The sequence below is a fragment of the Oceanobacillus halophilus genome, from assembly GCF_003628505.1.
GTDB classification, from domain to species: Bacteria; Bacillota; Bacilli; order Bacillales; family Amphibacillaceae; genus Oceanobacillus; species Oceanobacillus halophilus.
On sequence record NZ_RBZP01000020.1, the window covers coordinates 1 to 57,671 of the forward strand.

At 37.8% G+C, this 57,671-nt stretch carries 63 protein-coding genes and 2 pseudogenes (1 of these 65 running past the window's edge); 16 read left to right on the plus strand and 49 right to left on the minus strand.

All coding sequences use genetic code 11. The features are described 5' to 3' along the window. The first annotated feature begins 237 nt into the window (after window positions 1–237). From D8M06_RS16440 to D8M06_RS16450, 3 genes are all read left to right on the plus strand, one after another. On the plus strand, window positions 238–903 hold the full coding sequence (locus tag D8M06_RS16440; RefSeq protein WP_241558973.1) for a TetR/AcrR family transcriptional regulator: 666 nt from the start codon (window positions 238–240) through the stop codon (window positions 901–903). 72 nt (window positions 904–975) lie between these two features. Then, entirely contained in the window at window positions 976–1,857 is an 882-nt protein-coding gene (locus D8M06_RS16445) for an ABC transporter ATP-binding protein (RefSeq protein ID WP_121205679.1), read from the plus strand. Window positions 1,858–1,881: 24 nt separating this feature from the next. Further along, the gene (locus D8M06_RS16450) at window positions 1,882–3,495 is read left to right on the plus strand and encodes an ABC transporter permease (RefSeq protein WP_121205680.1); all 1,614 of its coding nucleotides are present in this window, start codon (window positions 1,882–1,884) and stop codon (window positions 3,493–3,495) included. Window positions 3,496–3,819: 324 nt separating this feature from the next. Here the strand turns inward: D8M06_RS16450 and D8M06_RS16455 are convergent, their stop codons facing one another. From D8M06_RS16455 to D8M06_RS16475, 5 genes are all read right to left on the minus strand, one after another. Further along, complete coding sequence (locus D8M06_RS16455) at window positions 3,820–4,278, minus strand: SRPBCC family protein (protein ID WP_121205681.1); 459 nt, start codon at window positions 4,276–4,278, stop codon at window positions 3,820–3,822. Window positions 4,279–4,590: 312 nt separating this feature from the next. Beyond that, window positions 4,591–5,400 carry a phosphonate ABC transporter, permease protein PhnE gene (gene phnE / locus D8M06_RS16460; protein WP_194074647.1) on the minus strand — a complete coding sequence of 270 codons (810 nt, stop codon included), beginning with the start codon at window positions 5,398–5,400 and terminating at the stop codon, window positions 4,591–4,593. A gap of 15 nt (window positions 5,401–5,415) precedes the next feature. Then, entirely contained in the window at window positions 5,416–6,228 is an 813-nt protein-coding gene (gene phnE, locus D8M06_RS16465; protein WP_121205683.1) for a phosphonate ABC transporter, permease protein PhnE, read from the minus strand. Then, on the minus strand, window positions 6,221–7,003 hold the full coding sequence (gene phnC, locus D8M06_RS16470) for a phosphonate ABC transporter ATP-binding protein (RefSeq protein WP_121205684.1): 783 nt from the start codon (window positions 7,001–7,003) through the stop codon (window positions 6,221–6,223). Before phnC ends, phnE (D8M06_RS16465) begins: the two co-directional genes overlap by 8 nt. Window positions 7,004–7,070: 67 nt before the next feature. Further along, a complete protein-coding gene (locus tag D8M06_RS16475) occupies window positions 7,071–8,156 on the minus strand; it encodes a phosphate/phosphite/phosphonate ABC transporter substrate-binding protein (RefSeq protein WP_121205685.1) in 1,086 nt (361 codons plus the stop codon). A gap of 307 nt (window positions 8,157–8,463) precedes the next feature. On the opposite strand from D8M06_RS16475, the gene D8M06_RS16480 reads away from it, so the two are divergent. From D8M06_RS16480 to D8M06_RS16495, 4 genes are all read left to right on the plus strand, one after another. Continuing rightward, window positions 8,464–8,886, plus strand: coding sequence for a hypothetical protein (locus D8M06_RS16480; protein ID WP_121205686.1), 423 nt, complete (start codon window positions 8,464–8,466; stop codon window positions 8,884–8,886). A gap of 135 nt (window positions 8,887–9,021) precedes the next feature. Beyond that, entirely contained in the window at window positions 9,022–9,438 is a 417-nt protein-coding gene (gene arr / locus D8M06_RS16485) for an NAD(+)--rifampin ADP-ribosyltransferase (protein ID WP_121205687.1), read from the plus strand. Window positions 9,439–9,764: 326 nt separating this feature from the next. Beyond that, window positions 9,765–10,148 carry a VOC family protein gene (locus D8M06_RS16490; RefSeq protein WP_121205688.1) on the plus strand — a complete coding sequence of 128 codons (384 nt, stop codon included), beginning with the start codon at window positions 9,765–9,767 and terminating at the stop codon, window positions 10,146–10,148. 81 nt (window positions 10,149–10,229) lie between these two features. Next, window positions 10,230–10,775: a hypothetical protein gene (locus D8M06_RS16495; RefSeq protein ID WP_121205689.1), complete on the plus strand. Its 546-nt coding sequence runs from the start codon at window positions 10,230–10,232 to the stop codon at window positions 10,773–10,775. 163 nt (window positions 10,776–10,938) lie between these two features. Here D8M06_RS16495 and D8M06_RS19905 read toward each other — a convergent pair whose 3' ends face one another. Beyond that, a complete protein-coding gene (locus D8M06_RS19905; protein ID WP_158591812.1) occupies window positions 10,939–11,076 on the minus strand; it encodes a hypothetical protein in 138 nt (45 codons plus the stop codon). A gap of 511 nt (window positions 11,077–11,587) precedes the next feature. Here D8M06_RS19905 and D8M06_RS16500 point away from each other — a divergent pair. Together D8M06_RS16500 and D8M06_RS16505 are read left to right on the plus strand one after the other, a co-directional pair. Continuing rightward, window positions 11,588–11,959: a VOC family protein gene (locus D8M06_RS16500; protein ID WP_121205690.1), complete on the plus strand. Its 372-nt coding sequence runs from the start codon at window positions 11,588–11,590 to the stop codon at window positions 11,957–11,959. Window positions 11,960–12,021: 62 nt separating this feature from the next. After that, window positions 12,022–12,870, plus strand: a complete 849-nt coding sequence (locus tag D8M06_RS16505) for an MBL fold metallo-hydrolase (RefSeq protein ID WP_121205691.1) — start codon at window positions 12,022–12,024, stop codon at window positions 12,868–12,870. A 78-nt stretch (window positions 12,871–12,948) separates the two neighbouring features. Here D8M06_RS16505 and D8M06_RS16510 read toward each other — a convergent pair whose 3' ends face one another. The 8 genes from D8M06_RS16510 to D8M06_RS20310 form a co-directional block, all read right to left on the minus strand. Beyond that, a complete protein-coding gene (locus tag D8M06_RS16510; protein ID WP_121205692.1) occupies window positions 12,949–15,213 on the minus strand; it encodes an ATP-binding cassette domain-containing protein in 2,265 nt (754 codons plus the stop codon). A 315-nt stretch (window positions 15,214–15,528) separates the two neighbouring features. Next, window positions 15,529–17,421, minus strand: coding sequence for an ABC transporter permease (locus tag D8M06_RS16515; protein ID WP_121205693.1), 1,893 nt, complete (start codon window positions 17,419–17,421; stop codon window positions 15,529–15,531). Further along, on the minus strand, window positions 17,396–18,160 hold the full coding sequence (locus D8M06_RS16520) for an ABC transporter ATP-binding protein (RefSeq protein ID WP_121205694.1): 765 nt from the start codon (window positions 18,158–18,160) through the stop codon (window positions 17,396–17,398). Before D8M06_RS16520 ends, D8M06_RS16515 begins: the two co-directional genes overlap by 26 nt. Before the next feature lie 83 nt (window positions 18,161–18,243). Further along, a complete protein-coding gene (locus tag D8M06_RS16525; protein ID WP_121205695.1) occupies window positions 18,244–19,245 on the minus strand; it encodes a sensor histidine kinase in 1,002 nt (333 codons plus the stop codon). After that, a complete protein-coding gene (locus D8M06_RS16530) occupies window positions 19,242–19,946 on the minus strand; it encodes a response regulator transcription factor (RefSeq protein WP_121205696.1) in 705 nt (234 codons plus the stop codon). The genes D8M06_RS16525 and D8M06_RS16530 overlap by 4 nt, the downstream gene beginning before the upstream one ends. A 350-nt stretch (window positions 19,947–20,296) precedes the next feature. Continuing rightward, entirely contained in the window at window positions 20,297–20,596 is a 300-nt protein-coding gene (locus D8M06_RS20190) for a histidine kinase (protein WP_241558974.1), read from the minus strand. Window positions 20,597–20,718: 122 nt separating this feature from the next. Then, entirely contained in the window at window positions 20,719–20,898 is a 180-nt protein-coding gene (locus tag D8M06_RS16540; RefSeq protein WP_121205697.1) for a hypothetical protein, read from the minus strand. A 1-nt stretch (window position 20,899) separates the two neighbouring features. Further along, window positions 20,900–21,022, minus strand: a complete 123-nt coding sequence (locus D8M06_RS20310) for a hypothetical protein (RefSeq protein ID WP_277749491.1) — start codon at window positions 21,020–21,022, stop codon at window positions 20,900–20,902. Window positions 21,023–21,161: 139 nt separating this feature from the next. Between D8M06_RS20310 and D8M06_RS16550 the strand changes: the two genes are divergently transcribed. The 4 genes from D8M06_RS16550 to D8M06_RS16565 all read left to right on the plus strand — a co-directional run bounded on the left by D8M06_RS16550 (window position 21,162) and on the right by D8M06_RS16565 (window position 24,381). Beyond that, complete coding sequence (locus tag D8M06_RS16550; RefSeq protein ID WP_121205740.1) at window positions 21,162–21,872, plus strand: DUF2161 domain-containing phosphodiesterase; 711 nt, start codon at window positions 21,162–21,164, stop codon at window positions 21,870–21,872. Window positions 21,873–22,402: 530 nt separating this feature from the next. Beyond that, entirely contained in the window at window positions 22,403–23,158 is a 756-nt protein-coding gene (locus tag D8M06_RS16555; protein WP_121205698.1) for an SDR family NAD(P)-dependent oxidoreductase, read from the plus strand. 22 nt (window positions 23,159–23,180) lie between these two features. Next, complete coding sequence (locus D8M06_RS16560) at window positions 23,181–23,621, plus strand: MarR family winged helix-turn-helix transcriptional regulator (protein ID WP_121205699.1); 441 nt, start codon at window positions 23,181–23,183, stop codon at window positions 23,619–23,621. 25 nt (window positions 23,622–23,646) lie between these two features. Then, window positions 23,647–24,381, plus strand: coding sequence for a glucose 1-dehydrogenase (locus tag D8M06_RS16565; protein ID WP_121205700.1), 735 nt, complete (start codon window positions 23,647–23,649; stop codon window positions 24,379–24,381). Window positions 24,382–24,694: 313 nt separating this feature from the next. Here D8M06_RS16565 and D8M06_RS16570 read toward each other — a convergent pair whose 3' ends face one another. The 14 genes from D8M06_RS16570 to D8M06_RS16635 form a co-directional block, all read right to left on the minus strand. Further along, complete coding sequence (locus tag D8M06_RS16570) at window positions 24,695–26,125, minus strand: MFS transporter (protein WP_158591813.1); 1,431 nt, start codon at window positions 26,123–26,125, stop codon at window positions 24,695–24,697. Between the two features lie 54 nt (window positions 26,126–26,179). Continuing rightward, entirely contained in the window at window positions 26,180–27,664 is a 1,485-nt protein-coding gene (locus D8M06_RS16575) for an aldehyde dehydrogenase family protein (RefSeq protein WP_121205702.1), read from the minus strand. Between the two features lie 15 nt (window positions 27,665–27,679). After that, on the minus strand, window positions 27,680–29,428 hold the full coding sequence (locus D8M06_RS16580; protein ID WP_121205703.1) for a class I adenylate-forming enzyme family protein: 1,749 nt from the start codon (window positions 29,426–29,428) through the stop codon (window positions 27,680–27,682). Window positions 29,429–29,477: 49 nt separating this feature from the next. Further along, the gene (locus tag D8M06_RS16585) at window positions 29,478–30,647 is read right to left on the minus strand and encodes an acyl-CoA dehydrogenase family protein (RefSeq protein WP_121205704.1); all 1,170 of its coding nucleotides are present in this window, start codon (window positions 30,645–30,647) and stop codon (window positions 29,478–29,480) included. Between the two features lie 19 nt (window positions 30,648–30,666). After that, window positions 30,667–31,842 carry an acyl-CoA dehydrogenase family protein gene (locus D8M06_RS16590; RefSeq protein ID WP_121205705.1) on the minus strand — a complete coding sequence of 392 codons (1,176 nt, stop codon included), beginning with the start codon at window positions 31,840–31,842 and terminating at the stop codon, window positions 30,667–30,669. 15 nt (window positions 31,843–31,857) lie between these two features. Beyond that, entirely contained in the window at window positions 31,858–32,277 is a 420-nt protein-coding gene (locus D8M06_RS16595; RefSeq protein WP_121205706.1) for a Zn-ribbon domain-containing OB-fold protein, read from the minus strand. A gap of 15 nt (window positions 32,278–32,292) precedes the next feature. Continuing rightward, the gene (locus D8M06_RS16600) at window positions 32,293–33,453 is read right to left on the minus strand and encodes a thiolase C-terminal domain-containing protein (protein ID WP_121205707.1); all 1,161 of its coding nucleotides are present in this window, start codon (window positions 33,451–33,453) and stop codon (window positions 32,293–32,295) included. A gap of 29 nt (window positions 33,454–33,482) precedes the next feature. Continuing rightward, window positions 33,483–33,905: a MaoC/PaaZ C-terminal domain-containing protein gene (locus D8M06_RS16605; RefSeq protein ID WP_194074649.1), complete on the minus strand. Its 423-nt coding sequence runs from the start codon at window positions 33,903–33,905 to the stop codon at window positions 33,483–33,485. Next, window positions 33,902–34,345, minus strand: coding sequence for a MaoC family dehydratase N-terminal domain-containing protein (locus D8M06_RS16610; RefSeq protein ID WP_121205708.1), 444 nt, complete (start codon window positions 34,343–34,345; stop codon window positions 33,902–33,904). The genes D8M06_RS16605 and D8M06_RS16610 overlap by 4 nt, the downstream gene beginning before the upstream one ends. A 338-nt stretch (window positions 34,346–34,683) precedes the next feature. Next, window positions 34,684–36,747, minus strand: coding sequence for a helix-turn-helix domain-containing protein (locus tag D8M06_RS16615; protein ID WP_121205709.1), 2,064 nt, complete (start codon window positions 36,745–36,747; stop codon window positions 34,684–34,686). Window positions 36,748–37,629: 882 nt separating this feature from the next. Further along, window positions 37,630–38,088 (minus strand): GNAT family N-acetyltransferase, encoded by a 459-nt coding sequence (locus D8M06_RS16620; protein ID WP_121205710.1) that lies wholly within the window; start codon window positions 38,086–38,088, stop codon window positions 37,630–37,632. A gap of 400 nt (window positions 38,089–38,488) precedes the next feature. Further along, on the minus strand, window positions 38,489–39,046 hold the full coding sequence (locus D8M06_RS16625) for a hypothetical protein (protein WP_121205711.1): 558 nt from the start codon (window positions 39,044–39,046) through the stop codon (window positions 38,489–38,491). Between the two features lie 216 nt (window positions 39,047–39,262). Further along, window positions 39,263–39,442: a TIGR04104 family putative zinc finger protein gene (locus tag D8M06_RS16630; RefSeq protein WP_121205712.1), complete on the minus strand. Its 180-nt coding sequence runs from the start codon at window positions 39,440–39,442 to the stop codon at window positions 39,263–39,265. Window positions 39,443–39,608: 166 nt separating this feature from the next. Next, window positions 39,609–39,971: a hypothetical protein gene (locus tag D8M06_RS16635; RefSeq protein WP_121205713.1), complete on the minus strand. Its 363-nt coding sequence runs from the start codon at window positions 39,969–39,971 to the stop codon at window positions 39,609–39,611. A gap of 416 nt (window positions 39,972–40,387) precedes the next feature. Between D8M06_RS16635 and D8M06_RS16640 the strand changes: the two genes are divergently transcribed. Both D8M06_RS16640 and ilvD read left to right on the plus strand, forming a co-directional pair. Beyond that, window positions 40,388–41,062, plus strand: a complete 675-nt coding sequence (locus tag D8M06_RS16640; protein ID WP_121205714.1) for a FadR/GntR family transcriptional regulator — start codon at window positions 40,388–40,390, stop codon at window positions 41,060–41,062. A 105-nt stretch (window positions 41,063–41,167) separates the two neighbouring features. Beyond that, window positions 41,168–42,838, plus strand: coding sequence for a dihydroxy-acid dehydratase (ilvD, locus tag D8M06_RS16645; RefSeq protein WP_121205715.1), 1,671 nt, complete (start codon window positions 41,168–41,170; stop codon window positions 42,836–42,838). 47 nt (window positions 42,839–42,885) lie between these two features. On the opposite strand, the gene D8M06_RS16650 is transcribed toward ilvD, so the two are convergent. The 15 genes from D8M06_RS16650 to D8M06_RS16715 all read right to left on the minus strand — a co-directional run bounded on the left by D8M06_RS16650 (window position 42,886) and on the right by D8M06_RS16715 (window position 53,450). Further along, entirely contained in the window at window positions 42,886–43,599 is a 714-nt protein-coding gene (locus D8M06_RS16650) for a DUF5412 family protein (RefSeq protein ID WP_241558975.1), read from the minus strand. An 80-nt stretch (window positions 43,600–43,679) separates the two neighbouring features. Further along, window positions 43,680–44,261, minus strand: coding sequence for a hypothetical protein (locus tag D8M06_RS16655; protein ID WP_121205716.1), 582 nt, complete (start codon window positions 44,259–44,261; stop codon window positions 43,680–43,682). A gap of 180 nt (window positions 44,262–44,441) precedes the next feature. Further along, complete coding sequence (locus tag D8M06_RS16660; protein WP_121205717.1) at window positions 44,442–44,630, minus strand: hypothetical protein; 189 nt, start codon at window positions 44,628–44,630, stop codon at window positions 44,442–44,444. A 134-nt stretch (window positions 44,631–44,764) separates the two neighbouring features. Beyond that, a complete protein-coding gene (locus D8M06_RS16665; RefSeq protein WP_121205718.1) occupies window positions 44,765–45,028 on the minus strand; it encodes a hypothetical protein in 264 nt (87 codons plus the stop codon). A 140-nt stretch (window positions 45,029–45,168) separates the two neighbouring features. Further along, on the minus strand, window positions 45,169–45,690 hold the full coding sequence (locus D8M06_RS16670; RefSeq protein ID WP_121205719.1) for a tubby C-terminal domain-like protein: 522 nt from the start codon (window positions 45,688–45,690) through the stop codon (window positions 45,169–45,171). Between the two features lie 432 nt (window positions 45,691–46,122). After that, window positions 46,123–46,740, minus strand: a complete 618-nt coding sequence (locus D8M06_RS16675) for a DUF998 domain-containing protein (RefSeq protein WP_121205720.1) — start codon at window positions 46,738–46,740, stop codon at window positions 46,123–46,125. Between the two features lie 967 nt (window positions 46,741–47,707). Then, complete coding sequence (locus D8M06_RS16680; protein ID WP_121205721.1) at window positions 47,708–48,205, minus strand: RDD family protein; 498 nt, start codon at window positions 48,203–48,205, stop codon at window positions 47,708–47,710. 233 nt (window positions 48,206–48,438) lie between these two features. After that, window positions 48,439–48,849: a hypothetical protein gene (locus D8M06_RS16685; RefSeq protein ID WP_121205722.1), complete on the minus strand. Its 411-nt coding sequence runs from the start codon at window positions 48,847–48,849 to the stop codon at window positions 48,439–48,441. A 410-nt stretch (window positions 48,850–49,259) separates the two neighbouring features. Further along, the gene (locus tag D8M06_RS16690; protein WP_121205723.1) at window positions 49,260–50,444 is read right to left on the minus strand and encodes a DUF2812 domain-containing protein; all 1,185 of its coding nucleotides are present in this window, start codon (window positions 50,442–50,444) and stop codon (window positions 49,260–49,262) included. Then, complete coding sequence (locus tag D8M06_RS16695; RefSeq protein ID WP_121205724.1) at window positions 50,441–50,779, minus strand: PadR family transcriptional regulator; 339 nt, start codon at window positions 50,777–50,779, stop codon at window positions 50,441–50,443. The genes D8M06_RS16690 and D8M06_RS16695 overlap by 4 nt, the downstream gene beginning before the upstream one ends. Before the next feature lie 397 nt (window positions 50,780–51,176). Continuing rightward, window positions 51,177–51,608, minus strand: a complete 432-nt coding sequence (locus tag D8M06_RS16700; RefSeq protein ID WP_121205725.1) for a hypothetical protein — start codon at window positions 51,606–51,608, stop codon at window positions 51,177–51,179. Beyond that, on the minus strand, window positions 51,605–51,817 hold the full coding sequence (locus D8M06_RS16705; RefSeq protein ID WP_121205726.1) for a helix-turn-helix transcriptional regulator: 213 nt from the start codon (window positions 51,815–51,817) through the stop codon (window positions 51,605–51,607). Before D8M06_RS16705 ends, D8M06_RS16700 begins: the two co-directional genes overlap by 4 nt. A gap of 163 nt (window positions 51,818–51,980) precedes the next feature. Then, on the minus strand, window positions 51,981–52,430 hold the full coding sequence (locus D8M06_RS16710) for a DUF5946 family protein (RefSeq protein WP_121205727.1): 450 nt from the start codon (window positions 52,428–52,430) through the stop codon (window positions 51,981–51,983). 176 nt (window positions 52,431–52,606) lie between these two features. After that, window positions 52,607–52,810 (minus strand): DUF6980 family protein, encoded by a 204-nt coding sequence (locus tag D8M06_RS20475; RefSeq protein WP_421904649.1) that lies wholly within the window; start codon window positions 52,808–52,810, stop codon window positions 52,607–52,609. 220 nt (window positions 52,811–53,030) lie between these two features. Next, window positions 53,031–53,450, minus strand: a complete 420-nt coding sequence (locus D8M06_RS16715; RefSeq protein ID WP_121205728.1) for a MarR family winged helix-turn-helix transcriptional regulator — start codon at window positions 53,448–53,450, stop codon at window positions 53,031–53,033. Between the two features lie 12 nt (window positions 53,451–53,462). Between D8M06_RS16715 and D8M06_RS16720 the strand changes: the two are divergent. Further along, window positions 53,463–53,748 (plus strand): annotated as a pseudogene (locus tag D8M06_RS16720) (redoxin domain-containing protein); the annotation flags it as partial. Window positions 53,749–53,795: 47 nt separating this feature from the next. Here the strand turns inward: D8M06_RS16720 and D8M06_RS16725 are convergent. From D8M06_RS16725 to D8M06_RS16755, 6 genes and pseudogenes are all read right to left on the minus strand, one after another. Then, window positions 53,796–54,158, minus strand: coding sequence for a hypothetical protein (locus D8M06_RS16725; protein WP_241558976.1), 363 nt, complete (start codon window positions 54,156–54,158; stop codon window positions 53,796–53,798). A gap of 263 nt (window positions 54,159–54,421) precedes the next feature. Then, on the minus strand, window positions 54,422–54,625 hold the full coding sequence (locus tag D8M06_RS16730) for a hypothetical protein (protein WP_121205729.1): 204 nt from the start codon (window positions 54,623–54,625) through the stop codon (window positions 54,422–54,424). Between the two features lie 116 nt (window positions 54,626–54,741). After that, window positions 54,742–55,080 (minus strand): annotated as a pseudogene (locus D8M06_RS16735) (phosphotransferase); the annotation flags it as partial. A gap of 950 nt (window positions 55,081–56,030) precedes the next feature. Next, a complete protein-coding gene (dnaB, locus tag D8M06_RS16745; protein ID WP_241558977.1) occupies window positions 56,031–57,308 on the minus strand; it encodes a replicative DNA helicase in 1,278 nt (425 codons plus the stop codon). Beyond that, window positions 57,295–57,630, minus strand: coding sequence for a hypothetical protein (locus D8M06_RS16750; protein ID WP_121205732.1), 336 nt, complete (start codon window positions 57,628–57,630; stop codon window positions 57,295–57,297). Before D8M06_RS16750 ends, dnaB begins: the two co-directional genes overlap by 14 nt. Further along, window positions 57,627–57,671 carry the 3' portion of a DnaD domain-containing protein gene (locus D8M06_RS16755; protein WP_121205733.1) on the minus strand. It continues 804 nt past the right edge of the window, so 45 of the gene's 849 nt are visible here — the last part of the coding sequence; the start codon falls outside the window, past its right edge — the gene reads right to left on this strand; it ends in the stop codon at window positions 57,627–57,629. The genes D8M06_RS16750 and D8M06_RS16755 overlap by 4 nt, the downstream gene beginning before the upstream one ends.

Here is a 57,671-nt window from a genome sequence, read left to right on the forward strand (position 1 = left end):
AATGAGTTCTTTAAAAAGTCGATCATGGTCTGTATAATCTTGTTTTTCTTCTAGTATAACAGTAGAAGTAGTCAAAGCTTCTCACCCTTTCTGAATTTTCAATATTTATAACAAGTATATTTTACCAGTATTTGAAATGAAAAACAATCATCATAACTATATAACTTAAGGTATGTAGCACTTTTACTTTTTCATCAACGCCATTGACCACACTGGTCATTTCATGCTAAGATATAATTGACCATATCGGTCAAACTCCAAAGAAAGGAGACGACAACCATTAACTCCAATTTTCATAAGTTAAAACCTGAGAAAAAAGAACTTATTATTAACGCAGCAATCAAAGAATTTGTCCGAAATGGATTTGACAAAGCATCGACAAATGAAATAGTCAAAGAGGCAAAAATCTCCAAAGGTTCCCTATTTAATTATTTTAATAACAAGAAGGACCTTTATGTATTCTTAATTGACCACGGCATTCACGTCATTGAAAAACATCTTTATGAAAAAATCGATTTAGACGAAACGGATCTATTTAAAAGAATCGAAAAAATTGGATGGCAGAAACTGCATATCCATAGCAAGTATCCTCATGTATTTGATTTCCTAGCTTCCTCTATCCAAGAGGAATCGCCTGAGGTAAAAGATATCATTAAACAAAAAGTAGATCCAGTCTATGAGCGTGGCACAGAGATCATATTTAAACATATTGATTACTCGAAGTTTCGGGAAGGAATCGATATCGAAAAGGCTATTGAAATCCTGAATTGGACGATGTTTGGATTCGGAGACAAGGCCATCAAACAAATAAATACCTTTGAAGATATTGGTGAATTTGGAGATCAATACCTCAAGGAATGGGAGCTTTATTCTGAAATACTGAAGAACAGCTTTTACAAATAGAGTATCTTGTCTTTCTATGGAAAAGCACGCAATAAAGAGAGGTTAATATACCAAAAGAGAGGTGTCCGTGTTATGACGGAAATTGTAAATATCCAAGGATTACAGAAAAATTTTGGGAAGTTTCAAGCATTACGTGATGTGAATTTCACGGTACGTGCTGGAGAGGTGGTTGGTTTTATTGGTCCAAACGGGTCTGGCAAATCGACGACTATTCGCATTTTGCTAGGAATTATTAAGCGAGATGCAGGTCATGCAGAGATATTCGGGAAGGATGTTTGGAAAGAGAGCCTGGAAATTCATAAACGAATCTCCTATGTTCCAGGGGATGTTACCCTGTGGGGAAATCTGACTGGTGGGGAAATTATTGATTTATTCCTTAAGCTGCATGGTGGCGGGGATAAGCAAAAACGCGACTATTTAATTAAGCGCTTTGAATTGGATCCTAAGAAAAAAGCCAAAGGGTATTCAAAAGGAAATCGTCAAAAGGTTGGGTTGATTGCGGCATTATCTGCGGATTCGGATTTATACATTTTTGATGAACCAACTTCTGGCCTTGACCCTTTGATGGAGGCTATTTTCCAAGAAGAAGTAGAAAAAATTAAGGAAGCAGGCAAATCGATTCTTCTATCCTCTCATATTTTGAGTGAGGTCGAGCGTTTGGCTGATAAGGTTGTCATTATTCGTCAAGGCGAGATTGTGGAAACTGGCACCCTCGATGAACTGCGTCACCTGACTCGTTCTACCATCACGCTTCAAACAGAAGAAAATGTGGCGGAAATAGCAGCTATGAATGGGGTCTTTGATTTCAAACAACAAGATAATCAAGCAACATTCTCCGTCGAAAATCAGTACTTAAATGATATTTTAGCAAAGGCAAGCAAATTAGGGGTTAAGAAGTTTGAATCGGTGCCACCAACACTTGAGGATTTATTCATGCGTCATTATGAAGGATAACTACTGAAAGGAGGTTGAAAGTTGATGAAGGAAAAATTCGCTCGCTGGGATACACTTTTTTTGCTTTATCTCAAACGCGATTGGAAAAAAATAATGATTTGGGTATTAGGGCTTGGTTTGTTTTCAGCTGCCTTCGTTCCAGCCTTTGAAGAAATAGCAAAAGGTCAAGGATTGCTTGCCATGTACGAAACACTGCAAAATCCTGCGATGATCGCGATGGTAGGCCCTACTCCGATTGAAACAGCTGGTGATTATACGTTAGGAGCCATGTATGCTCATGAAATGTTACTATTCTGCGGATTATTTGCGATGGTCATTTCTGTACTGCATGTCGTAAGTCACACACGTAAAGAAGAGGATCTCGGACTGACGGAACTAGTGCGCTCATTTCAAATTGGACGTCAAGCAAATTCGCTTGCTGCCATGATGGAGATTCTTTTCATTAACGTGATATTAGCACTTTTTATCGGTGGAGTCATGGTAAGCTTTGGCGCTGATACCATTTCTGCGGAAGGTTCCTTTTTACTAGGAGCATCCATCGGAATTGCTGGTATTCTTGGCGCTGGAATTGCTCTAGTTATGGCGCAAATTATGCCTGCTTCCTCTGGTGCAACAGGATCAGCACTTGGCATCATTGGATTACTTTATATTATTCGTGCGGGGACAGATGTCTCCAATGTAGACTTGTCCATGTTTAATCCTTTAGGGTGGACCTATCTAACCTATCCTTTTACAGAAAATAACTGGTTCCCTCTTCTTTTTGCCTTGATTTTTATTTTCATTTTGATGGTCATTGCCTTTAGCCTTGAAGGAGGACGCGATATGGGGGCTGGCTATCTTCCGGAAAGAGAAGGTCGAGAACATGCTAAGAAATCCTTGCTATCTGTCCGTGGTTTATTTACGAGAAACAACAGAGGCGTTATAATTAGCTGGCTGATTGCATTTGTTATTATGGGAGCTGCCTATGGTTCGATTTATGGAGACATGCAGACCTTCCTTGAAAGTAATGATATGATGAAGCAAATGTTTACTCATTCCGGTATTTCTATTGAAGAGTCCTTCACAGGAACGATCATGATGGTTATGATGGCTTTGGTTTCAATCTTACCAATAGCTATTGTGAATAAACTATTCACAGAAGAAAGCCGTTTACACTTAAGTCAGCTTTATGCGTCAAAAGTGACCCGCAGTCAATTATATTGGACCAGTGTTGGTTTAGCGATTGTCGCAGGTTTACTAGGAATTCTATTAGCTGCAGTTGGCCTTGGGGCTACGGCTATCGGTGCTATGGGAGATGAATTAACGATGGATATCGTGGATTTCCTTGCTGCCGGATTCAACTTCTTACCGGCCGTCTTATTCTTTACTAGTCTTGCTGCATTAGCTCTTGGATGGGCTCCGAGAATAGGTAAAGTAGTGTATATTTATCTTGCCTATTCCTTTCTATTAAACTACTTTGGTGGTATCTTAGATTTACCAGATTGGTTATCAAAAACAGCCATCCAAAGTTGGATACCGCAAATGCCAATTGAAGAATTTGATGCAGCCATTTTCATTACCATTACCGTAATTAGCATTGCTCTCATGATCATTGGTTATCTTGGTTATCAAAGAAGAGATATGGTGGAAGGAGCTTAATTAATCTTTCCTTAAACAAGTCGCATTTTTCTAAGAAAAATGCGACTTTAATTTTTATATATACAGCATGCTTGGTATTTATATTATTGGCTTCTATATTCCAAACTGTGTTACCCGTTAATCATTTCTTTCTTGGTGTTCCATGAATTCTTTCCATGATTGGTGAAGCGATCATATGCTTAGCAAGCTTAATTAAACTATTTATCTTGATTATAATAGGTACCATCATCAGGCATTGGACATAGTTATGTATGATGCCTAAAGTATACTTCTTCTATATCCAAATAAAACCCACCCATATTATAAACTGATAAGGGGGCCGTTCTAATTCTGCTTTTCCAAATAGGCCTTCAGAGCATCTAAATCTTTTGCACAAGCTTTCTTAAAAGTTCCTGCCATCATTTTACCAAAGATTTTGGTTAAACCTGTAAGTCCTCTTATCTCACCATCTAAAGTAACTTCAGAATAATCACCTGATGATGTGATGAAATAGGTATAAATATATTCCCCTTTACCTGTGGTTCCTTTGGTTCCATCACAGCGGAGCACAATTTTATCGCCTTCCTTCAGTTCTACTACTTCAAAATGTTCAGAAGCCTCTTTCCCAAACATCTTTCTAGTTTCCTTCCATTCGCTTCCCTCTTTAATTGGTCCCTCATCCAACCGTTCCATCCGAACCAACCCTTGCATCCACTGTTCTGCCGCATTAAGATCAAGCAAACTATAAAATGCCTTTTGTTTCGGAACATGAATCGTTCGCTTCACATTAAAATGAATACTCACCCTCACAACACCCCACATAATCTTTTACCAAAGTATACCATAAGTAGGTGGGACGCGGGGACAGGTTCCTCGTCCCCCAAAGATTATGAGCACAGTGGGACAATCGACCTGTCCCCATGTCCCCTGTCCGACTTCACTTGAAATGATCGAGAAGTGGGGCACTGACCCTTTTCATCTAGCAATAAATAAGCGTGAAAGATAATACGTTAGCACAGCTCTGATATTAGGACGTTGCCGTGTAGCAAATACAGCATATCTTAACATCCGCATGGAATTTAGCTATAATAGTTGAACCGACGGACGTACCTGATCCTAAGTCCCCCTCACAAGCTTTGTTCGAATTCGATTAGAGAAAAGTTCCACCAGCAAAATCAACACAACCAGACCAATAAGAATCGATCCGACTTCATTCCAACGATATGCATTCATAGCAAAAATCAGTGGTGCTCCAATACCGCCCGCACCTACGAGACCGAGTACAGAAGCTTCTCTAAGATTCATATCAAACCGGTAAATAATGATCGATAAGAACATAGAAAACAGCTGCGGAAAGATTCCATAGCGGATTTTCTCAAAGGTCGTACAACCAATGGACGTCATGGATTCTAAAATTGATGTATCCAGTTCTTCAATCGTATCCACAAATAATTTAGCAAGCATACCGATAGATACGAGGGCAATGGTCAACACACCGGCAAATGGACCAGGCCCTGTCACTCGAATAAACATTAAACCATAGACGAGTGCAGGAATCGTACGAATGACGATTAACAACAATCTCGTCAGTCCAGCAACAGGTTTTGGTACAATATTGGAAGCAGATAAGAATGCAAGTGGGATTGCCAGAATGGAGCCGATGACGGTACCGAGAAAGGCTATGGCCATGGTTTCAATCAATAGATACATCACACCTTGTGACGTAACATTAAATAATAATCCTAAATCAGGGTTTAGAATTCCTCCTATAATACTGGCGGCGATCCGCATACCACTTTCTTCCATGTTTTCCATGTTGATCGTAGAAAGCGACCAACTAAATAAGAGCAAGATGAGGATAGTCACGGTAAAGATATAGCGTACATTTCTAGGCGAGGCATAAAGCTGTTTTTCAATTGCATCCATATCATGCATCCTCCTTTAGATTAACTTTTTCCTGAAATGTTCGCTGATTTTTTCAATGATATATACGGTAATAATCAGCATCAGCAAAATCATGCCAACACTTGCATAATCACGCCATCCAAGACCTTCGTTTAACAAGAGCCCAATTCCTCCAGCTCCAACATAGCCCAGAATGGCAGCATAGCGGACATTTCCTTCAAAACAGAATAAAGACGTTGACAAATAATTTGGCAAGACCTGTGGAAAAATGGCATAACGGAATGCCTGCATCTTAGTCATCCCACCAGCCTCCATTGCTTCAAATGAACCCATATCCGCATTCTCAATTTGCTCATACAGTAACTTCCCGACATAAGCGATGGTAAATAAAAAAATCGCCACCGTGCCAGCAAGCGTTCCAAGACCAAAGATAAACGTTGCTATCAGAGCTGTAACAAGTGTTGGCAATGTCCGTAGAATACTAAGAATAAATTTACTCCATGCAGCAACAGGCTTACTCATCACATTGGAAGAAGCAAGATATGCCGCTGGAATAGCGGCCAACGAACCAACCATCGACCCTAAAAGGGACATCTTGATCGTATCCATGAGTGGCTTCCAAATATGATCTAAATAATCCCACTTTGGTGGAATCATTTCCCCAATAATCACAAAAAATTCCTTCCATCTTGTAAACAAAACCTCCAGGTCAAAATTCGTGAAACGGACAGAGACAATAGTGGCAAGCAAAACGAGTACGAGGACAATAGGTGTTCGCGATCGTTTCTCATGAACAGTCTTCCCATTCGGGAGTGAAATTTTGCTAGGGGGGAAAATTTTATCATACATAGCGTTTCTCCCCTTTATTCATTGGTTCACTGTCGTTCGTTTGCCCTTTGTATATGTAATCGAGAACTTCTTGCGTCACTTCAGCCGCCCTTCCGTCATAGACGATTTTTCCTTCTCTAACACCTATAATCCGGTCAGCGTATTCCAGTGCCATTTCGACATGATGAATATTGATAATAATGGACATATCCGTTTCTCGATTAATCGTTGTAAAATCATCCATCACCTGTCTTGCCGTGACTGGATCAAGCGAAGCAATCGGTTCATCAGCGAGAATGATATCTGGATTCTGTGCGAGCGTTCTTGCCAGAGCAACACGTTGCTGCTGACCGCCTGATAATTGATCCACACGAACATAAGCTTTGTCTAGAATTCCAACTTTATCAAGTGCAGTCAGTGCTTTGACTTTTTGCTCTTTGGAAAATATACCTGTCACCTTCCTCCAAAAAGGAAGTTCTGGAACGAAGGAAACAAGAACATTTTTTAAGACGGAGCTACGTGTGACAAGATGAAAGGATTGAAAAATCATCCCGATACGCCGTCGGAATGTGCGAATCTCCTTTCCCTTTAAAGAACTCACTTTTACACCGTCCACCACGATTTCCCCTTCTGTGATATCATGCATCCGGTTAATACAGCGTATCAAAGTAGATTTACCAGCACCTGACATACCAATGATTGCTACAAATTCTCCTTTCTCCATCTTTAGGTTAATATTATCTAGTGCCTTGACGTTATTCGGATACGTTTTTCCCACGTTGATAAATTCTATCATCTCTAATTCTCCAATCTATAAAAATGAGAACACCAACAAACGATGCTCTCATTGAATCAGAATCCTTTTAGTTAAAGCTCTTCACCATTTCTTGTGCTTTTCTTTCATTATCATAATCAGAAGACTCTGCTTTTTGATATCCTTCATGATTATAGATCGAGATCACTTCTTTTCCTTCTTCTGTCTCTCCAATATTGATAAATGCTTGTTGAATAGCAGACTTCAAGTCATCATCCATAATTTCCGAATTTTTGCTAACGCTAACCGTATCATTGTAAATACCAGGTGTAACACCAATAACGTTCGTATCATCCCAGATGGATCCTTCTCCATCAAATTCCTCTTGCCATTTATCTTCATTGTCCCGTCTAGCATCTGCATACGTGACCATGACATCAATCTGTCCTTGCGCCAGTCGCGCAAAAGCACTTCCATAAGAATCGGATTGAACCACATTGTCTAAATCAGTTATGGTCTTGCCATAATTTTCATCCAGCCATAATGCAGGGTAAATATATCCTGCTGGAGATGAAGAAGACATGACCGCCCATGAAGCACTATTTACATCTTCAAAGGGTAATTCTTCTCCATTATTCACTTTTTCTGCTAGTTCCTGTCCTTTTTCAGATGGACCGGCAATAATTAAAGCACGGTAGCTTGTTGCCTGTTCATCTGATGCTTCTGTAGGCTTATTATCATTCCAATCTTTGGCATCATCCGAATCAATGCTTAACCCTGCACGTGTTGCGGTTAAAATAACCTCAGCCCCATCGTCATACAATACATAGGTACCACCTGGAATTAAACCTATGTCGGTTGTTCCAGCAGATAGTGCCTCCCCAACTGCCTCGTAGTTTGTACCAACCGTAATATCCACTTCCCCTATGTCATAACCCAATGACGCCATTTCCTTTTTTAATAATTCTTTCAGGGGCTCTGTTGCGGTAATAATTTCATCCGGATCTCTCGAAGGGACAAATCCCACCGAAAGTGTATCGATGGATTCATTTTCTTCTTCCGCCTCGGAACTTTCTCCTCCTGTCTCCGATGGCTCTTCTGCTTCAGAGCTACTTTCTTCCGCATTGTTCCCACAAGCTACCAATACTAACATCACAAAACTGACCATAATTGCAAATAAGACTTTTTTCAACATAATCTCCCTTTCGTCGACATTTTTGAGACTAGTTCAAGTATAATGAAAAAATATTAAGAAAATAACAACTACAAGTAAATTTTATGTAAAATTGACGTATTTTTTACCTACTTTTCCTACGATATTCTAGGAAAAATGATGGTTCATAGGTAGTCCCCTGAGTGCATTTAGTTTAGCGAATAAGAGACTGACTCTTTCGTTATACCTAATTTTGACGACACTGCAATGGTTTTAATAATCTAGAAAGAATAATCTAATCATTGTGCGGAAGGCTATCAAATAAACGAAACAAAGGGAGATATGAAAAATGGGATTTTTAAAGAAAATGTGGGAAACTCAAAAGCAAACGATTAAAGAAGAAGCAAAAAAAGTCGAGTTTGAATATATTGGTGGCCACCCGAAATTTGATCGTAAAAGAATCAAAATTAGAAAAGGAAGTGAAGATGGCCAAATTATTTTAGATGACATTTTAAATGAAGTGGAGGCCAATTTAGTGGAATATCAATGGGGTGAACAAAGCAAACGCTCCGTTGGAAAAGCGGCAACAGGTGCCATTATTGGTGGTGTGTTAACCGGTGGAGTCGGTGCGATTGCTGGGGGTGCAATTGGTGCCAAGAAAAAAGATGATTCTGTACTACGATTAGGCATCGAAGAACATGGAAGAACGTATGAAGTTTTATTGCGTGCAGATCAAACCAAATATAATGAGTTTACGAAAAAGGTACTATAAATTTGAAGTTTTTATCATTCTCTCTACTTCCATTTTACTACGATTTATAGATTTTTAATAGACTACTCTTTTAGTCATTTCTAACATATACTGTTCTAGGTACAAAACTAGATCGAGAAGAGGTGTAGAAGCAGTATGAATGATAATAAACAAATCTTGGATCATGGTCCATTTTTTCATGGCACGAAAGCAGAACTAAAAATTGGAGATCTATTAGAGCCACAACACCTATCCAATTATCAAAATAAGAAATCTAACTATATCTATTTCACTGCAACATTAGATGCTGCTAAATGGGGTGCTGAATTAGCAACATCTAATTCAAAAGAAAGAATTTATTTGGTAGAGCCCCTAGGTGATTTCGAAAATGATCCAAACGTAACTGACAAAAGATTTCCTGGAAACCCAACACGTTCGTATCGGTCTAAGTCTCCTTTAAAGATAGTAGCTGAATTAAAGTCCTGGGAGAGACATTCTGATGAAGAAATAAATCAAATGCTTACTTCTTTAAAAAAGTTACGGGAACAAGGAAAAGCCGTCATATACGACTAACTTATTTAGAATTGGGGATTCCCCCAATTCTTCTTTTTCATCTGCTAGACAATTTATCTGCACGGGACACGGGGACAGGTTTGTTGTCCCAACCTTGGGACAACAAACCTGTCCCCGTGTCCCTTTTCATGGAGAGGTGGGCCGCGTCACTGGTTTTCCTTTATTAATTAATCTAGTATATAATGAACCTGACATTCATTCTTAAGGGAGCACCGTAAACATCCAAACATTTTTTCCGCTCTTTTATGTTATATAAAGCAAGAAACAACCTATCCATTAGACGTTAAAAACGGAGACACTGAGGTATATCAAGGGAGGAAAATGAAATGAGAATTATTGTAACAAGTTTATTCGTGGAAGATCAAGATAAAGCACTACAGTTTTATACAGAAACACTCGGCTTTGTTAAAAAACAAGACGTTCCAGCAGGAGAATTTAGGTGGATTACGCTAGTTTCTCCCGATGATCAAGATGGAACAGAACTGGTACTTGAGCCTAATGATAATCCGGCAGCCAAGGAATATCAAACGAAGATTTTTGATCAAGGCATCCCTGCGACAATGTTTGGAGTGGTAGATGTTCGTGAAGCGTTTCAACGATTGAGTAAACACGGAGTGAGATTCACTATGGAGCCGACCGAAATGGGTGAAGTCACCATAGCTGTTTTTGATGATACGTGTGGCAATCTTATTCAGCTAGCTCAGAAGTAACTTTATGATGGAGAGAATTAAATAAATTCTCAAATACAAGTTAATCAAACCGATATGCTTATAAATTAGGGGGAATGGAAAATGAATAGTCAAATCGAACTGGAATTTGAAAAATCAAAATCGAAGGATAAAGATGAACGCTATGAAGCATATCAAAATATTTTAGAAGCAACAGAACAAAAAGTGGATTGGGCTTACGAGGTTTGGGATCAATTACTAGAGGATTTAACTCACAAGGATAACCATCAACGGTCACGTGCTGCACAATATCTGGCCAATTTAGCAAAAAGCGATCCGGAACGAAGAATGCTTAGAGATTTTTCAAGAGTATGGAAGGTAACATATGATGAGAAATTTGTTACAGCTAGACACAGCCTGCAATCCATATGGAAGGTTGGATTAGCTGGTAGAGAACAAAAAGAAATGGTTATGAAATACATGGTTGATCGTTTTAAAAATTGCATAAACGAAAAAAATTATACGCTAATTCGTTCGGACATCATTCAAAACATGAGAAATTTATTCGATCATTTACATGACGAGAAAATAAAACAAACAGCTATAACGTTAATTGAGACAGTAGAAGATAAAAAATACAAGAAAAAGTATACGGCTATTTGGAAGTAACTGGAGTAGTGCAGGGGGACAAAGAACCTGTCCCCTTACGTTTCCTCGCTTCTCTATCATTTTAGTGAAATGGGGGGACTGACCCTTTAATCACAATTCTATATTAATCTTCATTCTCCTTATTTCATCCTTATCAACACCTGATACTTCTGCAATGAACTCATCAGATTATCCCTATTTTAATTACTTCTTCTATCCCCTCCTTTTTCCCTTCCCACTTACCTTTTTCATAGTACGCATTTGGATTTCTAAACAACTTTTTTGCTTCTTCTGTAGGGAGCTTTGCAATTTCTTCAGCCATTTACTCTTCTTCCTTCGCATTTATATTTTGCTTATTAAAGCCGCTGCTGCAGGATTGTCCATCTCAATATACCTCTTCCAATCCATTTGAATGAGATGAAGTTACAGGTAACGAAATTGTAAAACTTGAAAATATGAAATATAAAAATTAGGTACCGATTGCGTTATGTTGTTGCTTATTGAGTAAAAAAAGTAGTTTAGCCTAACAGTATTTACTATGGTAAAATTAGTAAATAATTATTAAGAAGGTACATACGGTGACCAATAAACTGATTGTGAAAGATGAAATTCTTATAGAGGAAACTCCATCAAAAGTATGGGAGGTACTCATTAAACCCACTTATAAAATATGGAAAAGACTATTATGACGCCTCACTAAAATTTGCTGCTGAATCAATAAAAGTAATTAAAAAATTAGCTGAAAATCTATAGTCTTTCTTAAGCCAAAATAAGAAGGGATTAACTCACATTATAGAAATAATAGGATAACCGAATTAGAAGGAGGAGTTAAGATGGAATTAGGAGCATTTTCTATCAGCTTAAATGTAAAAGATCTTCAAAAATCCAAAGCATTTTACGAGAACTTGGGATTTGAAACACTAGGTGGGGATATGAACCACAATTATCTTATCTTGAAAAATGGTCAAACCCTGATTGGTCTGTTCCAAGGATTGTTTGAGAAAAATATTCTCACGTTTAATCCAGGTTGGGATAACAATGCGAAGAATTTAGAGAATTTTACCGATGTTCGAGATTTGCAAAAAGAATTAAAGAAAAAAGGAATGGGACTAATACAAGAAGCAGATGATTCAACATCAGGACCTGCATATGTAACGTTAGAAGATCCAGACGGGAATCCCATTTTAATTGATCAGCATCGTTAATAATGGAAAACATCAGGACAAGTGATATGTAAGATTAATTATTCTTAAGGGAGTACATCGACATGCAAACATTACAAAAACTTTCCAAACGTCTCTACTACCTACCTTCCTATCAAAAAACGGACCGCCCAATATTAGCTGCGATTGTAGGTAACGATCAAACACTCTTCATTGATGCTGGGAATTCTTCCAGTCATGCGAGATTATTTAAAGAGCAATTAGCATCCCAGCAAGTTTTCGGAGATATCGTAGCCATAACCCACTGGCATTGGGATCATGTATTTGGCTTATCAGAAATGGACATGCCTTCCATCGCTAATTCCATGACTTTCGATAACATAAAAGTACTGCAAAAGTATTCCTGGGAAAACCAGGCATTAGATGAGCGAGTCCAAAAAGGGATTGAAATACCGTTTTGTGCAGATGCGATAAAGCTTGAGCTTGGAAGGAATCGAGAGGTTAACCTACCAGATCCGACTATCATTTTTGACAAGCAGTTGAAACTGAATCTTGGCGGAGTTACCTGTATGATTGAACATGTTGGCGGCGATCATTCACCTGATTCGAATATCCTCTATATTCCAGAGGAAAAAGCACTATTTCTCGGTGACTGCCTATATGCAAATATGTACGCTGAAAAATGGCACTATACCATTGAGAACATGTCTATGTTATTGGAGAAAATAGAAAGTTATGACGCAAATTTTTATTTTCTTTCCCATCATGCAGCCCCATTAACAAAGGATGAATTTTCTTCCTTTGCCTTTTTACTGAAGACAAGTGCTCTATTGACGAAGAAACACAAAGGGAAACGAGAGGCAATAGCAGTAGATATTTCCAAAGAGTTTGGACTTGAGTTAACAGATGACGTTGCTGAAGTAATTGGTTATTTTGTGAATGGGTATGTGTGATGGGACACGGGGACAGGTTCCTCGTCCCACCCGCACTACCACGATGTGGGACAAAGAACCTGTCCCCGCGTCCCCCTCTCAAATCCCATCTTTCAGCCATTTTGCTGTTACTGTATCGGCAGTTAACATTTCTTCTGGTGTGCCTTCAAATAGGATATGTCCGCCTTTTTTTCCTCCTCCTGGACCTAATTCGATTACCCAATCGCTTGCTGCTATAAAGTCGAGGTTGTGTTCGATAATGATAACGGAATTACCTCTGTCTACTAGTTTTTGAAATACATCTAATAGTTTTCCATAATCTTTTGTATGGAGGCCTAAGGATGGCTCGTCAAGTAGATAAATTTGCCCTTCTTTTTGCAAGTGGCTTGCTAGCTTTAGTCGTTGAATTTCTCCTCCACTAAGGGAACTCGTCGTCTGTCCTAAGGTTAAATATCCTAACCCTACTTCTTTTAGCGTGTTCACTCTTTTTAAGATTTTTGATATATTAAAATAAGTGGTAGCTTCGTCTATCGTCAGCTCTAACATCTCTACTATATTTTTATCCTGATAGCGATAGGATAATGCCTCTTCGGAGTACCTCGTACCGTCACATGCTTCACAGGCAATCGTCACCGGATCTGCAAATGCTACATCTGGCTTCATAACTCCTTTCCCTTTGCAAATAGGACATGCTCCTATCGAGTTAAAGCTGAACAAACCTGCAGGCTGTCCTGTTTCTTTAGAAAATAAGGAGCGAATATCATCCATAATTCCCATATATGTAGCTAGGGTCGACCGGGGAGACCTTCCTATGCTGCCTTGTCCTACCTTGATGGTTTCTGGAAACTTCTTCGTGAATGCTTCCAACATCAATGAGCTTTTACCTGAACCAGAGACTCCGCATATAGAGACTAAAACATTTTTAGGGATTGCTACGCTAACATTTTTCAAATTATGGTTGCTTGCCCCGTTGATGGAAAAATAACTGGATAGATTTCTTGGACTCTTATTTATCTGGATCTTGTGGTTTAGGGAAGTTGCGGCTTTCGAGTTGTTTAGTTCAGCTAAGTCTCCTTGATAGACAACCTTGCCACCACTTACCCCTGCCCCTGGTCCCATCTCGATAATTTCATCTGCTACCTTTATAACGGATAGATTATGTTCAATGACGATGACCGTATTATGCTGGTTTATGAGACTTTTTAGTATATGTATTAACCTATCTACTTCTTCTGGATGGAGTCCCGCACTTGGTTCATCGAAAATGTAGGTAATATTGTTCAGACTGCTCCCCAAATGACGAGCAATTTTCACCCTTTGTGCTTCCCCACTGGAAAGGGTTCCCATTTTTCTAGATAGACTTAGATATCCTAATCCCATGTCGACTAGTTGTTTGATAGGAGGGATGGCTTGGCTTGCGATAGATTCTCCCAAGGGATCCTTAATCTTTGTCAGTTCTTCCAGTAATTCCGTTAACTCTAATTGATCGTATTCGGCGATATGAAACCCATGAATTCGACACTCTAATACCTTTGGATTAAGTCCGGATCCTTGGCAGGTAGGGCATAGGGAATGGGTGGAAACGGCTAAGACATCCTCTTGGGAAACTTGTCTCAGCTTGGAAACATCTCGATGGATATAGAGACGCGTAAATCGAGGCAATAACCCATCCCACTCATGCTGTTGCGGACCATTTTTTGTATGGAACGGTGCATAAACCCGTTCCCCTTCTTTGGGACCATATAATAACAGGTTGCGTTTTTCTTCAGAATAGTCCTTTATCGGTAGATCAGGATCGAATAATCCACCAGTCATCATCCATCTACCTTGCCACCCAGAAGGCGACAATGGCTTAAATTGCACAGCATACGCTCGAAGTGATTTATTAAAATCAATCATTTTATTTACGTCTGGCGCAATAACCTCCCCAAATCCACCACATTCCGGACATCTACCAAAAGAACTTTGGCTGGAAAAATCCGTAGCAGATCCTATCTGCGGCTCCCCTATACGTGAAAACAGAAGCCGAATCAATGGATGGATATCCATATACGTGCCAACAGTCGAGCGAGAATTGCCCCCTACCGGTCTTTGCTCTACGACAACAACCGGGCTCAAATTCTGCATCAAATCTGCGTGCGGCCTTTCATATCTTGGCATCTGATACCTGACATACTGAGGATAGTTCAATGTCATTTGTCTTCTGCTTTCCGTTGCTAATGTATCAAAAGCAACAGAGCTTTTTCCTGACCCTGAAAGACCAGTAAATACAGTTATCTTTTCCTTTGGTATGGTTAAATCTATATCTTTTAAATTATTTTCTTTCAATCCTCTTAGAATGATTTCATCTTTTATTGATGACATGTTATCATCCTTTCTTGACTCACTGGTATTTCTTATGAGGGGACTCATTCTTTTCTATTATTGTATAGGAGGAACCAAGATTTTCCAAAGGGAAGACAGGGGCACAGTCCCCCACTTCACTAAAGTAATAGAGTGGGACGAAGGGACAGGTTCCTCGTCCCAACAGCACTACTACGATGCGGGACAATGAACCTGTCCCCGTGTCCCCTTTCCCAAGCGTTTTGCATGTTATTTAGGGTGTTAATATCGGTTATTTTGGGTATGAAATATAATATGATGTGTTGCTTTATCTCCACGTTATCTGAACTACTTTCCTTAAAGCACCATTCTTTTTACCTGCTTCACATAGAAAAACCGGACAACCAGGAAGTAAATAACTTGAATCAAAACAAAACTTCCTAATACGAAGGTGGATTCCATCGTTAAATCGTAATTAAACATGTGAGACAAAGCAGTAAGCGCAACAGAACCATGAATTAACGCAACAACAATTGGTGAGAAGAATAATAGAGCAACTTGTCGGTTTACTTCCTTCTTCAACTCCGTCTCTGTCAATCCGATTTTCGCAATGGAACGGAACTTACGCTTTTCTTCTTCTAAATCAGTAAATAATCGGAAATAAAGAAAGCTTCCTGCTGATACGAAGAATACAATTCCTATAAACAAACCGATAAATAAGATTGGTCCGTATGCTTTATTGATTTCATAAATTGCATAGTCAACAGAATAAGCCTTATTCTCCAATTGTTCATTAAGCTTTTCCCCCACTTTAATTATATGATCTGTTTGCGCTTCCTTCGCTTTCCATACGACACTCCTATCACTCATAACAGGTGATCCAAGCTGCTTATGAAACTTGTCGTTCACAACGTAATAACGGCTATGTGATAATACCGTTGATTCTATTACATGACTCGGTTTAATCTCTTGTCCGTTACGGAGTTTGAGAGTAGATTGCCTCAACTCTTCACTGGCATTGGATACTTTCATAAAACCTGAATTACTCTGTATGACGGCAACCGCCTCGTTCTCTCCAGGATGAAGTTCCTTTTCCTCGGTCAACGCCACAAAGCGATTATAGTCACTAGCTCTTACAATTAACACCTTATTATTTTCTTCTGTTGTCTCATAATATGGAAGCTCCATCGCTTCCATCTTTGCTTCTACATTTTCTGCCTGTAAGATCGAGTTAATTTTATTTATGTCTTCATCCATTACTTCTTCACTATCGTCCCCCCATGGAACATATTCAATGGTATAAAAATTATCTTCTTTTACTCCTTTTGTTAAGATAGATTGAAATCCAAATAGTGATCCAATGGCACTAAATGTAACCGTTGAAATGATGGCTACCATAAAAAATGTCCTAGCATTATCCTTCATTCGGAACGATAGGTCAGAAAATAGTAGCATATTTGTTTTCCGCCAGAAGATTGATTTATTATTTTTCAAACGACGTATAACGTACACACTTAATTGGGTAAATAAGAAATAGTTTCCAAGTGTCACAACGATAATGACTGGAATCATGACAAAGACAACATAAATACCCTTCACATAGAGAGCGGTGCCGTAACCTACAATAAGTAGGAATGCTGCAAAAATGGATAGAAAAATAGACGCTTTCGGCTCTCCTTTGGACTGTTTATCCCCTTTAATTAAATCCATTAGTTTATTTGTACGCAGTATGAAAGAAACAAAAACCGATATACAGAAAAATAAAAAGATAAAGCTAATGAACGTTACGATAATAGCAAGGGTAGGTATATAAAAATAAAGTGATTCACTAATAATTAATACATTCTCACCAACCAAGAGAATGCCTTTTGCGAACACCAAACCAGCCAGGATCCCTCCGACTGTAGCAAAAAAACCGATTAAAATATTTTCCAAAAATACCATGTAGCGAATTTGCCGGTTAGAGGCTCCAAGCATCATCAACAAGCCAAACTCTTTCTTTCTCGACTGTAAAAACGAACTCATCGAGTACAGAACAAAGAAAAACGAAAACACATAAATAATTCCACCAGCGACTGCCATACCAAATAGGGCATTTTGATTAATAGATCCATCTGAAAACGTTGGATGAAAGGCAAAGATGGCAAAGGTGAAGAATACCATCACCGTGAACAGGCTACTAAGGAAATAAGCAATATACAGACGTTTATTACGCAGGACATTATTAAACGCGAATTGACGAAAAGTCATTGCCCTCGCCTCCCATCAACGAAAGCATGTCAATTATTTTCTGAAAAAATGCTTGTCTACTCTCTCCACGATGAATCTCAGAATGAAGCTTTCCATCACGGATAAAAACAACTCGGTCTGAGTAGCTAGCCGCTTGTGGGTCATGTGTTACCATTAATAAACTCGTTTTTTCCTTTTCATTAATGGATACAAGCATTTTCATGACATCCTTTGACGCCTTCGAATCTAGGTTTCCAGTTGGCTCGTCTGCCAAAAGTAGCCTAGGCTCGTGAATCATCGCTCTAGCAATGGCAACCCGCTGCGCCTGGCCTCCGGATATTTCATATGTGCGTTTATTCATAATGGATGAGATGCCAAGATTCTTGGCAATTTGTTGGGCTTTTTCCTTCATTTCTGATACGCCTGTACCATCTAATGTAAGTGGCAGTACCATATTTTCTTCAACAGTCAATGTATGCAGTAAATTGAAATCCTGGAAGATGAATCCCAGTTCATTTCTTCTGAATTTCGCCAAAGTATTTTTCTTAAGCTTATGTGGGTTTTCCCCATCTAATTCTACCTCACCTGTCGTAGGTGTATCATTTGTAGAGATGATATTTAATAGTGTCGTTTTACCACTTCCAGATGGACCCATAATAGCTACAAATTCACCTTTTTCTATTTCCAAACTAATATCAGTCAAGGCACGATAGGCAACTTTCCCTTCGTAAACCTTACTTACTTTTGTTAGTTTCAGCATAATCATTCTCCTTTTCCAAAACTTCTAGCCAAAGTATAGCCTATATCCTTGCCATTAAACTATCGATTATGCTTTCACCAATCTTACATGGATGTAAGGTTTTGTGTTTCAGGAAAAATAATTCGGACAGTCGTTCCCTCCCCGACCGTGGATTCTAATTCCAGTGAGTGCTCCAGCCTTTCCGCCACTTCTTTAACCAAATAAAGCCCCATACCTGTAGACTCCCGATATTTTCTACCATTTTCACCGGTATAAAATTTATTAAAAACACGTTTCTGGTCAACAACAGGAATTCCAATCCCAAAGTCCTTCACTTCCAGAACCGCTTCCCCTTCCCTTTCATCAATCGATATATCTAGCCGATTTGTTTTTCCAGTAGAATATTTAACGGCATTATGTACGAGTTGCGTTAATAGGAAGAAAAGCCACTTCTCATCGGTCTCTACTGTTATTCCTGGTTTTTCTTCCTTTAATTGTGGATACACTTCATTACGAATATAAAAGCGCTTGTTATCCTGGTTTACATCCCGTATGAGCTTAGAAAGTGGGACTGGATTTATCTGAAAATCCTCTGAAATCGTACGGAGTCTTGCCATATAAAGGACGGTATGAAGCCCATTTCGCATCCGGTCTGTTTCCTCACGAATGCTAGACGATTCCGGCTCATCGAGTGTTTGTGCAGTTAATTCAATAACAGAAAGTGGCGTCTTCATTTGATGCACCCAGCGATCCATAAATAATAGATGCTCATCCTGTCTATCTTCTGCTTTTTGAAGTTCCTCTTGATAGGACCTGTACTGTGATAGAAGTAATTGATGGAGTGCTTCAGATATTGGTGCTCTTTCTGTCGTCTCGAGAGATTCTTCCTGTGTTTCTATTGGTTTTTGCAACCTTTGGTAAAATTTTTTTCTAGTAACATACTTATAGATGAGGTAGGCAGTTAATAATGTGAAGGATAGAAATATAGCGTAGATACTTACACCTATCCCTCGATAGCCATCCAACCAAAATAGGATAGGAACCACTAGACTTTGACAGAGTTGGATAACAATAAGTAACAAATGCTCACGAAGGAATAACCTCATGCTTCTTCCTCTCTCCAAGTAATTCGCAGTCGGTATCCTACCCCTCTAACCGTCTCCACAGCATTCTCTATCCCTAACTCTTGAAACTTACTTCGAACACGAGCCATATTAACATTTAACGTATTTTCATCGACAAAAGCTTGTTCATCCCAAAGTTTCGCCAATAAATCCTGCCGGCCAGCCACTCGAGGGTAACGTTCCAACAAGCTTTCAATAATGTCGTTTTCCTTTTTAGTTATTTGCGTCACCGCGTTTTTATATCGCAACTCCAATCGTTCTGGATATAAGCTAAGGCCCTCTTGGCTAAGTACTCTTTCTTCATAATTAGCTGCATATTCCCCATACGCACGGCGGAGCTGACTCCGGATTTTGGCCATGACAATATCTGGGTGAAATGGCTTCGTAATGAAATCATCGCCCCCATTTTCAATTGCCATTACTTGATCCATCTCGCCTGTCCGAGCTGAGATGAAAATCACGGGGCAAATAGACTCTTTTCGAACTTGCCTACACCAATAATACCCATCATAACTAGGAAGATTAATATCGAGTAACAGAAGCTTGGGTTGAGCCTCACGAAAGGTGTTCATTATATTTCCAAAATCGGTTGCAATGATGACTTCATACCCGTACTTTTTTAAGTAGGTACATAAGTATTCGGCAATTTTCATATCATCTTCAACAATCATAATTTTTTCCATGTTTGATTTCTCCCCAGCAATTATTTAACATGTATAATTTTACATAAGCAATCTAAGGAAAACAAAGATAACTTATATAATTGATTATCATAAAAGATGTTTATCCTACTTTCTTTTACGATTATAGTATGGGACTGACCCTTTTATTTAAGCGAAGGACAAGGTGCCATGACTTATCAAGGGGCAGGAGCAATGCGACATTAAAGAAACCACTCTTCGTGTTTTTTTTCACTTCCTATTCTAAGCACTATTAATAGGAAGATGGATGGGAAGAATAAACCAATGGTCTCTCAGTTCTGCATCCATTTTCCCATTCATCTTTTCCACTAACTTTTTAGACAGAAAAAGGCCTAGTCCACTAGATTCCGTGTTCGATCTGCTGGTGACTCCGTATAAAAACGAAAAAGTACTTTTTCCACTGCGACTTTGCTATCTGGTTTGATGTCATTTTTAACGGTAAAAATCAAATAGTTTTCTTCATTTCTATAGCTTATAACGGCTTCACTATGGGCATAACGAAGGATATTCTGAACGATATTTTGAATAACCTGTGTAAGCATTAATTTGTCAGCAATAATTTGTTGGTCATTTATTGGTTCAGGAAATAGTAGTTCAATTTTCCTTTCCTCCAATTGTTCATAAAAGGACAAGAAAATTTTTTCAACCACGTTGGAGAGAGGAATGGAAGTTAATTCTATTTATTTTGGTTGGTTTCAATCCACTCTAACTCATAAAAATTGTCGGTCATTTCCATCAAACGTTAAACGAGTGCTCAATAATCTTTAGATAGTTCTCCCTCTTCTTCACATCTGTGGTCGCCTGCAGGAGTTGAACATAGCGTGAGTGTTGTCCGTAAATCATGCGAGAGACCAGCAATGGATAACTTCACATTTTCTTCCATCTTTTTTGATTGACGATTCTTCTCTTCAAAAGAATCAATCATTTGATTCAACTCATCCACCACCAACATTTACCGCTTGTACTCGCAGATTCTCTCCAGCCGTTAATTCTGGATAAAGTGCTGGCGTTTCAATGGATTGTCCTATTTTTCTCCGTGCATGTTGCAATCCCTTCATTCCCGTTTCCCCAAACAGTTCGATATCGCCCTCATTAATGGTGCAGTCCCTCACTTGATATGAGTCTCTATCTTATAGGGAATTCATCATTAAATATGATAGAATGAATCTAGTATTTACAAACTGGACGGTGCTACCAATGGAAAAAGTGAAATTGAAAGAAAGTGATTTATATGAACCTATCAATAAGTATTTTAAGCGTAAAGGATATGATGTTTACGGGGAGGTTAAAGATTGTGATATTGCAGTGATTAAAGAGGAAGTACTCATTCTTGTAGAATTAAAATTAAACTTAAGCGTAGACCTACTTATTCAAGCAACGAAGCGACAACGGGTATCCGAACATGTCTATGTGGCCATACCGAAACCCAAAAGGCACAACCCCCGTTCCAAAAAATGGCGAGACACATGTCACCTTATACGGAGATTAGAGCTAGGCCTTATTCTCGTTTCCTTTACCCCAAAACAAAAACGAGTGGAAATCATGATAGAACCAACTCCTTTCCACCGTCCAATCAGCACAGGCAAAGCCAAATACCTCAGGCAAGCAATCATAAAAGAAATAAATGGAAGGAGTGCAGACTATAATGTTGGGGGTTCTAGCAGAAAACAGATTATGACCGCTTACCGGGAAAACTGTATACAAATTGCCAGTTACCTAGAAAACCACGGCGAACTATCGCCTAAGCAGTTATTGCAAATGGGAACAGGGAAGAAAACACAATCAATATTAAGTAAAAACTATTATGGTTGGTTTGTTCGAGTGAAACGAGGAATTTATGTGCTGAGTGAAAAGGGTAAAAAAGACTTAAAGCAATACCCGGAACTGGTGGAGTATTATCGTAACTAGTTAAACAAAAAGAGTCAAAATCCCCGCCATGCGAAAACTTTAGCACAGTGGGGGGACTGTGACCCTTTTTAGGAACTTCCATATTACGCCTTCTTAATCAGAGATTTATTTTCTTCTTCATTCTTTTTGTCTCCTCCATACCAAAGCCTGATACTTCAGCAATAAATTCATCCGGCAATCCCTTTTAAAGCATGTTCGTACTTAATTTTTCAATACCATGTTCTATTTCTTGTTCTACCCCTTTCTCTAACCCTTCCTTCTTCCCATTCTCATAGGAACTATAAAACTTATTTTTCTACAATCTCATCACCACATGTTGAGCGATTATATTGTTACTTTCTCTGTTTTTTGTATCTAAGTCGCTGAACAATATGAAGTCCTAATTCAAGAAAGACTGACCCTTTAATTTGTGTTTTTTGTAGTACTCTCCCATTAAACTACTATTGATTAATAAAACCAGGAAAACGGATTCAAAATCATTAACAATAATATAGTTTAGTGTTAAACTATTAGATAAAGGGGTGGATAAATTGACTAAATTACAAGACAAAGTGGTCATTATTACTGGCGGTGCTGGTGGAATTGGTAGTGGCATAGCCAAAGCAATGGTTAAAGAAGGGGCAATAGTTACTATTGTAGACGTTAACGAAGAAACCGGTACAGCAATGGAAAAAGAATTACAAGCTGTTTCCCCACAATCCATGTTTCTTCAAGCTAATCTATTGGATAGGGAAATTCTTGGGCAAATTATTACTACAGTAGTTGAGAAATATGGAAAACTTGATGTATTAGTAAATAATGCACATGCCTCGAAACAAAAGACACTGGAAGATACCAACCAAGAAGATCTAGATTTATCATTTGGTACTGGATTTTATCCAACATTTTATTTAATGAAAGCGGCACTTCCATATTTGAAAGAATCACAAGGAAATGTAATTAATTTCGCTTCTGGTGCTGGTTTGGAAGGTCATGAAACTCAAGGTGCATATGCCGCAGCAAAAGAAGCTATTCGCGGGGTATCACGTGTCGCAGCAAATGAATGGGGTAAATTTGGAATCAATGTAAACCTTATTAGCCCAATTGCTAACTCACCTGGTGTTGAAGCATGGGCAAAAGCACAGCCTGAATATTATGAAGCAGTTAAGAACAAAATTCCATTGGGACGTTTTGGCGATATAGAAGAAGATATCGGCCGTGTTGCCGTATTCCTAGCTTCAAAGGATTCACAATATATTACAGGTCAGACGATAATGGTCGATGGCGGATCCATTATGCTACGTTAATATTAGTTAGAAGGAGGTTATTTTGAATAAAACAAATATCTTTAAACTAATTCGTGCGATTGAACAAATCAATAATGAAAATATTGTAACTTTTACGAGAGCATTTCCTTATCCACTTGGAATTTCACCGATTCTCGTATTAAGTGAATTAAAAATGAAAGGCCCAACAAAGCAAGTGGAATTAGCAGAAACACTTGGCTATACAAAGGGCGCAATGACTAATATTGCAACAAAACTTGTTAGTTTAGGTCTAGCAGAAAGACTACATGATGAAAGTGATCGCCGGACAATCCAGTTAAAAATAACATCTGCTGGCATAAAAGCATTATTAGAAGCACAAAAAATTGGACAAGAAGTATTTATGCAGCATTTTGAAGTTTTAAGCGAAGAAGAACTCAACCAATATTTACTAATTCAAGAGAAATTAGTACAAGGGATACAAGATAGAAAAAACAAAGGGTAATTAACCATAAGAGGAGGAATTTTTCATGGGCAGATTAAATGCTAAAGTTGCACTTATTACTGGGGGCGCACGCGGAATGGGCGCTTCTCACGCTCGTTTGTTTGTAAAAGAAGGTGCTAAAGTAATCGTTGCTGATATTCTTGAAGATGAAGGGCAAGCTTTAGCTAAAGAACTAGGAGAAAATGCAACATTTTTAAAACTTGATGTAACAAAAGCAGACAATTGGGATGAAGTTGTTGCAGAATCAGAAAAAGCATTTGGCCCTATCAATGTATTAGTCAACAATGCAGGCATTAGCATGAATAAATCCATTGAGGAAATAACTGAAGAAGAGTACAGAAGAATACTCGATATTAATCAAGTTTCTGTATTCCTTGGAATGAAGGCAGTTATTCCATCCATGAAAAAAGCAAATGGCGGTTCGATTGTAAACATTTCATCCATGAATGGCCTTGTTGGTGGTGCAATTGGCTATACAGATACAAAATTTGCAGTTAGAGGAATGACAAAAGCTGCTGCTCTTGGATTATCTCATAAAGGTATTCGTGTAAATTCGGTGCATCCTGGTGTAATCGAAACTCCAATGATTGTTCAAGAGGATTCCAAAGAGGTAATCAAGGAATTCGCAAAACATATACCAACTGGAAGAGTGGCAAAACCTGAGGAAGTTTCCAACCTTGTTTTATACCTCGCATCCGATGAATCAAGTTACAGCACTGGTTCTGAGTTTGTAGTTGATGGAGGATTAACAGCACAATAGGGAACGAAGTAATTATTTTCATCCGGCCAAAGGGTCCATTCCCCACTTCACTAAAGTGATAGAGAAATGGGACTGGCCCTTTTAACCCAATTAACCCGAAGTTTAACATAACCCTGTGTTCAAGTCATACCCCTATTCCATTTCTACTTCATTTTGTCTTACGATATGGATATCCAATTTAACAGATGATTTATTCAAGTGAAAGAGAAAAGAACCTTTGGTCTGACCCCAAGCTACCACAACTTCTTCAAAAGATTTTTGTACTTCTAAACATAGTTAGTAATTAGTAATCTAGAACTCTCTAAATAGAAACCTATACTAACTTTTCCTCTGTTGCATTTTCGTCTATTTCTACCTCAGCATTTTTAAAGCCAACCACATTCTTCGGTATGAAAAGAACAAATAGTAAGGTGAAAACAGAGAAGGTGGCAAGAATTAAAGTCGTTATTGTGAAAGCCTTCATTCCATTTCCACCTGCAGAAAATAACGCGAACATCACAATGGCAAATGAAGCTCCCACACGTTGAATGGTTGTTTCAATGGTAGAAAATGTGAAAGTAGTAACTCCAATACGAGATTTATTTGCTTTCGCTAAAACCACTGCTTTATTAGCTGGCCCAATTAATCCAATACCAAGTCCCATTAACGCTAAACATGAAGCAATATAGAAAATGGATGTGTTTTGATTCGCAAATGCAATTAATACCGCACCACTAATAAGCACACATGCACTAAACGCGATAGTAAAACGCGGAGAGAATTTTATCATCCACCTTCCTACAAAATAATTACCTACTGCTGTAGCAACAAATATAACGAGTTGCATAAGTCCTACCAGAGTAGAAGGCTTCCCTTGTATATCTTGTAGGAAGAATGATAGTAAATACATAACTCCAACGTAAGGCAAGAAAACAAAAATCGAAACTACAGATGGTACCCAAAAATGTCGGTCAGATAGATAATTAATATCTAGTAAAGGCTCTTTCTTCTTTTTTTCAACAAGTACTAAGAAGAAAAGCGCAATAGCAAAAACCCCAAGGGATGGAAGCCACATCACCGAATTATATCCATAACCATTGATAAAAGTCGGAATAGTTAAAAGTCCAATTAAAACAAAGAGCATTAACAATACTCCTTGAATGTCGAATGTTTTAGACTTATCTCCTTTTACATTAGGTACCGTAAAAGTAATAACTAAAAACATGACCGCTCCTAAAACTGCTGTCAACCAAAAGCTCGATTCCCATCCTAATGTATCTACAAATAATCCTGCAATCGTAGGTCCCGCTGCCGCTCCGATAACACTATAGACTGCAGCCACTCCAAGTCCCTTTCCACGCTTTTCCTCTGAAAAGAACTTGCCAACATATGCAAATCCTACTGGAACTATCGCAGAACCAGCAAGTCCTTTGACAAAAAGCCCAAAGATTAACACCCAAAAAACAGGCGCAATTGCAACAATACCTGAACCAATTACCATAAAAATAAAGCCTGCTAATACGACAAACTTTTGACCTAAATAATCACCTAACCATCCAAATAAAGGCTGAAACCCTGTCATTCCGAAAGCAAAACCTAACTGCATCCACGCGGCATAACCTGCACCTAATTGAAATTCCCCTACCATCGAGGGATATGCAGGTAAGTGTGTTGCTAAAGCAAGTGAAGTCACAAGTAAACCAATACAAATAATATAAAAGGATTTCTTTGTGGACTGTTCATCTATTGCTAATTTTTGATTCATTAACATTTCCACCTTTCTAAAATAGGACAACCAATCACAGTTGCCCAAATTTTCTTAATTGATTTCAATCACACACGATTTCTCACGCGTATAATCTAAGATGGAATCCACACCATATCCACTTTGTTTAAATCCTCTAAACGGAAGATCAGCACCCACACGACCATAGGTATTTACCCATACGTTTCCAGATTCAATATTACGAACCATACGATGTGCACGACTTAAATCAGTTGTCCATACCCCGGCACCTAAGCCATAACTAGTATCATTAGCAATCGCTAAAGCTTCCTCTTCTGTATCAAATGGAATAACCGTTGCAACAGGTCCAAAGATTTCCTCCTGACAGATTCGGAGAGCATTCGACTCAACTTTAATTAGCGTTGGTTCTACCCAATAGCCATTTTCTATATTTGAATCATTATTCTTAACAGCATCCTTTCCATATCGACCACCAAAGACAATTTCTCCTCCTTCCTGTAAACCTAAATTAATGTAGGAACAAACCTTTTCAAATTGTGGTAAATTAGAAACTGGCCCAGCCGTCGTTGTAAGATCAAAGGGATCTCCAAATCTTACCGTATCATTATTTGTCATTATTTTTTTCATTCTACTTAACATATCATCAAATATAGATCTTTGGATAAGAACTCTCGAACCACCTACACATATTTGTCCACTAGAACCTGTATAGATACTATATAAGGTGATTCCTTCAGCAGTTTTATCTAAATCAGCGTCTTCAAAAACAATGTTTGGGGACTTGCCTCCAAGCTCAAAAATAAGTGGCTTAGGGGCTTGTGCGGATGCTTGTGTAATTACTCTAGCCGTTCCAATAGAACCTGTTAAACTGACCTTACTAATATCTTTATGTGAAACGAGTTCATCCCCGAGTTCCATCCCTAAACCAGATATAACGTTCACTACACCTGGTGGCAAAATCTCCTGTAATAATTCACCATATCGTAAGGAAGATACAGCCGCATGCTCGGAAGGTTTAATAACAATCGTGTTTCCACCTGCAAGTGCATATGCAGCTTTTATTGTAAATGTGAAGAGTGGTGAATTCCATGGAGTAATTCCTAATACAACCCCAAAAGGTTCTCTAACGGTATATCCAAAACTACTCGGCCCCATTTGTACAGTTTTTCCTTGGCTACCAATATTGTTAGCCTGACCGGCAGCATCATACCAGAGCTCTGTTAAACTAGGGATAAGTCCATATTTCGTTTCTCTTAATACCCAACCATTATCCCTTGTTTCGAGTTTTGCTAATTCATCTGCATGTTGTGCCACAAGGTCACCAATTTTTCTTAAATAATCTCCTCGAGTTCTAGCTGATAGATTAGACCATCTCGAAAATGCTTCCTTTGAGTTTTGGACAACCGCATCTACCTCATCTTTAGAACTTAATGGTATTCTCGCCCATACTTTCCCCGTCGCAGGGTTAATGCTTTCCATTGTCCTTCCAGAAACAGGTAAAGAAGTCTTCCCACCGATTACATTACCGAATGTTTTCATTTCAACCTTACTCGTCATCTAAAACAACCTCCCTTATTTTTCCATAACTTCTAATTTCTTTTTCTCCTGATCTCTTAAAACTCGTTTAAGAATTTTTCCTGCTGGAGTAAGTGGTAGCTCTTTGACAAATTCAACCTCCCTAATCTTGGAGTAATGTACGATGCGATTATTCACGAACTCCATTAATTCTTTTTCACTAACTGGTTGATTAGGGTTCAAGACGACAAATGCTTTAGGAATTTCTCCTACTCTTGGAGAAGGCTTACCAATAACAGCAGCATTCACAACAGATGGATGTTGAAATAATATTTCTTCTAATCTAGTAGGGTAGACATTATATCCGTTATAAATCAGCATGTCTTTCTTCCTGTCAACAATCGTTAAGAATCCATCCTCATCTAAAACCCCAATATCTCCGGTATGCAACCAGCCATCCTTTAGTACTTCCTTCGTTTCTTCGGGGTTTTTATAATAGCCCTTCATAACTTGTGGACCTTTCACACAAATTTCCCCTGATTTACCAACGGGCAAAGCCTCTTCACTTTCCCCATCACTTGATACGATTTTAACTTCTGTATCATATAAAGGGTGGCCAACGCTTCCTAATTTACGGAGACCAGAGCGGAATGGTACAGTACTGGAAACACTTGATGTTGCCTCTGTTAAACCATATCCTTCACCAACAGTTGCGTTTGGAAACGTTTTCATTAATAACTTCATTTCTTCTTTAATTAGTGGAGCAGATCCAGAACCTACATTCCTTATCGAATCAAAGTTATACTTCTTCACATCTGGATGGCGACACAAAACATTCCACATGGCAGGTGCACCAGATATATGAGTAACTTGATATTTCTCTATATCCTCGAGAAATTTGTCGGGAATAAAACGATCAATAAGAATGGTGGTAAATCCTAAAATAATCGGATACATAATTGAACCAAAAACACCAGAAACATGAAATAAAGGGGATGGACTTAATAAAATTCCGGTTCCTATTAAACTAGAATATTCAGATAAATATCTATCTTTATCCTTTTCCACTTCCTCTAAGATAATCCCGCCATTATCCAATTCTTTGGGTAGAGCTGCATATCCCCAAGCAGTGTTTTGAAGAATACTATTTACTAGATTTGCATGAGTTACCATTACTCCCTTTGGTCTTCCTGTTGTTCCACCAGTATAGGCAATTTGGACAAGGTCATTTTGTGGATCAATTCCTGCATCAAATTCTTCTTCTGTACTTGCCCCTTTTAATTCCGCAAAACTATACCAGTTTTCTTCATAATGTCTCATATCAATCGGATGATCATTGGAAAACATCTCCTGATCCCCTGTAACAATGACCTTCTCTAATTTTGTATCAGAATATATGTTTTGAATAACATGTGCCAAGGACTCATTTGTAATAACAATAGTAGTATCTGAATTATTTAATTGATAAATGACATCATTCTCTGGCATATATGGATTAATAGGTGAATAAGTTGCACCACTTAACGCTATCCCATAGAAAGCTACTATATATTGTGGACATGTTGGTAGATGGGTGGATATTACTGTACCTTTCCCTACTCCCATTTTTCGTAAGGCATTTGCAAAACGCAACGATTCACGATAGATTTCCTTATATTTAATTCTTTGATCATGATAAATATAGGCATCCCTATCTGGGAAACGTTCTGCACTACCTTTCATAACGGCACCAACAGGCACATTCGGATAGTCAATACGTTTCGGCATATTTTGATTAAAAATTCGCTCATCTTTCCAATTTTTCATTTATTCATCACTGCCTTTCCTTAAAAAATATACCAGATTCCAATTAACATCATTTAGATGTTAATTGGAATCTAGGTTTTTCATAACTCCATCCTAATCCTTTTGATACGTCTTCTCGAAATTGAGAAATAGAACCCATATAATTTTCATAGAATCTTGCTCGTTTTAAAAATAGATGACAGTCCATTTCCATCGTAAAACCAATTCCACCATGATTTTGGATATTATGAGATGCAAGCCTGATGTTTGCTTCTGTCGCAAAAGTTCGTGCACTATAAATCGCTGCTTCTTTATCCTGCTGATTCGTATCTAACGCCCAATTTGCATAGTGGCTTAAAGATCTTGCTGTTTCTAAGTCGAGCTTCATATCTACAATACGATGTTTAATTGCTTGAAAGCGTCCAATTGGTTGACCGAATTGTTCACGGATTTTGGCATACTCGGAAGACATTTCTACAATATGATCCATACTTCCAACAAGCATAGAACTAGTAGCAGCATGTAAATACAATAATCCTTCTTTTAACACGTTCCATCCTTGATTAACTTCACCAATTACACGTGCCATCGGTACTTCCACATTTTCTAATGTTATTTCAGTTACATTTCGCGTTTCATCCATTGATGACAATGTTTTCATATCAGTTACTTCATTGACATCGATAAGCACCAAAGATAAACCGTCCCCATTACCACCTTCATCGGTTCTTACGATTAACAATAGACTCTCAACCTGATTTCCATCCGGAACAAGCGTCTTTACTCCATTAATGACAAGGGAACTACCTTTCGTTACAGCTTGACACTCAATAACATCAGGATCATAGCTTTTATTCGGCTCCACCCATGCTATAGAAAAAGACCTCGTACCCGCTGCTATTTCCGGCAAATATGTTTCCTTTTGTTCTCTCGTGCCATATTTCTCCAATAACGGTACAACGAAAGCCATTGTTTCTAAATAAGCCCCAGGCAAAACGGCTCTACCAAACTCCTCTAGAACTGGAACAAGGTCTAACGCCCCAAGCCCAAGCCCACCATATTCTTCTGAAATAGTAATACCTGTGCAACCAAGTTCCGCTAATTTCTTTTGTAACTTTATAAATTCACTAGTATTTCCACAGGTAAATTCTCGAGCAACCATGGTTTGTCCTGCTTCATTTAGACATTTACGGACATAGTTACGAAACATTTCCTGTTCTTCATTTAACGAAAAATCCATCATTTTCACCTCTGCTTTCCTATGCTCTTAGATCTTTAGGTAATCCTAGTACCCTTTCACCAATTGTATTACGCTGAATTTCGCTCGTTCCTCCCCCAATCGTCGTTCCATAAGAGTATAGATATTTCTCTTGCCATCGGGAGTTGATTGGAGCATCCTCCTTCCAAAGAATTCCATGAGGGCCCTGAATGCTCACCGCAAATTCCAACATTTCCTTTGTTAGTTCACTTACTAACAATTTATCAATAGAACTTTCCGGGCCTGGCTGACCATTTTTAAGTGTATTGGTTAGATTTCGATAATAGTTAAGAATAGCTCCCCGTGACCGAGCATATAAATCAGCCATTTTTTGTCGAATATTCGCATCTTCTATTAAACTTTTCCCGTCAACTTTGTATTCTTTTGTCATGGCAACTAAATTATTAAATTGTTTCTCTAATGTAAATACCTCAGCCCCAATTCCGGCACGTTCATGAAGCATTAGGGAAATCATCACTTGCCAGCCTTTATCCACCTCACCAACAATATCTGCATCAGAGCAAACAGCATCTGTTAAATACACTTCATTAAATTCCTGCCTGCCATCTAATTGAACGATTGGTCGTACTTCTACTCCTGGTTGATTCATATCTAATAGAAATACAGTGATTCCCTTATGCTTTTTCCCCGGAACCTGACTAGTTCTAGCTAAAAGGAAGCAACGATCCGCAATATGACCATAACTAGTCCAAACTTTTTGGCCATTAATCAGCCATCTATCCCCATCTTTTAGTGCACTTGTTTTGATAGCGGATAAATCTGAGCCTGCATTTGGCTCCGAATAACCTTGACACCAGATTTCCTCACCGGTTAGTAGCTTTTTAATGAAACGTTCTTTTTGTTCTTCTGTACCTATTTGCATTAGTGTAGGACCAACCATGTGTATCCCCACGTAATTGATAGATGGAGGAGCATCGGCACGGACCATTTCCTGATGATAAATAATCTCCTGCATTAAAGTCGCATTTCTCCCACCATATTTCTCTGGCCAAGTAATCCCTGCCCAACCACCTTCTGCTAGAGTCCTTTGCCAATTTTTCAGAAAGGAAATGTAAGCTTCTTCTTCTTTTGGCCAAGACGTAGGTAAGTTTTCTTCCAACCAATTCCTTAATTCAAGACGAAATCTTTCTTCCTTTTTTGTGAACGAAAAATCCAATCATATGCCTCCTTTCTATTCATTTATTTTCCACTGAGGGAGTGCCCTGTCATCTGTAATATCCTCCCATACCATCCTTACAGACTTTCCGATTTCGACTTTATCTGGTTCACAGTCAATAATATTAGCGATAATTCTTACATCTTTTGCATTGTCTAATTCAACTTGTGCAATTACTAATGGGATATCATTTTGAAATCCCGGTAGAAAAGGTCGATAAGAAATAATGTAGGAATAAACCTTTCCTTTCACATCACTGCCAAAATTCTTCCAACTCAGATTGGTACTTCCACATTTCGAACAACCAGGACCAGGTGGATGATTGTAATTTGAACAATCGTTACATTTTTGTAGTTTCATTTCATGATGATCTGCCGCATCCCAATAAGGAGCATTATCGATATTTTTTAATGGTATCGGTTTTTGATAAGTCATGATTTTTCCCTCCTACTAGTTTCTTAGTATCATTGCACCAGCTATATCAGGCCCCGCCCAACCGGTACAAATTCCAATTTCACAATTTTTCACTTGCCTATCTGTTTCCCCGTATTGGTGCCTAAGCTGTCTGACAATCTCTAAAACATTATTCATTCCATGTGTATATCCTTCTGAAAGCATTCCACCTGCTGTATTCGTTGGTAGTTTCCCATCTATACGAAGATTACCTTCTGCAACAAAGTCACCAACTTCACCACGAGGGGCAAAGCCATATGCTTCTAGTTGGCGTAATACAACCCAGCTAAAACAGTCATATATGGATGCAACATCAATATCTTCTGCTTTTACACCTGCAGATTGATAGACTTCAGGAGCGACATAATCGGAAGCAACTTGAGATAAATCTGACCAATAATGGGAATGTGGATGACACTGTCTGGAGGACATTCCCATAATATATACTGGTTTTGTCTTGCAATCCTTTGCTTGTTCTGCTGACGTAACGATAATAGCATTTGCTTCATCTGATTCCAGGCAGAAATCATGCTTTGTAAACGGATAGCTCAAATGTGGGGTATTCAAGTAATCCTCCATTGTTAATGGGCGTCCATGAAAGAAGGCTTTTGGATTTCGTTGTGCATGCTCATAGAAACTAACACATACATGACCAAGATGTTCTTGTGTAATACCTGTCTCATACATATGACGAGTTGCAAATAAACCAAACCACTGTCCAGGACTAGCTGCACCGTATGGGATAATATAACTCCCTCCATCAATATTTGCCTGGAGCATATTTGGGTCCCAACCACCGCCCACTCGGCTCCCTGACCGACCATTCATTGAACGGAAAATCAATACTGTATTAAGTTCACCAGACTCGATTAATGATATGGCATCAGCTATCAGTAATTCCGTACTACTTCCCCCACCCAAAATATCTTTCACATATTTTGGACGGACCCCTAAGTTCGTCGCTAACTGATGAGATGTACAGGAGTCATTTTCGTTATAACTCATAAATCCATCAATATCTTTCGCCTCTAATCCAGCATCTGAGATTGCCGCTCTTGCAGCATCTAGAGCAAGATGTAAAGGGGTAACTCCGGAATTTTTGGACCTTTCACTTTCTCCTACACCAACTATTGCGTAGCGATCTGTAATCTTTGACATAATTCACCCTCCATTTTTACTCACCTATTCTAGAAAAATCGTAATTCACACTTCCCAGTTCCAACTACTTCCTCCGATGATTTTTGTGCTCTGAGCTGTATGCTTACAAACCTTTTTCCATCTTTTTCAAAAATCTTTTCTACTTTTCCTGTGCATGTAATCACATCCCCCGGCCTACTCATCGCTCCAAATCGCATGCTAAATTGAGTTGGTTCTGCAATCTCTCCAGCAATGTTCATCATGTACTCTCCCATAAATCCCATAATTAACATGCCATGAGCAATAACTCCATCCATACCGATTTGTTGTGCGAAAGCATCATCCGTATGTAGTGGATTAAAATCCCCAGAAGCACCAGCATATTTTACTAATTGAACCTTGGAAATCGCAGGTTTTGTAAGCGATTGCAATTCCTGCCCTTCTTGTAAAGAATCCATATCTATGACTGTCATGACTTCTCACCTCGATAAATAATATTCATCCTATTAACTGCCACCATCTGTCCACCTTCATCCTTAATTTCTGTGTCCACCACTAAAAATTGCATTTTCCCACTTTTTCCTTCTTTCTCATAAAGGTCACTTATCTTCCTTTGGCAATAGAGACGATCCCCTAATTGAATGGGACGATAGTAGATGAATTCTTGTTCCCCGTGGAGCATCCTTCGCTCATCTAAATTAATTGGTAACTCCGCACCTTCCCCAGAAAATGCAACAGAAAAAGTAGGTGGGGCGATTATACTGCCATATTTAGAGTTTTTTGCATATTCTTTATCCGTATATAAAGGATTAGCATCTCCAATCGCATCTGCAAATTGATGAATATGTCTGAACTCAACGTCGAAAATAAATACCTCTCCAGAAAGACCTACAACACTTGAATCTAAATTCATTTCTTTCACCTCTCTGTCTATTTTTTATTACTTATACTTTACCTCTTCTAAAAAAAAGCACTTTGTAATTTTTCTTCTTTAAATTAATGTATTATTAGAAAGTAAAAGGAATAAAGATTAACCGTGGAAGCATATGGCACAAGGGATTAGAAAAAAGGGGAATTTTTTATATGCATCATAACCCCGACAACCACACATCATAACCCCGAACTTGCATCAAGATGACCCCGATAAAGTAAAAATTTAATTTAGTGGTTTTACGATAAATGAGGGAATGTTTAAATGTGAATGAAGCAAATTAAAAAAAGCCTCCTAAAAATAAAGAGGCTTCTCCTAGTCTAATCATATATATAATTTTTTTGGAGCCAGGTAATTAACCTTCGTTGAACATGACTGGATGGTGTTTTAGCCCCTCGTTCAATATTACTTAAATAGGAAGTTGATATTTCCAATTCTTCTGCTACCCGTTGTAAAGAAAGGTGTAAAAGGCTACGTGTTTTTCTTATTTGCTCACCTAATACTTTCACTTCTACTTCCGGATTAACCGAAACTAATTCACCATTTGTTTTTTTCTTCTGCTTCCATTCAATGGATTGATACTGTTCTACAATTCTTTTTGGAGGCATGATTTGTAAAGTAGAATCTTTCCATATTTGAGCCCACCCTTTATAAGATGCAATATCTTCCTCCCATTTTTCATACTGCCACGATGAAATTAACCCATCTGCAACAAGTCTGTCCAAAGCCTGCTCCATTCTATCTCTACTCCTTGATGGTACCCTTTTATTGATTTCAAGGCCTATTACCTCTAGCAATGTGCTCATTTTATACGGCTTAAAATAATCCGCTTTTCTCGCTTGTGTTCTCCATCTCCAACTAAGATATCTTATTAATCTCTTTTCTATCTTTTCTTTATAGGGATTGTATTGTAATGTCTTCATTGGTAACAAAGCCACTTGCCTTCCAGAACCATAAAGGAATTTTTCAAATATATCCCCAACCGTATAATACAGGTTACCCTCCAATGATTTATCATCTATTTCGTATTCCTTATTGTTTCTATCTTTAAACACAAATGGCCTCCCTTTAAGGGATACATGCTCTGGTTTCCCATTTGTATAGATAACGACTTGATCGATATCAATCCATAAGCTCTGTATTCTAGTAAGCGATTTCAAAACTTCGTAGCGCTGACTTTTTTCATAACCACCTCTTCTTCCATTTCCACTTAGTTTTGGTTTTAAACCACGTAGAGACAATAAATAATCAATGTGAATTTCTACAATATCTTTATAGTGCCTAGCATTCGTTAAATAATATGCACATAGTGCATCAAGAACGTCCACATCTAATTCCGAAAGCTGTACTACTTGCTTCAAGGCCATATTAGCTAAATCCATTTCATTTTCATTCGATGTTATGGAGGGCATCATTTTCACTGAACCAGTTAGTTGACCTTTACGAAGCAATGCTGTCGGCCATGGAGATGAATGAACGAGATCAAAAGTATTTTGTGAGAGTGCTTCACGAGTAGATTGATAAAGGGAGTTACTCATAACTTCAAGGTTACCTTTATTTACGACATGATAATTTTTCCTAAACAATAGTTCCGAATACACTTGATCTGACTGAATATGAAGCAAAAACTCAAGCTTCTGTAGTGATAACTGTTCTAAATCCATGATTTTTACTATCTTATGCATCCATTCTTCCGTATAATGATTAACAATCTCTAGGAATCGCTGTTGGAATTTCCTATTTTCCTTAACGTTTTTAGAAAGATAATCTAAGAATCGTTCATTTAATTCTAGTTTATCCATTTTACGTAATATATCATTTCCAATAGAGTACTCCATATCTTGGAAAGTCCATTCGATTAAATGTTCATTAAAGAAATTACAGAAATCTTCCCAAACCATGTTGTCTTTTAGAAAGGTACTTTTCTTCAGCGTGATATAAAACTTTTGAATAAGAAAATGAATATGCTCTTTATCTTTCAGCTTGGGATGAGTAGCAGCAGGCATACCATTATATTCTTCATATCTCTTCACCAAATAAAGTACAATATTCCTTGCGATTCTAAGAACCATCTCATCCCTAGCTGTATACCGCAATTCAATAAATAAATCCTTATTTTCTTGATATGTACTGTCCCAAACAATATAGATAGTAGTACCACCAAGTTTACTATAAACTTGAAATGTTGTATCTAATTTAGGAATCTCTCTTTCTATTTGAGATGTAATATCATCCGCGTTCAACTTTTTACTTTCGTAAATACATATAACATGAAATTTGCTTATTTGATTGAACCAATTAGAGTTGAATTTATTGCTGTTTTTCAATTGAACAGAAAAATCACTATCTGTCCTAGAGTCCATGTTTTTCTTCCTATCATTCAAAACCAAGACCCTCCTTTAGCAATCTCAGTAACCTATCTAAAATTATTTATTATTAATTTTGAATTTATAGAATAATCTTAACATAATATTTTGAAATAAAACAGCCCTTAAATTAATTTATTATTCAGAACTTGGGGTCTACCCTACTTTTACAGGAAATACTCCTATTACTTCATTTTGTATTCCGGTGTAAATCTCCATTTTAATGGTCGAGATTTATTTGAGTTAATCGAAAATTCACGTCCTGAGTGAAAAGGAAAAATGGAATTAAAGCAATATCCGAAGCTGGTGGAATATTATCGTAAATAATTGAATAAATAGGGTCAGGACCTCGCCATGCTAACACTTTTGCATAGTGGGGACCGACCCTTTCATTTCAGAAATTTTACAGTATAAAATTTAATTTGCTTGAAGGTACACGGGGACAGGTTCCTTGTCCCACTTATAACACCAGTACATTTGGGACACTTAACCTGTCCCCATGTCCCCCGAGTTAATATCCGTACCTTTCTCCTTCCTTTAAGTTAAACTTTCGTATCCTTTATTCCACTATCGTTTCACCATTCTTATCAAGTAATGTTGTAGACCACTCCCTGTGCCAAGTGTAGGTATCTGGTCATCTGACTTTATATAAAATCGACTATTTTTATTCTTTTCACTACCAAACATAATATCCCTCCCCCTTTAATAAGAATTACGTCAATCCAACACGAAAGTTTCACCTTCTCCTGAACCAATTCTGCCTCATAAGCATAATAACTTCCATCTAAGTACTAACATAATGTTCAAATAACCATCTTTGAAATTTAACCATTAGAAAAAGGCGACCTTCTTAGATCACCTTTTAAGTATTGGACCTGTTAATGGAAATAGCTTTATGCCCTATAATGTCTTTTCCATTTTAATATTCGTTTCTATATATCCTAACTTTTCATATAAGCCTCGGGCTACTTTGTTGTGACCAAAGACGTGGAGTCCTATACTTTTCAACCCAATCTTTTTTGCTAAGATTTCCATTTCTTGCATAGCTTGTTTTCCATATCCTTTACTTTGATTCCCTTCCCAAATATTGATATCATAAATAAACCCTTTTTCATCTGTTCTCTTCGCGAGCCAAATCATACCAACTTCTTTACTTCCATCACGAATGGTAAACAAATAATGGTTTTCCGTATTCTGTCCTTCAGGCAATAACTTCTCATATTCCTGTTTGGCTTTGCTAATTGCCTCTTGTGACTCCCAACTACCAGACTTCATTTGTTCGTTTGCAAAGTTTCTGATTGCCAAATTTTTATATTGTTGGAATTCATCTGCATTCATTTCCTCTAATCGTACCGTCATTTTTCTTACTCTCCCCATATTTTTTTAGGTCAAAGTAGCTTTTACTAGCACTGCTGCATTTATGAAGCGAATACATAGGATATTATCCATATCTATAAAACACGAATCCCCTAATGAACCCCACCATTCGAAGTGGTATTGGGAACACACCTAGTTCACAGCCAAACCTCCAACTGAACCGAAATAGCGTATATTCTCTTTTGTCTTAACAGCAATATATATGTGTGTTATGCTTCGTAAATAAAATTATAATCTAGAAAAATCAGACTGAATTTTAATTATATCTTTCTTAGTCTGATCATGAATAAATTGGTGCAACTTATGATAAAAACAATTTAATGGGAAGGGCATATAAAAAGGACACTTCTTATTCAAGAAAAGCGCCCATTTTTGGAATCAATCACTCCATGAACACTTCAATTTCATCTTCATGCTCTTCTACCAATTCCTCTAACAAATAGTCAGATTCTTTGTTAAATTTCTCCATCCCTTTTTCATCATCGAATTCTGCTAGCCCTACCTTATTTTCAAGATAAGTAACCATATAAGCATTTTGTTCCTCTATTTTTTTTGCATATTCCCGTTGAAATTCTTCTGGTTTCATATCTAATTTTTGGGCTTGTGATTCGGCAAACTTACGAATTTGCTTTCCGCCTTCATCTTTTGTATTTGCAGGAGGAAGTTCCCCGAACCAGCCACCGTCCCTTTCTTCACTTAATTTGTCGGAAATATCAAGGCCCATTTCCTCTACCTTTTGTTTTACCAACTCTACTCTTATTGCCCAATCAAGGTAATCCAACGCCGTATCATCGGGATATAAAAACCGTAATTCACCAATTGTAATTTCTTGTCCCTTTACAATGGCTGCTGCTTCGTTATCATCATATTTGGAAATACTGCTGCACCCAGCCATAAAAATAAAGAGCATCAAAATGGAAAACCGTACGACTTTTGACATGAAAACACCTCTATTTCATCCTTCCATCAAATGGCCCGTTTGCTGAACTCTTTCACTAAACTCACATTTTACTAGGAATAGCATTACCAGGTAGCGGTAATGCTATGTCACCAAAAAGGTTTATCTTCGTTCGAAACTTCAATCATATAAGGATAAGCCATCCAAATAACAATGAGCACAGGTGTCATCAAAACACCAATTTGCCACCATGAGATATTAAACAATTCGTAAATAGGCAAGACTATTATTGGAACCAAACATGCCGGTTCTAATCTTTGACGTAGGTGTCAGATATTGTCTTTTACCACAATGTGGACATTTCAGTCGAAATCGAAATAGTGTTATTACGGTTTGTTTCCACATCCATTGTTTTCCACATTCTTTACAAGTAGGCATTTCCAATCACCTCTTTGTTATTGTCCTCAAACTACATCCATTCAAGACGATACTACGTTAGCTCAATAAAACTACGCTTTAATTATAACATAATATTCAGAAAATATTCTCGTTGATTCTCTGTATGAAACAAGACAACGCTTTTCAACTTCCTCTTTACACGAATCTATTTAAGACGGTTCTCCAAGGATTCGATTGCCAGTTTAATTGCAATTAAACGACGCTCATTTAATGTTTTTTGGGAACTGCCTTCTTTTGCTTTTGCTATCTGTTTTTCTATTGATGGCATAATACCGCGTAGAATATCTTTAGAAGTCAAAATGTTTTCTCTATCATAGAAAAAGTCTCCCCTACCCCAAGCGTCTTTGAGGCTCTCCAACCCAACCTTTACGGAATTCCGCCTCTGTTTAACAAGGGTTGTATTTGCACCTTTTTCTGTCATACTATTATAAGCATTTGAAAGTTTATGTAAAGTTGATTCCAAGGATTTAATGGACATATCTTGGATTTCTTGGCTAACATTTTTCATGTGCAAACCTCCTTATTCCTTTTCTTTGGTTATCTATTTTGTAGAATGGTAAATAACCTCGATATATTTTAACAAAGATACATTTAACGTCTTCCGCTTTTCTGATTCGTTACTACAACAACAGTAGGAACTGTCACTAAAGCAACAGTTCCTTCACTAAAGCAATTCTTTAATACATACATTATAGCATTTATTTCAAACCAGGATGTATCTGCATGATTAATTTTGTTTTAAATTCTAATTTCCCTAAATCATTGATAAGACTGACCATTCAGAAATATATCTAGTCCTATTATTCCATTGATTCCCCAATCATCTAAACGAGTACTTCGTGCAATAGTACCACTTGTCTAAAACTTCACTTTAAGAACAATATGCTATACTAAAAAAACGAAACAGTAGGAGTGATAAAGGATATGATTCAAAAAAGGTTATCGGACCATATTGCAAACGACATTATTGCGATGATTACAGTAGAAAAACGTTTTAAACCAGGAGATAAACTTCCAAACGAAATGGAGCTATCCGAAGAACTTGATATTAGCCGGACAACTTTACGGGAAGCAATCCGCATTCTTGTGACAAACAGCATTTTAGAAATCCGCCGAGGAAAAGGTACATATGTTAAAGATGACGTCGATATCAACAAAATGGAGTCCTTAAGCTTCCTTACCGATGCCAAAATCAACACGAAAGATTTATATGAAATTCGCCTCATTTTTGAACCAGAAGTTGCTTACCTTGCAACAATTCGGGCGAGTAAAGCGGAGTTAAAACGAATTATCGATTACGGATTGTTAATAGAAGAAAAAATAAAAAACAACGAAGATCGCACGGAATTGGAGCATAAATTCCATCAATCCATCGTGAAAGCGACACATAATGCATTTATGGAAAGACTGATGCCCGTCATTCAACAAGCGATTGCCAAAGGCGTTATTTTATCTACTGAAAAAGAAATGGCAATCAAAGATACCATCAGCGACCATCGAATGATTATGGATTTTATGCAAAACCGCAATCCAGAAGGGGCAAGAAGTGCGATGAAGATTCATATTTTACATGCAATGAAAGAACTTGGAGTAGAATAAACTCTTTTTAGAATCATCAGCGAGAGGTCATACAACGTTATTGACAGCAGACAACATAACCCTTAAAATAACAATAATAATTAGTTTTTTTAAAGGGGGAGCAAAATGAGAAGTGATAAAATCAAAATCGGGCTCGATCGTGGTCCACATCGTAGTCTCTTGTATGCGACAGGTAAAGTAAAACCAGGAGATTTACAAAAACCATTTATCGGGGTATGTAACTCGTATATCGATATCATCCCAGGACATGTGCACCTACGTGAATTCGCTGATGTCGTGAAAGATGCCATATATGAGGCTGGTGGCATTCCATTTGAATTTAATACAATCGGTGTCGATGATGGGATTGCAATGGGACATATCGGAATGCGTTATTCCCTCCCAAGTCGTGAATTGATTGCCGACAGTGCAGAAACGGTCATTAATGCACACTGGTTTGACGGTGTCTTTTACATTCCGAACTGTGACAAAATCACACCTGGAATGCTCATGGCAGCAGCTCGTACAAACGTTCCTTCTGTTTTTGTTTCCGGCGGACCAATGGAGGCGGGCATTAGCCAGGATGGGAAGAATTTGTCATTAACATCCGTTTTTGAAGGTGTTGGTGCGGTAAAAGCTGGTAAAATGTCAGAAGAAGAATTCGGCTTCATTGAACAAAACGCTTGTCCGACATGCGGCTCTTGTTCTGGAATGTTTACAGCAAATTCGATGAACTCTTTAATGGAAATGTTAGGTGTTGCACTTCCTGGTAACGGATCGATTGTCGCAACAAGTGAAAAACGAAAGGAATTAATCTATGAAGCTGCCAAACATCTCGTTCGCATGGTGAAAGAAGACGTTAAACCACGTGACATCATTACAAAAGAAGCGATTGATGATGCATTTGCATTAGATATGGCAATGGGTGGCTCCACAAATACGGTTTTACATACGTTAGCTATTGCGAATGAAGCTGGTATTGACTATCACCTGGAAGACATTAATAAAGTCGCAGAACGCGTGCCCTATCTTGCAAAAATTATGCCGGCATCCGATATCTCGATGGATGATATAAACAAAGCAGGTGGCATCAGTGCAATTATTAATGAACTAACGAAAATTCCGGGCACCATGCACCCAGAACGTTTGACGATTACAGGCCAAACGATGGGTGAGCTTGTTAGCGGATATGAAATCACGAACGATCAAGTTATTCGTACGAAAGACAACCCGTACAGCCCAGTTGGTGGCCTTTCCGTTCTTTTCGGTAACCTAGCGCCAGAGGGTGCGGTCATTAAAGTTGGTGCGGTAGACCCGAGCATTAACGTATTTGAAGGTGAAGCCGTTGTCTTTAACTCACAAGATGAAGCACAAGAAGCAATTGATAACGGTACAGTAAAAGAAGGACATGTTGTCGTCATTCGTTATGAAGGACCAAAAGGCGGACCAGGTATGCCTGAGATGCTCGCTCCAACGTCTGCTATCATGGGACGCGGACTTGGTAAATCAGTTGCACTTCTCACAGACGGCCGTTTTTCTGGTGCATCACGCGGAATTTCAGTCGGACATATTTCGCCCGAAGCTGCAGAAGGTGGGCCAATTGCATTAATTGAAAATGGAGATACGATTACGATTGACCTGCCAAACCGTACCATAAACGTTGACCTATCAGATGAGGTTTTACAAGAAAGAAAGAAAAACCTACCAACATTTGAACCGAAGATTAAACACGGTTGGTTAGGAAGGTATTCAAAGTTAGTAACAAATGCATCAAACGGCGGCGTAATGAGCATATAATTGTTTTACACCATAAATGATTTTGATAGATTAATAGGAAAGCATCTTTACCGAGGAAATAAACGTTTGGCCTTTTTAAACCAAACATTTATTTCCTTATTTTTTAGCAAATTATTAAACCAATCTATCCTTTTGGAGGTACACGGGGAGGTACACGGGGACAGGTACCTTGTCCCACTAAGATTAAGAATATAAAGGGGACAATTAACCTGTCCCCTTGTCCCCCGAGTTAATATCCGTACGTTTGTCCTTCCTTTTAAGCTGTGATTGTTAATCGATACCGTACTATTATTCTTCCATTCCACTTCCACTTCCTCTTGTTTGTCACGATAATAAATTCGTTTTTTAAACCAAAGTGGTCCGTTTAATTCTCCTCTTATTCCAAAGGAACCTGCTGCCCCTGCATCATAACGATAAAATTCAATGGTATAGTTCCCATCAGGGGATTGTACAGTTTTAATGTGTTCATTCGCTCCAAAAGAAGAAGCCAATAATGTTAACAAAGTAGCTAGAAAAAGAACCACAGACAATAAAAGTGAGATAATTACGGTTACCCAACTTCTCGTTTTCGTTCGCCAATTTCTTTTATCTTTAAAGCCTAAAATCCCTAAAATAAAAGCTAACAAACTAATTATCAATAAAATATAATTGGGAGGCGCAATGAGCCAAATATGACTAAGATTAGAGTACAAAGAGTAGACTGCTAATCCGAAACAAACAAGTATTAAATAAAAAGAGACTAAGTTGTATCTTTTTTCCACAAATCTTCCCTCCTATCTTTCTTCTTCCGTTGTCTTTCCTGTAGCATATCCTTGAAGGAATGCACCTTTAAATAAGACTTCTAATCCTTTTGTGACCTCTCATAAAAAATTTCATACGTCATAAAGCTGCTTTGAAAACTCCCGTGTAGATTACTAAATTGAATTTTTAATGTCTTTCTTGATTCCGCACTCCCAGTTTTTATCGTATCGATCTCTTCTTCTAGAGATAATAAACTTTCAATACTATGGACTAAATATTGCCTTTGTTCTTGTGTATAGTCTTCTTTAGTTATAAGTCCTAATAAAGTCTTTCTAGCGTTTTTAACTTCGAATAAAATGTTGTCCAAATCTTTCCTACTCATTTTTACAGGTCCTTTACTGACTAACCAATCTTGTTCAAAAAGTGGAAGCAAATACTGAGTAAAATCAATGGTTAGATCATACTTACTTCCCGTTGTTAATTGATCAAAATCTTTTTCATACGAACGCTTAAACTCATTTACATCCTTCCTATATTCATCGACAACAACTGGGTCAGGTGTGAAAGAGTAACTTTTATGAATACTGATAAAAGAATAGGGGTAATACCAAGTTACTATTAGAACAGATAACACACATACCCCGACTACACACATAATGACTTTTTTCCTTTTATTACTCACATTAAATCCTCCGCCTCTTTTGAACGAATCTATCCTTAACGTACAGAAAAGGTATGACACGGAACAAAGTCGTCAGTAACATATCTACCCTATTCATCTAACTCCCCTCCAATTAAAAAGGGCTTTCCTCCGTATCTTTAAGATAAGCCCCGATTAGCAAAAAAATCCCTTGAAAACTTTTTATTGGTCATGATGGTCCTTCTCCCATTTATAGGGTACTTTCGACCAATTATAAAATAAAATAAACAAGAACATCAGTAAACAAATCCCTATATTGTCAACCCATTTAACTTCTCTATCAAAAATGAACTGCCAAATAATAGATACCACAAAAAATATGGATGGAAATCTGATGCTTTCCCTAAACATATTTGACCCCCTGCATGATAAAACTTCCTTAACTCTTCTCCTTCATACCACTACAACGAAAAGCTGTTGTTATGCTGTAGTAGCCGTTACTTAAAGTACGACCTATCACACCTCTCAGTTTATGTATTAATCATTTATTTTAATCTATCAATATACTCTTTTCCTTCTATCAGTGAAAGACCTAAATTTTCCCGTGCTTTTTTAACTGCTTTTACTTCTTCCCCCTCTTTTATTAGTTTACGTAATTCATTATTTATTGGATTTTCTGGCAGGTTTAATTGTTTGGTTACTTGGTCTAAGGTATATTGGATCCCTTTGATGCGACCTTCTAATTTATCCACCTTAGCTGTCAAATGGATGATGATAAGAAAAGCTATAATGATAAGAATGTATTCCATATTTTAGTAAACCTCCAAATTTTTTATTCTTTATTAACGTACGAAGTAGAAATCCAAAACTTTCACTATTAAACACCTCGGATCCAGTCGTACAAGAAAAAGCGCATGCTCTAATTCCACACTTAGAATACATTTCTCGATTATACTCCAATCTCAAATAAGTGAAGGATACATATTACTGCTGACTCTGGCATTCTACTTTCTTTCACAAAATAGATATAATTTTTTCGTAGAGGGAACTTTCCGCTTTCCTCCATAATTACAATAGCATCAGAGTTTTCATATAATATTGTTTGTTTGGTATTTGCCTTTTTAGAAACTATGTAGTTTTTGCCATCTACATTGAATTGCAATATTCTTTCAGTCATTTTAAACTTACTGATATCCGTCAATACTAACTCCTCTGTATTGGCTGAACCCTTTAATAGCCACTTCCGTTTTGCAACTCCAATATCCTCAACCTTTTCAAGTTCCGAACCTTCCATATTTTTTATCGAAATGTTTATAAACCAAGTGGTAAAATGTAAAGCTAGTAGTTTTTGCCAAATATTTCTATGATACTTCTGTAAAGAATAGACTACTTTCCCCTCTTCATTTAATACATCCATTTCAATGTTTGAGGTGATTCTTGTTGGCACATCATAGCAAAAATCATACTTCATCCAATTTTAAGCTCCCTTTTCCCTATTATGTAATCTATATAATTACGAGTGTAACTGAATTTGGTTTCATCCACAACACTCCTTGTTATTGAAAATACCTTCCCTATTCAACAAAAACGGGTGCTTACCCATCTTCAAGGTATGCACCCTAGAGTTAAATAATTCGCGCCCGATTTTGGAATCAATCACTCCATGAACACTTCAATTTCGTCTTCATGCTCTTCTACCAATTCCTCTAATAAATAGTCAGATTATTTGTTAAATTCCTCCATCTCTTTTTCATCATCGAATTCTGCTAGCCCTACCTTTTTTTCAAGATAAGTCACCATATAAGCATGTTGTTCTTCTATTTTTTAAATTTTTTCTCCCTCTAGTTGTATGTATTTGAGAGATATCTAATATAAAATTCTAATCTCCTTACATGAAATGAAATCATCGGGATACTTCGTTATTTCTCCAAAGTACTATCGCCGTTACAATCATCCATAACCAGACAGATCCATAAAGGATTCTCTGCAGCAACCCTCCTGGTAATACGGGAAACATTGGCTGGAGGAATATTAGTATAAGACTGCCCGTCGTAAGAAACACACTGAAGAACGTCCATTTGGATAATTTCGGCTTTGGCTTTCGAATGGCAAGTCCGATTAAAATTAATGCAGGAACTTGGACAACCATCCCTGGCAAAGAAGCAAATGTATGAATGAGAAAATTCAAGTCGGCTGGGAAAATGCCTGAGACACCATAACTGAGACCGAATACCACCAATAACACCGTAGCAATTCTTGTTCCCCGTTTATTCGGCCAAAATGGATGCAGAAAAATAGCACCAACCAATGTAAGAATTCCAGTCATTGTAAACGTCCAATTCATTAATAGATGATAAGGGGAACAAATTTCATAGAGTGCGAGCTCATAGGTTTCTACTCCACGAGAAGTCACACCAAGGTCACTCATCGGCTGTTTCAGGATATTATAGGGAACAATAGTAGCTCGAATAACAATATATTCCAAAATAAAATATACACTTAGTGTTATCCAAGCGATCATTCCGATTCTTTTAATTGATTCATGCTGTTTTCGTAAGGCTCTTTTCTAAAAGATTGTTGTTTTTTTGTTACATTACATTTTATATAGACTGTACATATCTTTAATTCAGAATAACGCTCTATACCCGCTACGGAAATACACTCCGCTTTCCGCGGGGAGCTGGTGAGCCTCCTTCGTGCTGAAAAGCGTGTGCGCCTGCGTCTTCCAGTAGTGCTTCGAAGCGGGCTTTCTCGGCGCAAGGGAACAAGGAAGATTATACAAGTAGTTCCCTCACTACGTAGTCTCACCGATGCTCTTCTTCCCGCAGGACAAGGAACGCTTCGGCAGGGTTACATCGCACGCAGAAAAAAGTGGTCTTCTTTTTTCAAGGAGTCTCCGTGTATTTCCTTCGCTATGTTGTCTGCTCTACTTGTATAAACAAAAATATGTTGTTTACAAGAATAATATAACGGTCTTAAACGTGTTTCGATGAGTTATGATCTCAAAAATATTTTTGCATCTATCTTAGCGTAGACAGGATGCGGAGACTCCTGCGGGAGAAGCACGTGTCCGAAGACCCCGCAGGAAGTGGTTTTCTTCCGAGGAGGCTGAGGCCGTGCCCGCGGAAAGCGAAGTATTCTGCCGGAGCGAATCCTAGCACAAAACTTTCATCAGTGTAAGCGAGAGTAAACTATTCTTAATTAAATAGATCAGGAGTTTCTATCAACTGTAAAACATCAAAAGCAACGAACTATACGAAAAGAGCCTTTGGTAAAAAAATATATATACAATCATGTTCTCCCCCTTAAATTTAACGTTAGCTATTTTAATGATGAAAGGCTCAGATCCTGTAAAAGTTAGTTGCCTTCTATATTGCTCCTATTTTAAAAGCTGAAGTGCGTTAATCCTTCTCTGATTAACGCACACATGGCTCAAAAACTATATGATGAAATAACTAACCCAACACTACGTACATGTATAAAAAAGCTTAATGTAACTCTACCTTAGTGCCTGCTAGCAAATCTCCCAAATGCCTTTTATCTTTACTGGATAATCCCATAAACAGCAATATTAAACCAAGTAAGGTCCCGCTGTTCATGATGACAATAGAAGTGATGGAAAAATCACTATACATTCCATGAATAACCCCTATATGTCCTAACTGCCAAGGCAAGAACTTGATGATGTTTCTTGTTAAACTTGAAATGAATCTACGCTTTTTGTATATCAGTTTAAGCCCAGAGACTCTTTTTCCTACAGTTCCACTTTTGAAGTAGTCTAAATAGGAAAATAAAAGGATGATTGGTATTACGGACGTAAATGCGGCTATCAGTTGCGTTTGCATTTCTGTATATTCTGGAATTCCGTCTAGAATGAAATAAATGATTCCAAGGTTGATAATCAACAATAAGAGTAAATAAGCAAGTATGACCACAAAATCAACAAGTAATTCTTTAAATCTTATTCGAAGTGGTATATTAATCATGGAACACCTCACATATTTTTAAACTGACATAAAAACTCACATGGAAACTATGTTTAACTATTAGACCCGCATTTTGAAGTAAATTCTAGAAAGGATAAAGAGAGAAGTTCGTTTATATTTTCAGAAAAGCTGTTATTAAATATAGTTTATTTAAGTTTAATGCTACACTGTTTTACAACGAAACACCCTTTTTAAAAAATTATCCAAAAGTGAGAATACGATACAACTTTAATTTAACTGCTTTTCTTCATTCTTATGCCAAGTATAATGAGCGCCACATATATTACGATGGCAATCGAATCTATAAGTGTGTCCTTAAGCCCCGACACTTCCAAAGATGCCGTTACTCCAAGAATAACCAACAATCGGATGATTAGAATAGTCACAATCAACCATGCGGAAAAACGGATTTTTGATTGATCAGTGTGAAATGACATGATAATAAAAGCGATACCAAAGACAAGATTCTCCACCGTAATGATGTGCCAGACATATGTGAATATTGTTTGAGTGCCTACGGATATCGCTTCCATGTTGAGCTTCGGTAGCACAGTGGAATGCCCGTTCCATGCGTGCGTCAAGGCAAACAGAATTGCAAGGACGCCTGCAATCAGATAATAAAAATTCCTAACCTTGATGTTCATCAAACCCTTCCTAGTTCCTACTTTCCCTTTCTAAATTTATTCTCTTAAAGTGATTTAAAGAACGTTACTTTAGTAAAAGTAGCTCATTCCGTGAATTTGTCATTTTTTATATCCCACATACTTGCCCATTAACAGAAGCGACTGCTCTTATTGAATAACTTTCAATGACGCATAACTACCAAAGAAGCAAATAGCGTTCTCGATTAGTAGAATTAAACTTTTCCTATTTCATTCTACTGCCGGTTAGGATTAATATCGCCTTTCCATGCTAACCTAATATTCGATTAGTTATTGTATTTGTGAAAAGAAAAAGACGATCATTTTCAGACCGCCTTGTTGTACTATTGCCCCCCCGTTCGTTCGATATTTCTAATTGTTTATTTCATGATTTATGGATGTTTAATCCGATTCTATTGACCTCTTACTCTAAAATAATACGCCCATGCTCGCAGAATATTTATTAAAAATAGGAACATGATGAAAGGATAAACAGTTGTGTTGAACCGTTCAATACCTGAGATAGAAAAATAGCCTTGTTCCAATGCATCTGGAAGCATAAATGAAAAGAAGTTAAATCCGAATAAAAATATAATAGGTGCGAACATCAACGTATGAATTTTTGCCACACGCATCGCTGCCCGTTGCTTGCTCTCAGGATCGTCATTAATCTCGGGTTTTTCCTTTCCTTCTGAATAGGCTTGTCGCCAGACTGACCATTGTTGCCAGGACATACCTGAGACATACACTCGCTCCCACCCCGCTTCACCATGAAAAGCGTGAGCGTTTCTATCTGCTCTCCCTTCAAAAAGGACGCTATATGCATATAACTTCGTATCGGATTTCTCAAACTGAAACTTAAATCCTCCTTTACGGATGTGGGTAAGGTGCCAGCCCAACTGTTCTTTCTCTTCTAGCCACCTTTCAAGTTTGTCCGGAGCATACATCCAGCCGAATTTAAACTTGTTTTGTCGTTCGACTGATAAAGTGGTTGGTTTATCCTCATTATGTACCAAGATTTGAGATTGAGCGTCCTCCTCTGACAAACGCTTCGATTCTCTTTGGAGCGTAATGAGGGAATAGATCCCTATCAGTGTCACAACGAACTGGCCGGCAAAAATGATATACGTGAGGAACCACATTGGACTCTCGATGCGGGTTACAGTAAACGAGTCACCGCTTAAATAGACAGGCAGTAACAACCCAGCTTGCAAAGCAATAGAGAAAATGATGTAGATGAAAAATATCCACCAAAAAGTTACAATTTTGCTATTTCTTGCCTCTAAATTATCTCGAACAATGGACGTTTTTACTTCTTCCTTTTGCCTAGCATTACCATAAACTGCCCATTTCCCATGTTTATTCACCACTTCCCAACCGTCTACCTTAAGCGCATTTGGTAGAGGGTGCTGGCGACTACGATCAAAAGATATAGCAAATGTTTCATGAGATGGCGCTTCCTCTGTAAATGTAAAGTGGCTTAATTTAGGCTGAAAACGAGTAAGGGTGTATCCCTTTTTTTCCATCTCTCCAATCCATTGCTCCGTGTTCTGTATGTGAAAGCTCCAAAACGGTTTCCAAATCGATTTTTCACTCATTTCTTATCCCCCCGGTGTGCAATAACATTCGTATACAACTCTTCCAGTCGGGTCATTTCCCGTTGAATAACCACTTTACCCAGCTCAGTAATTTCATAAATTTTTTTCCGTTCTTCGTTGGCATAAACGACGATTAAATGATCTTTCAGCATCTTCGTAATCGTTCCGTAGACTGTACCTGAACCGAGCGTCAATCGACCTGATGTAATAACCTCCACATATTTCACGATCCCATAACCGTGCTGCGGTTGTTTAAACAGACTTAATAAAATATAAAAAGCTGTTTCGGACATGGGCACATATTTTTTGATTACTTTATCCGTTTGTTCTGTCATATCTTTCCCCCTTTATATGTCACGACGTGCTATATGTCATAACGCGAGTATATCACACAGTGACATATTTACCTACAAAAAATTCCTGATCTCTACTGCGTCAAAATAGTAACGCGGCGGGGATCAGGAATTTCAAAATGATTTTCGCTTTCCTCATGAAAGCCAAACTAGTTTCACACAGCTCCTTCTTGCCCAGTTTTATAAAATGAATCTTCAATCTGTGGAGGGGGGTTCTTTTTCCACCACTGATTGTTAGCACCACATGGGATGACCTAAAGGCCTCTAAACGAATCAGGAGCTTACTGGCTGTTAATTCCCAACTTACATTTCTTGAAGTATCTCGAATTCTTGAAGCGGGGTCCTACAGCTAGTTGATCACGTAATAAAAAACTTATATTTACTCATCAGGATTATCTTCTTGCCGTTTCTTACGTAAATAGTATATATAGAGGACTGGAACAAGTCCACAAACAAACAATATTCCACCAATAATTATCCCGTTAATAATGGTAAAACCCTCACTTAATGATGTTAGGATACCAATCATAACTGAAATCAAAGACACTATAACCAATGATATAAATAACCCTTTTTTTGATGATTTCTCATTATTTTCATGGTCAACACTAACATTCATTGATAGATAAGCAGAAACAACAATTGATACCATGAAAACAATCCATAAAGGATTTTCTCTCATTCCATTTAATCCTTTTGTAACTAAGTCATATCCTAAAATGCCAATAATACCGAGGGTTTGAATAATATATGCAAAACGAATGTTCTTTAAATTTATCAAAATTAAACGTTCATCTTTTATTTTTTTCATTGTTCACCCCCACTCTCCTTTTCTATCCAAAATACTTCATCCAAACTTTTATTTACCGCATAGCAAATTTCCAGACACAACTTTAAGGTTGGATTATAACTTCCTTTTTCAATTAAGCTAATTGTTTGTCGAGTAACACCAACTTTATTAGCTAATTGTTGCTGAGTTAAATCAACTTGAACACGAGCAATCTTTACTTTATTTTTCAAACGATGTAATCCCTCCTCACAAGTATAGTAACATATATATTACATAATTCAATATATATGTTACATAAATTACAAAGGAATAATAAACAACTCTGCCCCGTTCGTAAAAAAGCGACTGCCCTTATTTCGCAATCGCACCAGTTAGTTGAATGAGTAATCTGTATTATTTTTCTAAATCCTTTCTAACTTGTTCTTTCCATTTTTTTATTTTATTTATCGCATTTTCCTCTCCAGTTATATAAATATCCTCTATCGTCATGGACCAATTTCTATATATACGTTTTCTTTTGTTATTTGGCAGTGGATTTGTTATTTTATCTATCTTAGTCATGAGATTTCGATCTTTTCTAAGAATATATTCCGTGGGCCACTCATTATCATACGCTTCAGTGAATAATCTCACCATGAGCTTATACCCTTCTTCAGTATAGATAGAGGGGTGTTGAATCATATAGCAAGAAACGAGCCAAAAATGTAAAGCATATAATTCTGGGTCATTATGCTCCCAAACCAGTGGAAATTGAAACATCTCATAGCAGGAGAATCCATCTGTTTCCTTGGCCCTACATTCAATACATTTACCAAGAACCATTATTGTGTTATTGTCAACCATTTTAGATAATTCCTCCGTATAAGTTAATTTTACTTAACTATATTACTCTTTAACGTAACGTAAAGGTCAACATTTTTATTCATCTTCTGCCCTATTACTACAATAAATTTGAAAAAAAGTGCGTTAACTCATTTTGGGTTAACGCAACCGATAGTTGAAGAAGAAAGTATCCAAAATTATAGTTTCGCACCACACCATGGACAGAAATCTATTCCGATACTTGACGTTCCACCATCATGAATAATTAAACCATAGTCCTTATTCTTCTCATCGAATAGGATAATTTTGTCGGGACATTGTTTTAAAAGAGGTAATATAATGAAAAGCCAATGAACGGATGCAACGTCAAATTGAGAGTCTGAAAAATCAATGTCTTCAATATTTTCATCCTTCTACCGAATAATAGATGCAGGTGAACTAAATGTTCCTTTTAATCATCATCTTAAAAGCAACACGGAATTAAGTAGTGCCGAGTTAAAATAAATTGAATGTTGGAAGCCTGGGACTTTAGGGCAAATAATTTTAACTATTGGGATTGAACAATAGGAACTCCACAAGTTATCAGAGTTCCCATATTCTATTTAAAACAGCTCATATTCACTATTTCCAGTTCTGCAGTTTTCCACGAAGTATTTTTAACTGAGTCATCAATTGTTCGTATTCAGCTAATTCAATATTACAGGAACGCACTTCGCTGGAAATGGTTTGATTGATCGCACTTTTTTCTTCTAATGCCTTTGGCTGAATGAAAATAGAAACTTTCCGTTCATCACTCGCACTACGCTTTTTTTTCACCCAACCATTGGCTTCCATTCTTTTAATCATTGGAGTTAATGTTCCCGTACCTAAATTCAATCGCTCGCCCAATTCCTTAACTGTTAGCCCGTCCTTTTCCCATAGAGCTAATAAAACTAAATATTGAGGATAGGTAATACCAAAGGGATGAAGTGCTTTAGAATATAGTTTAGTAAATTGGCTACTCGCCTCATAAATGGCAAAACAAAGTCGAACGAATGACAAGGAGGAATCATATTGACTACTGTTTATGATTTTAATGTTAAAAAGGCAAACGGAGCGGAACAATCGTTAAAAGACTTTGAAGGAAAACCACTACTTATTGTGAATACTGCTAGTAAGTGTGGGTTGAGTGACTAATTTAAAGAGTTGCAAGAAATCTATAATACTTATAAAGAACAAGGATTTGAAGTTTTAGGGTTTCCATGCGGTCAATTTAACAACCAGGAATTTGGAATTTGATAGTATAGAGGAAACGACGGGGTTCTGCCAACTAAATTATGGGGTAACGTTTCCTATGTTTAAATAACAGCGATTGCCCTATTGGACAATCGCCGTTGTTTACATTGATTATTTAGTTCCTTTCTCACGGCTAATTCTCCGCTGGAAAAAGATAAAAATAGGTAGTGGAATAATAATCCATCCTAAACTTTTAACAAAGCTATTTAATGCACGTTGTTTTTCATTTTCGATTCGTTGTTCAACCATCACATCATATTGTCTCTTTAGTTCTTCTTCACTGATCTCTTCTTTTTCCTCATTATTTTCAAATTTCGGGTTATACTCTCTCATGTTTTTAAATTCTTCATAGGTTTCCGTATAAGTACCTGGGGAAACATAGTCTGCCACTGCCATAAAAGCAAACACCCCACCACCAATAACCATCACCAAAGTAATAAATGCCACAGCATAATGATACACTTGTCTTATCACATCATCTCGCTCCTCATCATTCAGATTGATTACTTGCTTCCCGACCACAATCATAGACAAAAACAAAGAATACCAATAGCAATATACCCAAGATTATGAACGTCACATACTCACCCACACTTTACTTATAATCAATACTTATTCGTTTTGAGAACTTCCTAATATTTATTCTCGCTCTTAAAACGTAAACACATGTATCTAGTTGTTAATGTTATTAATTCACAATTAATTGGCGACAGCTTCTTTTACACCACCTCGATTGATTAATGACCTTTATCCAAAAGCAGCAGCAAATAACTACTTCCTAATAGAAAAAATGCAATTTGAGTTACAACGTAGACGCTAAGCTCTACTGTTGTTAGTTTTCTTTCCCTCTTGATTTTCTTAAAATGAAGATAATAATAAATGGCACATAGGAACAACACAACTCCTGATACCTGAAAAATAATTTCTATGAAGCCAATCACAAAAATCTACCTCCCCTTAATGGCCTGATAGTTAAACAGATTCTCCCTTTACTATTTCTTCTTCCAGTAAACCGATCCCAATAGCATTATATTTTCAGACTAAGGGCTTTAAGTTTTCAAAGGACTCCCAACTCTTTCTTTGCCATTTGTTCATACTCCTCCATGCCAGACACGATTGCAAATTCAGCGATGGATACCGCGGATGCCGCATCAAGTTCGATAATATGCTCTTTCATCATTGGCCAGTAGTAGCCACCTGCTTCTTTATATGCAAGAATCAATGCTTCTAAACCTTCTTCTCCAAATGCTTTATAATTGAAAACAAAGTCAGTCGAAATATCTGTTACTTTAGCTTCGGTCCAGTCAATCAATCCAGTCACATTCGCATCCGTATCAATCATGATATGCCCGGCATGTACATCTCCATGAATTAGACCTGTTTTATTTGGCCACATTTATTTCTTTCCCACTATAATTCTATTTGATGGAACTCCTTAGCAACAATGAACTATAACAAAACCGAAGCACCAGCAATTAAGCCCATGACCAATCCAATTTTTATGCACCATTTCACTGTAATTGTCCATTTTTCACTTCCTATGGTAAAGTATTCTTTCATCCTATACCCTCCATCACTAAATTATTCTGTCTCATTAGCTTTTATTAAGTTCTTAATATGAAAACTATTTCTTTCATTATTAAGAAACAATCAGGATTACTCATCGGAATTCTGTTCTTTAGTTGTTTTCACATACGCTAAGAAAAAGATTAAGATCACGACACCTGTCAATAGACGTACCGAAAATCCAATTTACTCCCCCTTCTACTAAATTTTATTATGTCCTCATTTTGTTGATTCTTTTTTTAAAAATAACTTTCTTAAAAACAAAGTAAATTGGAATAAATATGACCAACCAAATGCCTAGATCAAGACTCCAAGACAACAGATTAAATGAGTCACTAAACATGTTGTATTCAAAATCCATTCGTGCAGTTGCCCATTCATGAATTAAACTGGTTAATACGATCATTATTGTTACTGATACAAATCTTTTCACGAAACTCTACGCTCCCTAAACAATCCTGTACCAAAACTTGTTAAGAGTTCCTGCCTAAAAGAATCTACTTTTTCATACGCTGTAAAACAGTTAATGTTTCATATCTAATTGCACAAACCTATTCTCCTACAATAAATTCTACAAATAGTAGTATTAATCCTTCTAGAATTATCGCATCCTTTAGCTTAAATATTATAGCTTATTATTTAAAAAGAATATCAACTGTTGTGCCGAGAACAACTGCTAATTTAATTGCTATTTCATTTGAAGGTCATTTTATATTACATTTTTAATAGGAAAAACAACATAAATCACCTTCTTATCATCTTCATTCCATTCCTGTGCTATCAGCTGTCTCCCACTCCCACCTCTTCAAATCTCCCGTACTCCTTCAAAAACGCTAACTCAATCGTCCCGGTCGGTCCATTCCGCTGCTTCGATAGAATCACTTCCATGATATTCGGCTTATCCGAAACCTTCTGATAGTAATCATCCCGATACAGAAAGGAAATGACGTCGGCATCTTGTTCAATGTTTCCGGACTCTCTTAAATCGGACATGAGTGGGCGTTTGTTCTGCCTGGATTCCACGCCTCTTGATAGCTGGGAAAGCAGAACAATGGGCACCTGTAATTCCATCGCGAGCATTTTCAGCTCTCTCGTAATTTCCCCAATTTCTAAATCCCGACGATCCTTTCTTAAGGTAGATGGGGTAATCAATTGCAAATAGTCAATGAGAATCAAATGGGAATCATCCGGTTGATCGTGCACCGTTTTTCGGATGGTAGATCGAATCGTAGATAACGTATTTTTCGTGTCATAGATAGCTAGTTTCCAGTCAGATACTTCACCAATCGCACGAAAAGCGTGGTCATAATCTTCCATGGAGAACGCCATGTTCCGCCATTTCCCAGCATTAATGAACCCTTCTGAAGAAAGCATCCGTTTCAGCAATTGCTTCGTTCCCATTTCTAAACTGAAAACTAGCGAAGAACCTTGATTCTTGCAATGTCCCGCTGCTAGATTTAAGGCAAAGGCAGTCTTCCCAACGGATGGCCTTGCCGCCACAATAATGAGATCTCCTTTTTGCAAGCCACCGGTCATCTGATCGAATTCGGATAATCCCGTCCTATTCCCTGTTTGAACCGGGGTTGAAGAGGTGAGCTCCTGACTGATTTCCATCAAGTAGTCATAAGTTGTCTTCTCCTGACCACTCGAACCAATCTCTCGATAAGTGGTCAATTGTTTGATAAGCAACTCCAACCCCTCTTCACTGGGATCTGTCACATAACGCCTGGCAGATTCCGTCGTCTTCCTCAACCGATACGCATCAAAAATTAACTGTTCATGATGTTTCAAAGATGCCGTACTAGCAACAGACTCGACCATCTCCAACAAATAAGTGGTTCCCCCCACTGCTTTAATACTCTTTCCGAGCATCGTGGTCACTGTCACTAAATCAATCTTTCTATTCTCATCCACCGCCTTTTTCATCGCTTGGAAAATCCGTTGATGCTTCCGATGATAGAAATGTTCCTCCTGCACCTCCAGCCCTCGAAACAAGGAGCCATCAAGCATAATAGCTCCCAGTAACGTAGCCTCTGCTTCGTAATTATGAATGTTCATGATAGGCCTTTTCCTTCAGCAGTCTCTCCAACTGTTGGTTAAATTTCCTTTTCGTTTCTAGTGGAACCTGGCTTGCTTCTTCCTCCCATTTCTTCAGGTTGTCTAAGTATGTATTGGGTACTTTTGGATACACCGCAATCTCTGCTAAAGTTGGGGCAAAGGCGTGTGCGGCGACAAATTGAGATAGCTTATACAGCACCCCCTGGTAATCCATTGGCAGAAGGAAGGGAATCAATAGGCTTGCCTTTTCGTTGGTGAGTTTATATTTCGGATAAAAATTTTCTATCGTCTTTAGCACTTGAATCGCTTCCTCTCTCGTCATCCAACCGTAACCCCCTTCGCGCTCATCCCCTCTAGAAAGGA

What these genes read in the sequence shown, in the direction of transcription:
- D8M06_RS16445 (WP_121205679.1), top strand. Translation starts at nt 976, where the DNA reads ATGACGGAAATTGTAAATATCCAAGGATTACAGAAAAATTTTGGGAAG.
- D8M06_RS16525 (WP_121205695.1), bottom strand. Translation starts at nt 19,245, where the DNA reads ATGAGGTTATTCCTTCGTGAGCATTTGTTACTTATTGTTATCCAACTC.
- D8M06_RS16565 (WP_121205700.1), top strand. Translation starts at nt 23,647, where the DNA reads ATGGGCAGATTAAATGCTAAAGTTGCACTTATTACTGGGGGCGCACGC.
- D8M06_RS16510 (WP_121205692.1), bottom strand. Translation starts at nt 15,213, where the DNA reads ATGTCATCAATAAAAGATGAAATCATTCTAAGAGGATTGAAAGAAAAT.
- D8M06_RS16665 (WP_121205718.1), bottom strand. Translation starts at nt 45,028, where the DNA reads ATGGAATACATTCTTATCATTATAGCTTTTCTTATCATCATCCATTTG.
- D8M06_RS16530 (WP_121205696.1), bottom strand. Translation starts at nt 19,946, where the DNA reads ATGGAAAAAATTATGATTGTTGAAGATGATATGAAAATTGCCGAATAC.
- D8M06_RS16640 (WP_121205714.1), top strand. Translation starts at nt 40,388, where the DNA reads ATGATTCAAAAAAGGTTATCGGACCATATTGCAAACGACATTATTGCG.
- D8M06_RS16505 (WP_121205691.1), top strand. Translation starts at nt 12,022, where the DNA reads ATGCAAACATTACAAAAACTTTCCAAACGTCTCTACTACCTACCTTCC.
- phnE (WP_121205683.1), bottom strand. Translation starts at nt 6,228, where the DNA reads ATGTATGATAAAATTTTCCCCCCTAGCAAAATTTCACTCCCGAATGGG.
- D8M06_RS16500 (WP_121205690.1), top strand. Translation starts at nt 11,588, where the DNA reads ATGGAATTAGGAGCATTTTCTATCAGCTTAAATGTAAAAGATCTTCAA.
- D8M06_RS16520 (WP_121205694.1), bottom strand. Translation starts at nt 18,160, where the DNA reads ATGCTGAAACTAACAAAAGTAAGTAAGGTTTACGAAGGGAAAGTTGCC.
- D8M06_RS16625 (WP_121205711.1), bottom strand. Translation starts at nt 39,046, where the DNA reads ATGTCAAAAGTCGTACGGTTTTCCATTTTGATGCTCTTTATTTTTATG.
- dnaB (WP_241558977.1), bottom strand. Translation starts at nt 57,308, where the DNA reads ATGAACATTCATAATTACGAAGCAGAGGCTACGTTACTGGGAGCTATT.
- D8M06_RS19905 (WP_158591812.1), bottom strand. Translation starts at nt 11,076, where the DNA reads ATGGCTGAAGAAATTGCAAAGCTCCCTACAGAAGAAGCAAAAAAGTTG.
- D8M06_RS16585 (WP_121205704.1), bottom strand. Translation starts at nt 30,647, where the DNA reads ATGGATTTTTCGTTAAATGAAGAACAGGAAATGTTTCGTAACTATGTC.
- D8M06_RS16580 (WP_121205703.1), bottom strand. Translation starts at nt 29,428, where the DNA reads ATGAAAAATTGGAAAGATGAGCGAATTTTTAATCAAAATATGCCGAAA.
- D8M06_RS16570 (WP_158591813.1), bottom strand. Translation starts at nt 26,125, where the DNA reads ATGAATCAAAAATTAGCAATAGATGAACAGTCCACAAAGAAATCCTTT.
- D8M06_RS16675 (WP_121205720.1), bottom strand. Translation starts at nt 46,740, where the DNA reads ATGATCGCTTGGATAACACTAAGTGTATATTTTATTTTGGAATATATT.
- D8M06_RS16750 (WP_121205732.1), bottom strand. Translation starts at nt 57,630, where the DNA reads ATGACGAGAGAGGAAGCGATTCAAGTGCTAAAGACGATAGAAAATTTT.
- phnE (WP_194074647.1), bottom strand. Translation starts at nt 5,400, where the DNA reads ATGGATGCAATTGAAAAACAGCTTTATGCCTCGCCTAGAAATGTACGC.
- D8M06_RS16610 (WP_121205708.1), bottom strand. Translation starts at nt 34,345, where the DNA reads ATGAATTTAGATTCAAGTGTTGTAGGTCTTTCTGGAGAGGTATTTATT.
- D8M06_RS16630 (WP_121205712.1), bottom strand. Translation starts at nt 39,442, where the DNA reads ATGCCTACTTGTAAAGAATGTGGAAAACAATGGATGTGGAAACAAACC.
- D8M06_RS16680 (WP_121205721.1), bottom strand. Translation starts at nt 48,205, where the DNA reads ATGATTAATATACCACTTCGAATAAGATTTAAAGAATTACTTGTTGAT.
- arr (WP_121205687.1), top strand. Translation starts at nt 9,022, where the DNA reads ATGAATGATAATAAACAAATCTTGGATCATGGTCCATTTTTTCATGGC.
- D8M06_RS20310 (WP_277749491.1), bottom strand. Translation starts at nt 21,022, where the DNA reads ATGAAGGGATTGCAACATGCACGGAGAAAAATAGGACAATCCATTGAA.
- D8M06_RS16605 (WP_194074649.1), bottom strand. Translation starts at nt 33,905, where the DNA reads ATGACAGTCATAGATATGGATTCTTTACAAGAAGGGCAGGAATTGCAA.
- D8M06_RS16635 (WP_121205713.1), bottom strand. Translation starts at nt 39,971, where the DNA reads ATGAAAAATGTTAGCCAAGAAATCCAAGATATGTCCATTAAATCCTTG.
- D8M06_RS16685 (WP_121205722.1), bottom strand. Translation starts at nt 48,849, where the DNA reads ATGAACATCAAGGTTAGGAATTTTTATTATCTGATTGCAGGCGTCCTT.
- D8M06_RS16480 (WP_121205686.1), top strand. Translation starts at nt 8,464, where the DNA reads ATGGGATTTTTAAAGAAAATGTGGGAAACTCAAAAGCAAACGATTAAA.
- D8M06_RS16595 (WP_121205706.1), bottom strand. Translation starts at nt 32,277, where the DNA reads ATGACTTATCAAAAACCGATACCATTAAAAAATATCGATAATGCTCCT.
- D8M06_RS16710 (WP_121205727.1), bottom strand. Translation starts at nt 52,430, where the DNA reads ATGGTTGACAATAACACAATAATGGTTCTTGGTAAATGTATTGAATGT.
- ilvD (WP_121205715.1), top strand. Translation starts at nt 41,168, where the DNA reads ATGAGAAGTGATAAAATCAAAATCGGGCTCGATCGTGGTCCACATCGT.
- D8M06_RS16690 (WP_121205723.1), bottom strand. Translation starts at nt 50,444, where the DNA reads ATGAGTGAAAAATCGATTTGGAAACCGTTTTGGAGCTTTCACATACAG.
- D8M06_RS16475 (WP_121205685.1), bottom strand. Translation starts at nt 8,156, where the DNA reads ATGTTGAAAAAAGTCTTATTTGCAATTATGGTCAGTTTTGTGATGTTA.
- D8M06_RS16515 (WP_121205693.1), bottom strand. Translation starts at nt 17,421, where the DNA reads ATGACTTTTCGTCAATTCGCGTTTAATAATGTCCTGCGTAATAAACGT.
- D8M06_RS16495 (WP_121205689.1), top strand. Translation starts at nt 10,230, where the DNA reads ATGAATAGTCAAATCGAACTGGAATTTGAAAAATCAAAATCGAAGGAT.
- D8M06_RS16700 (WP_121205725.1), bottom strand. Translation starts at nt 51,608, where the DNA reads ATGAAAAAAATAAAAGATGAACGTTTAATTTTGATAAATTTAAAGAAC.
- D8M06_RS16620 (WP_121205710.1), bottom strand. Translation starts at nt 38,088, where the DNA reads ATGACGGTACGATTAGAGGAAATGAATGCAGATGAATTCCAACAATAT.
- D8M06_RS16600 (WP_121205707.1), bottom strand. Translation starts at nt 33,453, where the DNA reads ATGTCAAAGATTACAGATCGCTACGCAATAGTTGGTGTAGGAGAAAGT.
- D8M06_RS16575 (WP_121205702.1), bottom strand. Translation starts at nt 27,664, where the DNA reads ATGACGAGTAAGGTTGAAATGAAAACATTCGGTAATGTAATCGGTGGG.
- D8M06_RS16450 (WP_121205680.1), top strand. Translation starts at nt 1,882, where the DNA reads ATGAAGGAAAAATTCGCTCGCTGGGATACACTTTTTTTGCTTTATCTC.
- phnC (WP_121205684.1), bottom strand. Translation starts at nt 7,003, where the DNA reads ATGATAGAATTTATCAACGTGGGAAAAACGTATCCGAATAACGTCAAG.
- D8M06_RS16670 (WP_121205719.1), bottom strand. Translation starts at nt 45,690, where the DNA reads ATGAAGTATGATTTTTGCTATGATGTGCCAACAAGAATCACCTCAAAC.
- D8M06_RS16550 (WP_121205740.1), top strand. Translation starts at nt 21,162, where the DNA reads ATGGAAAAAGTGAAATTGAAAGAAAGTGATTTATATGAACCTATCAAT.
- D8M06_RS16490 (WP_121205688.1), top strand. Translation starts at nt 9,765, where the DNA reads ATGAGAATTATTGTAACAAGTTTATTCGTGGAAGATCAAGATAAAGCA.
- D8M06_RS16695 (WP_121205724.1), bottom strand. Translation starts at nt 50,779, where the DNA reads ATGACAGAACAAACGGATAAAGTAATCAAAAAATATGTGCCCATGTCC.
- D8M06_RS16660 (WP_121205717.1), bottom strand. Translation starts at nt 44,630, where the DNA reads ATGTTTAGGGAAAGCATCAGATTTCCATCCATATTTTTTGTGGTATCT.